The organism is Rhodospirillaceae bacterium (genome assembly GCA_040219235.1).
Taxonomy (GTDB): domain Bacteria; phylum Pseudomonadota; class Alphaproteobacteria; order Rhodospirillales; family Rhodospirillaceae; genus WLXB01.
The window spans coordinates 1,268,109-1,325,480 of the sequence record JAVJSV010000011.1 but is presented as its reverse complement, the minus strand read 5'-3'; the positions used below and the strand labels follow the sequence as shown (position 1 = coordinate 1,325,480).

55 protein-coding genes (2 of these 55 running past the window's edge) are annotated in these 57,372 nt (G+C 54.3%); 31 read left to right on the top strand and 24 right to left on the bottom strand.

The genetic code is table 11. The features are described from left to right. The 3 genes in view from RIC29_10155 to RIC29_10145 are tightly spaced (at most 34 nt apart) and all read left to right on the top strand, a layout consistent with a single transcriptional unit that may run on beyond the window. Positions 1-953, top strand: partial view of a cyclopropane-fatty-acyl-phospholipid synthase family protein gene (locus RIC29_10155; protein ID MEQ8735277.1) — the 3' portion only. 259 nt of this gene lie to the left of the window's left edge; the window shows 953 of its 1,212 coding nt (coding positions 260-1,212); its start codon lies off the left edge, out of view; its stop codon occupies positions 951-953. Positions 954-987: 34 nt separating this feature from the next. Then, the gene (locus RIC29_10150; GenBank protein MEQ8735276.1) at positions 988-2,340 is read left to right on the top strand and encodes an MFS transporter; all 1,353 of its coding nucleotides are present in this window, start codon (positions 988-990) and stop codon (positions 2,338-2,340) included. A gap of 9 nt (positions 2,341-2,349) precedes the next feature. Beyond that, the gene (locus tag RIC29_10145; protein ID MEQ8735275.1) at positions 2,350-2,931 is read left to right on the top strand and encodes a DUF3833 domain-containing protein; all 582 of its coding nucleotides are present in this window, start codon (positions 2,350-2,352) and stop codon (positions 2,929-2,931) included. Here the strand turns inward: RIC29_10145 and RIC29_10140 are convergent. From RIC29_10140 to RIC29_10130, 3 genes are read right to left on the bottom strand one after another with little or no spacing between them, the layout of a single operon-like run. Next, positions 2,903-3,352 carry a nuclear transport factor 2 family protein gene (locus RIC29_10140; GenBank protein ID MEQ8735274.1) on the bottom strand — a complete coding sequence of 150 codons (450 nt, stop codon included), beginning with the start codon at positions 3,350-3,352 and terminating at the stop codon, positions 2,903-2,905. The genes RIC29_10145 and RIC29_10140 overlap by 29 nt on opposite strands. A gap of 13 nt (positions 3,353-3,365) precedes the next feature. Further along, positions 3,366-4,127 carry an SDR family NAD(P)-dependent oxidoreductase gene (locus RIC29_10135; GenBank protein MEQ8735273.1) on the bottom strand — a complete coding sequence of 254 codons (762 nt, stop codon included), beginning with the start codon at positions 4,125-4,127 and terminating at the stop codon, positions 3,366-3,368. After that, entirely contained in the window at positions 4,124-4,978 is an 855-nt protein-coding gene (locus RIC29_10130) for a DUF6134 family protein (GenBank protein ID MEQ8735272.1), read from the bottom strand. The genes RIC29_10135 and RIC29_10130 overlap by 4 nt, the downstream gene beginning before the upstream one ends. Positions 4,979-5,224: 246 nt before the next feature. Here RIC29_10130 and RIC29_10125 point away from each other — a divergent pair, with 246 nt between their 5' ends. Continuing rightward, positions 5,225-5,818 (top strand): DUF924 family protein, encoded by a 594-nt coding sequence (locus RIC29_10125; protein ID MEQ8735271.1) that lies wholly within the window; start codon positions 5,225-5,227, stop codon positions 5,816-5,818. 15 nt (positions 5,819-5,833) lie between these two features. On the opposite strand, the gene RIC29_10120 is transcribed toward RIC29_10125, so the two are convergent. The 4 genes from RIC29_10120 to RIC29_10105 all read right to left on the bottom strand — a co-directional run bounded on the left by RIC29_10120 (position 5,834) and on the right by RIC29_10105 (position 9,312). Then, positions 5,834-6,373, bottom strand: a complete 540-nt coding sequence (locus RIC29_10120) for an ester cyclase (protein ID MEQ8735270.1) — start codon at positions 6,371-6,373, stop codon at positions 5,834-5,836. Between the two features lie 116 nt (positions 6,374-6,489). Beyond that, on the bottom strand, positions 6,490-7,350 hold the full coding sequence (gene cyoE, locus RIC29_10115; protein ID MEQ8735269.1) for a heme o synthase: 861 nt from the start codon (positions 7,348-7,350) through the stop codon (positions 6,490-6,492). A gap of 43 nt (positions 7,351-7,393) precedes the next feature. After that, positions 7,394-8,860: a cbb3-type cytochrome c oxidase subunit I gene (locus tag RIC29_10110; GenBank protein ID MEQ8735268.1), complete on the bottom strand. Its 1,467-nt coding sequence runs from the start codon at positions 8,858-8,860 to the stop codon at positions 7,394-7,396. A gap of 20 nt (positions 8,861-8,880) precedes the next feature. After that, positions 8,881-9,312: a DUF420 domain-containing protein gene (locus RIC29_10105; GenBank protein MEQ8735267.1), complete on the bottom strand. Its 432-nt coding sequence runs from the start codon at positions 9,310-9,312 to the stop codon at positions 8,881-8,883. Between the two features lie 557 nt (positions 9,313-9,869). On the opposite strand from RIC29_10105, the gene coxB reads away from it, so the two are divergent. From coxB to RIC29_10050, 11 genes are all read left to right on the top strand, one after another. Beyond that, positions 9,870-10,718, top strand: a complete 849-nt coding sequence (coxB, locus tag RIC29_10100; protein MEQ8735266.1) for a cytochrome c oxidase subunit II — start codon at positions 9,870-9,872, stop codon at positions 10,716-10,718. A gap of 5 nt (positions 10,719-10,723) precedes the next feature. Further along, positions 10,724-12,370 carry a cytochrome c oxidase subunit I gene (ctaD, locus tag RIC29_10095; protein ID MEQ8735265.1) on the top strand — a complete coding sequence of 549 codons (1,647 nt, stop codon included), beginning with the start codon at positions 10,724-10,726 and terminating at the stop codon, positions 12,368-12,370. Positions 12,371-12,382: 12 nt separating this feature from the next. After that, positions 12,383-13,015, top strand: coding sequence for a cytochrome c oxidase assembly protein (locus RIC29_10090; protein MEQ8735264.1), 633 nt, complete (start codon positions 12,383-12,385; stop codon positions 13,013-13,015). Between the two features lie 31 nt (positions 13,016-13,046). Then, entirely contained in the window at positions 13,047-13,868 is an 822-nt protein-coding gene (locus RIC29_10085) for a cytochrome c oxidase subunit 3 (GenBank protein ID MEQ8735263.1), read from the top strand. Positions 13,869-13,906: 38 nt separating this feature from the next. Next, on the top strand, positions 13,907-14,290 hold the full coding sequence (locus RIC29_10080) for a DUF983 domain-containing protein (protein MEQ8735262.1): 384 nt from the start codon (positions 13,907-13,909) through the stop codon (positions 14,288-14,290). Positions 14,291-14,431: 141 nt separating this feature from the next. Next, entirely contained in the window at positions 14,432-14,770 is a 339-nt protein-coding gene (locus RIC29_10075) for a rhodanese-like domain-containing protein (protein ID MEQ8735261.1), read from the top strand. 15 nt (positions 14,771-14,785) lie between these two features. Next, positions 14,786-15,310: a universal stress protein gene (locus tag RIC29_10070; GenBank protein ID MEQ8735260.1), complete on the top strand. Its 525-nt coding sequence runs from the start codon at positions 14,786-14,788 to the stop codon at positions 15,308-15,310. A 79-nt stretch (positions 15,311-15,389) separates the two neighbouring features. Further along, on the top strand, positions 15,390-18,260 hold the full coding sequence (locus RIC29_10065) for a molybdopterin oxidoreductase family protein (protein MEQ8735259.1): 2,871 nt from the start codon (positions 15,390-15,392) through the stop codon (positions 18,258-18,260). Continuing rightward, complete coding sequence (locus RIC29_10060; protein MEQ8735258.1) at positions 18,257-19,015, top strand: 4Fe-4S dicluster domain-containing protein; 759 nt, start codon at positions 18,257-18,259, stop codon at positions 19,013-19,015. The genes RIC29_10065 and RIC29_10060 overlap by 4 nt, the downstream gene beginning before the upstream one ends. Before the next feature lie 9 nt (positions 19,016-19,024). After that, positions 19,025-19,975: a DmsC/YnfH family molybdoenzyme membrane anchor subunit gene (locus RIC29_10055; protein ID MEQ8735257.1), complete on the top strand. Its 951-nt coding sequence runs from the start codon at positions 19,025-19,027 to the stop codon at positions 19,973-19,975. 160 nt (positions 19,976-20,135) lie between these two features. Beyond that, entirely contained in the window at positions 20,136-20,489 is a 354-nt protein-coding gene (locus tag RIC29_10050) for a hypothetical protein (protein MEQ8735256.1), read from the top strand. Between the two features lie 18 nt (positions 20,490-20,507). Here the strand turns inward: RIC29_10050 and RIC29_10045 are convergent, their stop codons facing one another. Genes RIC29_10045 through RIC29_10035 form a run of 3 tightly spaced genes read right to left on the bottom strand, consistent with a single transcriptional unit; the run spans position 20,508 to position 22,417 of the window. Beyond that, positions 20,508-21,122, bottom strand: coding sequence for a glutathione S-transferase family protein (locus RIC29_10045; GenBank protein MEQ8735255.1), 615 nt, complete (start codon positions 21,120-21,122; stop codon positions 20,508-20,510). Next, the gene (locus RIC29_10040) at positions 21,119-21,769 is read right to left on the bottom strand and encodes a glutathione S-transferase family protein (protein ID MEQ8735254.1); all 651 of its coding nucleotides are present in this window, start codon (positions 21,767-21,769) and stop codon (positions 21,119-21,121) included. The genes RIC29_10045 and RIC29_10040 overlap by 4 nt, the downstream gene beginning before the upstream one ends. A gap of 15 nt (positions 21,770-21,784) precedes the next feature. After that, complete coding sequence (locus RIC29_10035) at positions 21,785-22,417, bottom strand: glutathione S-transferase family protein (protein MEQ8735253.1); 633 nt, start codon at positions 22,415-22,417, stop codon at positions 21,785-21,787. A gap of 81 nt (positions 22,418-22,498) precedes the next feature. Between RIC29_10035 and RIC29_10030 the strand changes: the two genes are divergently transcribed. Further along, entirely contained in the window at positions 22,499-24,010 is a 1,512-nt protein-coding gene (locus tag RIC29_10030; GenBank protein MEQ8735252.1) for an ABC transporter substrate-binding protein, read from the top strand. 9 nt (positions 24,011-24,019) lie between these two features. On the opposite strand, the gene RIC29_10025 is transcribed toward RIC29_10030, so the two are convergent. Together RIC29_10025 and RIC29_10020 are read right to left on the bottom strand one after the other, a co-directional pair. Continuing rightward, positions 24,020-24,799 carry a TIM barrel protein gene (locus RIC29_10025; GenBank protein MEQ8735251.1) on the bottom strand — a complete coding sequence of 260 codons (780 nt, stop codon included), beginning with the start codon at positions 24,797-24,799 and terminating at the stop codon, positions 24,020-24,022. Between the two features lie 9 nt (positions 24,800-24,808). Further along, positions 24,809-25,825, bottom strand: coding sequence for a mitochondrial fission ELM1 family protein (locus RIC29_10020; GenBank protein MEQ8735250.1), 1,017 nt, complete (start codon positions 25,823-25,825; stop codon positions 24,809-24,811). A gap of 109 nt (positions 25,826-25,934) precedes the next feature. On the opposite strand from RIC29_10020, the gene RIC29_10015 reads away from it, so the two are divergent. Genes RIC29_10015 through RIC29_10005 form a run of 3 tightly spaced genes read left to right on the top strand, consistent with a single transcriptional unit; the run spans position 25,935 to position 28,884 of the window. Continuing rightward, positions 25,935-26,642: an orotate phosphoribosyltransferase gene (locus RIC29_10015; protein MEQ8735249.1), complete on the top strand. Its 708-nt coding sequence runs from the start codon at positions 25,935-25,937 to the stop codon at positions 26,640-26,642. Positions 26,643-26,656: 14 nt separating this feature from the next. Then, on the top strand, positions 26,657-27,151 hold the full coding sequence (locus RIC29_10010; protein MEQ8735248.1) for a GNAT family N-acetyltransferase: 495 nt from the start codon (positions 26,657-26,659) through the stop codon (positions 27,149-27,151). An 11-nt stretch (positions 27,152-27,162) separates the two neighbouring features. Then, complete coding sequence (locus RIC29_10005) at positions 27,163-28,884, top strand: thiamine pyrophosphate-binding protein (protein ID MEQ8735247.1); 1,722 nt, start codon at positions 27,163-27,165, stop codon at positions 28,882-28,884. A gap of 131 nt (positions 28,885-29,015) precedes the next feature. Here RIC29_10005 and RIC29_10000 read toward each other — a convergent pair whose 3' ends face one another. The 4 genes from RIC29_10000 to RIC29_09985 form a co-directional block, all read right to left on the bottom strand. After that, positions 29,016-29,222, bottom strand: a complete 207-nt coding sequence (locus RIC29_10000) for a cold-shock protein (GenBank protein ID MEQ8735246.1) — start codon at positions 29,220-29,222, stop codon at positions 29,016-29,018. Between the two features lie 667 nt (positions 29,223-29,889). After that, the gene (locus RIC29_09995) at positions 29,890-30,711 is read right to left on the bottom strand and encodes a DUF1838 family protein (GenBank protein MEQ8735245.1); all 822 of its coding nucleotides are present in this window, start codon (positions 30,709-30,711) and stop codon (positions 29,890-29,892) included. 155 nt (positions 30,712-30,866) lie between these two features. Continuing rightward, positions 30,867-32,369, bottom strand: coding sequence for an amidohydrolase family protein (locus RIC29_09990; protein ID MEQ8735244.1), 1,503 nt, complete (start codon positions 32,367-32,369; stop codon positions 30,867-30,869). Between the two features lie 142 nt (positions 32,370-32,511). Next, entirely contained in the window at positions 32,512-33,399 is an 888-nt protein-coding gene (locus RIC29_09985; GenBank protein ID MEQ8735243.1) for a LysR family transcriptional regulator, read from the bottom strand. Between the two features lie 102 nt (positions 33,400-33,501). On the opposite strand from RIC29_09985, the gene RIC29_09980 reads away from it, so the two are divergent. Together RIC29_09980 and RIC29_09975 are read left to right on the top strand one after the other, a co-directional pair. After that, the gene (locus RIC29_09980) at positions 33,502-34,251 is read left to right on the top strand and encodes a class I SAM-dependent methyltransferase (GenBank protein MEQ8735242.1); all 750 of its coding nucleotides are present in this window, start codon (positions 33,502-33,504) and stop codon (positions 34,249-34,251) included. A 130-nt stretch (positions 34,252-34,381) separates the two neighbouring features. Next, a complete protein-coding gene (locus RIC29_09975; protein ID MEQ8735241.1) occupies positions 34,382-35,074 on the top strand; it encodes a DUF2306 domain-containing protein in 693 nt (230 codons plus the stop codon). Between the two features lie 46 nt (positions 35,075-35,120). Here RIC29_09975 and RIC29_09970 read toward each other — a convergent pair whose 3' ends face one another. Continuing rightward, the gene (locus RIC29_09970) at positions 35,121-36,620 is read right to left on the bottom strand and encodes an ATP-binding protein (GenBank protein MEQ8735240.1); all 1,500 of its coding nucleotides are present in this window, start codon (positions 36,618-36,620) and stop codon (positions 35,121-35,123) included. Positions 36,621-36,627: 7 nt separating this feature from the next. Beyond that, positions 36,628-37,365 (bottom strand): response regulator, encoded by a 738-nt coding sequence (locus tag RIC29_09965; GenBank protein ID MEQ8735239.1) that lies wholly within the window; start codon positions 37,363-37,365, stop codon positions 36,628-36,630. Between the two features lie 512 nt (positions 37,366-37,877). Here RIC29_09965 and RIC29_09960 point away from each other — a divergent pair. Continuing rightward, positions 37,878-38,591: a hypothetical protein gene (locus RIC29_09960; protein MEQ8735238.1), complete on the top strand. Its 714-nt coding sequence runs from the start codon at positions 37,878-37,880 to the stop codon at positions 38,589-38,591. Between the two features lie 73 nt (positions 38,592-38,664). On the opposite strand, the gene RIC29_09955 is transcribed toward RIC29_09960, so the two are convergent. Then, positions 38,665-39,777 (bottom strand): DUF1838 family protein, encoded by a 1,113-nt coding sequence (locus tag RIC29_09955; GenBank protein ID MEQ8735237.1) that lies wholly within the window; start codon positions 39,775-39,777, stop codon positions 38,665-38,667. A 154-nt stretch (positions 39,778-39,931) separates the two neighbouring features. Between RIC29_09955 and RIC29_09950 the strand changes: the two genes are divergently transcribed. Both RIC29_09950 and RIC29_09945 read left to right on the top strand, forming a co-directional pair. Next, the gene (locus RIC29_09950) at positions 39,932-40,903 is read left to right on the top strand and encodes an alpha/beta hydrolase (protein ID MEQ8735236.1); all 972 of its coding nucleotides are present in this window, start codon (positions 39,932-39,934) and stop codon (positions 40,901-40,903) included. A 19-nt stretch (positions 40,904-40,922) separates the two neighbouring features. Further along, complete coding sequence (locus RIC29_09945) at positions 40,923-41,627, top strand: hypothetical protein (protein MEQ8735235.1); 705 nt, start codon at positions 40,923-40,925, stop codon at positions 41,625-41,627. 39 nt (positions 41,628-41,666) lie between these two features. Here RIC29_09945 and RIC29_09940 read toward each other — a convergent pair whose 3' ends face one another. Both RIC29_09940 and RIC29_09935 read right to left on the bottom strand, forming a co-directional pair. After that, a complete protein-coding gene (locus tag RIC29_09940) occupies positions 41,667-42,320 on the bottom strand; it encodes a DsbA family protein (GenBank protein ID MEQ8735234.1) in 654 nt (217 codons plus the stop codon). Between the two features lie 134 nt (positions 42,321-42,454). Then, on the bottom strand, positions 42,455-44,044 hold the full coding sequence (locus tag RIC29_09935) for a peptide ABC transporter substrate-binding protein (protein MEQ8735233.1): 1,590 nt from the start codon (positions 44,042-44,044) through the stop codon (positions 42,455-42,457). Positions 44,045-44,200: 156 nt separating this feature from the next. On the opposite strand from RIC29_09935, the gene RIC29_09930 reads away from it, so the two are divergent. Beyond that, positions 44,201-44,665, top strand: coding sequence for a RidA family protein (locus tag RIC29_09930; protein MEQ8735232.1), 465 nt, complete (start codon positions 44,201-44,203; stop codon positions 44,663-44,665). Between the two features lie 106 nt (positions 44,666-44,771). Next, complete coding sequence (locus tag RIC29_09925; GenBank protein ID MEQ8735231.1) at positions 44,772-46,067, top strand: phospholipase A; 1,296 nt, start codon at positions 44,772-44,774, stop codon at positions 46,065-46,067. A gap of 28 nt (positions 46,068-46,095) precedes the next feature. On the opposite strand, the gene RIC29_09920 is transcribed toward RIC29_09925, so the two are convergent. Beyond that, the gene (locus RIC29_09920; protein MEQ8735230.1) at positions 46,096-46,515 is read right to left on the bottom strand and encodes an NUDIX hydrolase; all 420 of its coding nucleotides are present in this window, start codon (positions 46,513-46,515) and stop codon (positions 46,096-46,098) included. Positions 46,516-46,641: 126 nt separating this feature from the next. Here RIC29_09920 and RIC29_09915 point away from each other — a divergent pair, with 126 nt between their 5' ends. The 4 genes from RIC29_09915 to RIC29_09900 all read left to right on the top strand — a co-directional run bounded on the left by RIC29_09915 (position 46,642) and on the right by RIC29_09900 (position 51,391). Next, positions 46,642-48,174, top strand: coding sequence for an anion permease (locus RIC29_09915; GenBank protein MEQ8735229.1), 1,533 nt, complete (start codon positions 46,642-46,644; stop codon positions 48,172-48,174). A 64-nt stretch (positions 48,175-48,238) separates the two neighbouring features. Next, positions 48,239-49,372 (top strand): PA0069 family radical SAM protein, encoded by a 1,134-nt coding sequence (locus RIC29_09910; GenBank protein MEQ8735228.1) that lies wholly within the window; start codon positions 48,239-48,241, stop codon positions 49,370-49,372. Between the two features lie 100 nt (positions 49,373-49,472). Next, on the top strand, positions 49,473-50,384 hold the full coding sequence (locus tag RIC29_09905) for a hypothetical protein (protein MEQ8735227.1): 912 nt from the start codon (positions 49,473-49,475) through the stop codon (positions 50,382-50,384). Next, positions 50,384-51,391, top strand: a complete 1,008-nt coding sequence (locus RIC29_09900; protein MEQ8735226.1) for a TRAP transporter substrate-binding protein — start codon at positions 50,384-50,386, stop codon at positions 51,389-51,391. Before RIC29_09905 ends, RIC29_09900 begins: the two co-directional genes overlap by 1 nt. A 3-nt stretch (positions 51,392-51,394) precedes the next feature. On the opposite strand, the gene RIC29_09895 is transcribed toward RIC29_09900, so the two are convergent. Further along, the gene (locus RIC29_09895; protein MEQ8735225.1) at positions 51,395-54,037 is read right to left on the bottom strand and encodes a M14 family zinc carboxypeptidase; all 2,643 of its coding nucleotides are present in this window, start codon (positions 54,035-54,037) and stop codon (positions 51,395-51,397) included. A 382-nt stretch (positions 54,038-54,419) separates the two neighbouring features. Between RIC29_09895 and RIC29_09890 the strand changes: the two genes are divergently transcribed. After that, on the top strand, positions 54,420-56,885 hold the full coding sequence (locus RIC29_09890) for a TonB-dependent receptor (protein ID MEQ8735224.1): 2,466 nt from the start codon (positions 54,420-54,422) through the stop codon (positions 56,883-56,885). 88 nt (positions 56,886-56,973) lie between these two features. Here the strand turns inward: RIC29_09890 and RIC29_09885 are convergent, their stop codons facing one another. Beyond that, positions 56,974-57,372: the 3' portion of a hypothetical protein gene (locus RIC29_09885; protein MEQ8735223.1), read on the bottom strand. Its footprint extends 315 nt past the window's final position; 399 of the gene's 714 nt are visible here — the last part of the coding sequence; the start codon falls outside the window, past its right edge; the stop codon is at positions 56,974-56,976.

Here is a 57,372-nt window from a genome sequence, read left to right as displayed (position 1 = left end):
CAGACCCTTCAAAGGTGGTTGAGATCGCTGTTATTAACCGCCCGTCCGCCAAGACAAATGACCTTCAAGGATTTTGGCATCGTGTTTTCAATCGTGTCGCCCATATGCGGCGTCCAAACACGAAGCGTGGCGCAAAAAGAAACATCGCAGCTCACTACGATTTAGGAAACGATTTCTACCAGCAGTGGCTTGACCCGACGATGACTTACTCATCGGCCTACTACATCACGGACGATCAGCCGCTTGATCAAGCGCAGACAGAAAAATATCGGCGCATTGGTGAAATGCTAAACCTGCAACCTGATCATAATGTGCTTGAAGTTGGCTTTGGCTGGGGCGGGTTTGCAGAATTTGCAGCTAAGGAATATGGATGCAGAATTACTGGGCTGACCCTGTCTCAAGAACAACTTAAGTTTGCCAGCGAACGCATGCAACGCGCAGGTTTAGCTGATAAGGTTGATCTGCGCTTACAAGATTACCGTGACGTTGACGGACAATTTGACCGCATCGCTTCCATTGAAATGTTTGAAGCGGTGGGCGAAGCAAACTGGCCAAATTATTTTGGCATGATTCGTAATCGCCTGACACATGGTGGAGAGGCTGCGCTACAAATTATCACGATTGATGACGCCTTCTATCAAAGGTATCGCAGTGGAGCAGACTTCATACAGCGCTATATTTTTCCTGGCGGCATGCTCCCCTCAGTCAAGGCTCTGACTGATGAAATCCATCGCGCAAAACTAAATCTTGCTGATTCCACAACATTTGGTGACAGCTACGCCGTGACACTCAAGGAATGGCGGCAACGGTTTCTCGCAGCCTGGTCATCTATAGAGCCCATGGGATTTGATGATCGTTTTCGCCGGATGTGGGAAATGTATCTTGCCTATTGCGAGGGTGGATTCAGAGCGAAGTCTATAGACGTCGGGCAGTTTAAGGTCGTTCGCACTTAAAGCTACGCCTGCCGTAACCTTTGAAAGATGGATGATGGCATCTGCCCCCCCAGTCTCGTTACGGCGTCTTGCAGCATACAGCGCACCTGCATTCGCGTTGGCCATGCCAACTATCCCCGCCTTTGTGTATTTGCCAGCCTTGTACGCAGAGAGTTTGGGGTTGGCGGTTGCCGGTTTGGTGCTGCTGAGCGCAAGGCTTGTTGATGTTGTCTCTGATCCACTCATTGGCATTCTCAGCGACAGATACACAACACGTTGGGGTAATCGAAAACCTTGGATACTGGTTGGTGGCCTGATCGCCGGTTTTGCGCTCATCAAACTCTTTCAACCACCTGAAGACGTCACCACAGCGTATCTATTGATCTGGGCTGTACTCCTCTATCTGGGGTGGACATTGATCTCTGTTCCTTACACTGCATGGGGCGCAGAACTGAGTAATGATTACCACCAACGATCTCGCATTACTGGCGCACGGGAAGGCGTAACCCTGGTTGGGATTTTAGCCGCAGGGGCCATTCCGGCGATTACAACAAATATGGGATGGAGCGAGGCAGATGGGTTGTCCGCAATTTCTTGGCTGGCGATTGCGATAGGCGGGCCTGCTATTGCGATATTACTCTGGGGTGTGCCTGAGCGGCCACAGAGAACACAAAACCGCTTTCGCGAACGGTTTTCCTTTAGCGCCGTACAAAGTGCGGCCCGCGTGATCGCTGGCAACAAACCCTTTATGAGATTAATCGCGGCTTGGTTCATAAATGGCATGGCTAACGGCATTCCAGCCGCACTCTTTCTACTGTACCTTGAACATGCTCTTGGCGCGGACAGTGGACAGCGCAGTCTGCTGATATTGGCTTATTTTTTGAGTGCCGTCATTTCTATCCCACTCTGGCTTTGGTTAAGCAAACAGGTTGGTAAACACCAAGCTTGGTGCTGGGCGATGGTTTTGACCTGCGCCGCGTTTTTATGGGTTCCGTTTCTGGCACCCGGCGACATTGCCTTGTTTACAATCGTTTGCATCTTTACGGGACTGGGGTTAGGTGCCGATTTAGCCCTCCCCCCAGCTTTGCAAGCTGATGTCATAGATTTTGATCAATTGAGAAGCGGAACGTCCCGGGCCGGCTTGTTTTTTGCTTTGTGGAGTATGTCGACAAAAATGGCGTTAGCGTTGGCCGTGGGTATCACGTTCCCGATTCTGGACGCATTTGGTTTCTCTGCTGACGGGGACAACTCAGCATCCGCATTGTGGACACTATCTGTGATCTACTCCTGGGTTCCTGTCGTACTTAAATGTGTAGCAATCGCGGCAATCTGGACATTCCCGATCACGCGGGAGCGGCAAGAAATGATCAGACGGCGCTTAGATAAGCGCATTGGGCGGCCTGCATAGGAGGCAGACATGTTGAGAACCTTCCTTCTCTGCGGCTTTTTAATACTCGGACTAGCAGGGTGTAGTGGATCAATGGAACCTGAACTATTCGAAGGAAAAGAGCCGCGCCTTGTCCTTGAGGATTATTTTGAGGGCAAAACCAAAGCATGGGGTATGTTCCATGATCGCTTTGGCAACCTGCGTCGGCAGTTTGTGGTAGATATTACCGGAACTTGGGACGGTTCAACGCTGACATTAGATGAGGAATTCGAGTACGCCGATGGCGAACTCGACCGCCGTGTTTGGACGATCAAAAAGATTGACGACAACACCTACACAGGAACTGCCGGAGATATTATTGGCGAAGCCCGCGGTAAGACTTTCGGGAACACCCTAAATTGGACCTATGACATGGACCTTAAGGTTGGTGAAAGATTATGGCGCGTCACATTTGATGACTGGATGTATTTGCAGCCCGGTGGCGTGTTATTGAACCGCGCATCAATCTCAAAGTGGGGATTTGAATTAGGCGTTGTTACAATTTCGTTTTCTCGTACTGACGAAAAAAAAGAGTCTTTCAACGCTAATGTGCAGCAACGCGCCGCCGAATGAGCCGAATTAACCAGCCAACAACGGGTAGTCGATTGTAAAACTGGGATGATGCGTCCCAATAATCAAGATGGGCAATAACCCTGCCATCTGATGCGAATCTGAGCTCAGACATCCCCTGTACTTTCCAGGGGGATTTGCCCAAGACTTTGACGGTCGCCTGACAATTCCACCGCAAGAAGCAAACGTCTTGATCATATGCCCTGTGTAAAACCTCAAAACTGATATCTGGCGTCGCACGAAACATATCTGCCAATACGATTCTATAAGATTTTATACCGATAACATCGTTAAATGGGTCTTTAAATCTGATATCTTCATGAGCAACTTTTGCAAGATCTTGCAAAGTCTCAGGCGTTAGATTTTCATAAAACGCGACATACGCGTCAGCAGAAAACGGCCTAGAAGCGGGTTCGTCTATCATAATGAATGCTTCTTCATACCTTAGTCATTTTTTTGACCAAAGCAAAGTAAAGCCCATAGGGCAGTAGCTGTAAAAACTTCAGAATTATAACGAAGGGTGTAGGGAAGGCGATTTCAAATTTTTTGCGCGCCATGCCATCATATATCGCCTTTGCCGCAGCCTCAGGTTCCATCAAGAAGGGCATTGGAAAATCATTTTTGTCAGTCAATGGCGTTCTTACAAACCCAGGATTAATGACGGACAGGGTTACGCCTAATGCATCCAATTGCGTCTTCAGAGACTCACACATGTTGATGAGCGCTGCTTTAGTCGCCCCATAAGCCGACGCATTCGGAAGACCGCCATATCCTGCAACAGAAGCTACAATAGCGATGTGGCCAGATTTCCGATCAATCAATGTCGATAAAACAGCGTCCAGACCGTTCACAGCGCCCATGTAATTTACTTCTATCAATGTGCGAAACGGTACAACTGAAAACGCGGAAGGAGACGTTGGCGAATGAGTGCCAGCATTGAATATCACTTGAGTCACTGGCCCAAGGTCAGCCTCAATCGTTTTAAACACCTGCTTCACGGCATCATGGTCAGTGACATCCAGCGCATACGCATAAACCTTCCCTGATGCCTTATCTTCCTCAGCCTGCTTCACAACTTCATCTAAGTCGCTCTGCGTTCGTGCGCTGATTGCTACAACCCAACCGTGGGAGGCGTACTCAAGCGCGACCGATCTGCCGATGCCCTTACCGGCCCCTGTAATCCATAAGACTTTACTCATTGCTTTTCTTCTAACGGACTAGCATCCGAGATTTGTTCGGACACACCTGGGAAGCCGCACTCGCGGCAAACGTAATCAAGCGTTTCACCTTGCTTTGTCGTAAACTTCATGCGCACCCAGCGCCCATCACTATCATACCAAACAATGGTATCGCGTAACTCTCCCGTATACTCAAAGCGTTCGGCGTCGACTGAACCACCCTCCTTCGTTTCAACAAGTTCGATGCCTTTACGAAGAACCTCAACCTTAGCAAGTTGGCCATTTAGGGTATTAAGAACCACGTCGGACTCTACCGCTCCAACGTTCCAGTGGGTTGTCGGATAAACCCAATTGTTCGTCACAAATGGTCCTTTACGGCCCGTCGCATAAAATTTTCCATCCTCAGAAAGATAGGCATCAACCGAAGACTCTTTTCCATTATCATTCGTTTCTGCAACCAAAGACTGCAAGATGCCGTCGCGCCAAAGACCTGTAGATTCAAAATCAAATTTATATGCCGTGACAAACAAGACCTTCACTCGCAACTTGAATTTACTGGTCACCTTTAAAGAGCCAGCGTCTTTCTCAAAGGTCACTTCATGGGTGCCGACGCGGTTACCCTTCCGGTAAACATCAAATTCAAGGCCATTCGGATAAAGTTCAAAAGGATCGGTTCCAGACCGTCCTGCGGGCTGAGTCATTTCAACCAGAACGGGGTTCTCCGGCAGGACTTCCTTTTCAGTGGCGTCATCTATGGATTGCGAAGACGCAGTGCGTGGGCTCGCGAGCCATATCATGCCCAAAATCAGGGTCACCCATAACAATATGGCCCACATGCGGGTCGGCGGCTTCTTGTTGGTCATCAGCGTCATCGGATCACAATCCTCAGTGGCTGTTTGCCTAAGTTAGTTCATCTACGTCTGGAAGACGTCAATGGATGCCTATCTGACGAATCTGTGATCCAGTCCTTAAATAAATAAAAGCAGTTTTTACATATAACCAAACGAAAGTCAGAACGCGATAGTTCCATCCTGCAGCAAAAAGGGTGAAGATATTTTGTCCTGCACCAATTCATAAAGACTTATATCATAAATCATCTCCAATCCCAGGATACCGCCGTGACAAGCACAACCGAGAACAAACGTATCCGTGCAATTTTAGATTTCTGGTTTGGTGCTCCTGGCTCCGCAGAACATAGCAGAAACCGCGCGGTATGGTTCCAAAAGAACAAAGATTTTGACCAACAAATCACCAACCAATTCATGGCAGACTACAAGAACGCAAGAGTTGGCAGCTATGGCTCATGGACAGAAACGTCCGACGGCGACCTTGCTCTGATAATATTACTCGATCAGTTTCCGCGTAACATGTTTAGAGAGTCCGCGCGTGCCTTTGCGACAGACCCGATGGCGCTCGAGATTGCTGTAAATATGGTTGAGAGCGGAAAAGACAAAACACTTTCCAAAGAAGAAAAGTTTTTTGTCTACCTGCCCTTCGAACACGCCGAAGACATAGAAATGCAAAAACGCTGCTTAGAATTAACCGCAGAAATGCCGCAAGGGACCGGTAAAAATAGCCCGTATTATTGGGCCAAAAAGCACTACGATGTGATTGCCCGGTTTGGGCGTTTTCCACATCGCAATGCCTTGCTTGGCCGAACCAACACCGCGGAAGAGGACGTTTATCTCTCTCAACCCGGTGCTGGCTTTTAGCGACCGTTTTATTAATCAATCTTCTTCAGGCAATGGCGTCATGGACAAATCAACTTTGAGTCCAAGCTGGCGGATCATCGCAATACTGTCGTTGTTGCCCCACCGCTCGACAACTTTGCCATCCTTGAAACGGTACGTATCCGTGGCGGTCGTTTCATAGCGGCGTCCATTTGGCGGGTTGCCTTCCATCTCACCGGTGACGCGTGTGCCCTTCATTGTGACGCGTGCAACAACAACATCCCCCGCGCACACGATAAGCTCATTGATCAACTGACGATCCGGAGAGTTCTTTTTTGAATGTTCCCAAATACGGGTCATATGATCAGGTGTACGCACAGCCGTGCCTAAGCCACCTGCATCACTATTATGACTGATAAATTCGTCCGCATAGTATTCGCTGGCGCGTTCACCTTGGCGTTGATTAAAAAGAATATCGGTCATCTCAAGGTAGGTATTCAAATTGTCCTCATGCCCATCACAGATGGTTTCTAGCGCCGCTGCCGGAGCCGTGGCGCTAAGCGCTAAGGTAAGGGCTGTAGCCGTAAGAACGCGCATTGGGTATCTCCTTGCATAATTTGGGAATAATTAGATCGTGTTTACGCTATCTCAAATTAAGTAGACAAAAGCGTGTATTCCAGCGGTGGTATTCGGCGGCTGAACGAATTTTGATCTTAGAAAGACACGTTACGATCCAAAACGATCGCCACAAACACCACAACCAAATAAAGCATCGAAAAGAAGAATGTCTTCCGCGCCAAGGCCTTGGTTGGTTCCAGAACGAGTTTCCAATTTAGCCAGAGGAACCGAAGCCCCAAGACGGTGCTGATTGCGAGATATATTAGCCCGAGCTCGCCGAACGCGACTGGCAACGCTGCCGAAACAACGAGAAAGACGGTGTTGACCATCATATACTTTGCACATTTCGCATCGCCGACAAGCACCGGCAGCATCGGCACGCCTGCCTTTGCATAATCATCTTTGATCATCATCGCCAACGCCCAAAAGTGAGAAGGTGTCCACAAAAACAAAGTAATCGCCATCAGCATCGGCAAAGTGAAGGCGCTAGGATCAGCCGCAGCAGCACCAGCCAGAACTGGAAAACTTCCAGCCGCACCGCCGATGACAATGTTCATCCAGTGCCGGCGTTTAAGCCACACAGTGTAGACAACCATGTACACAAAAGCGCCCAGAGCTAAATGGACTGCGACAATCCAGTTCAACGCGACTAGGGCCAAGGCACAGCCCGCAATAAGCAAGCCACCTGCAAGCCATAGGGCAAGTGTAGGATCTCCCATTGCACCAGAGGCCAGTGGGCGATTACGGGTGCGGTCCATCTTTTGGTCGATATCGCGGTCATAAAAATGATTGAAGACAGAAGAGCCCGACGAACACAGCATCATCGCCACGACCATTGCAATTAACGGACCCCACTGAACGGTCTCAGCAACAGCAAAGTATCCCGCCATTGCGGTGATCGCGAGAAGCACTCCGATACGCAGCTTCAATAACTCAATGTAGCGCGCGAATGTCATTTTACGGTTCCGAAATCTTGATTTTCACTAGATCAGCAGAGTTTCATGCCGGATCGGTTGCTTGTTCTGACACATTCACGTCGTCGAGTCTGTGTTTTTTGGTCAGACAGCGTATGGCCAATACAACGAAAATCACGCCACCGATGACTGCAATCAATCCCCCCAGCCCCATCAAGGCCATAGAAGATAGCTTCGTGGCGCTATCTAAACCTTGTTCGCCGCCAGCGACTTTTCTGGCCACACCGTCCAAGCCAGCCGAGAACAGGCCCAAGGAGTGGAAAAATTGCCCTGTCCCCAGCAATACATATGATGCAATCCGCCATTTGCGTTGGGGCACAGGTCGATTCAACAACGGTATGAAAAGAGCGAAGTAAAGACACATAAAGACCAGTGTCACACCAATCAGCATCGCGTGATAATGCGCCGGAGTGCGCGTATCTACAGAACTCTCGAAGAATCCGATTACACCGCCAAAACCAAACAAAATAAGTGCCACCCAGAGGCCAATGATCTCGGGCGTCTGTTCTTTGATGGATCTAGCCCGCCTTAAAAACAAGAAAACCACTCCCAACAACACAACACTTGAAGGCACCGGCAAAACATACCAATAAAGGTCCGTAAATGCATTGACCTGCAAGGCGTCATCAGCGGGAAAACTCACATAAAACAGTGGCCCTATTGCAGCACCTGTAACCATAAGCGCGGCCATGAATTTGAAGAGACGATCAGAGACTGGGGTTTCACCGAGTGACATTCGGCTCAATAAATAAAAGCCCGCCATCAGGAGAAGCGTATTTGCGAACTGGGTTACATGCCCCATCCCCCAAAAGGCCCGCTCTGCCGCATCAGTCGCAAGCATGCCATCGGGCATTGTCACCCAGGCTGCTGCCAGACAGACCAGCGCGATGAGAAAAATGACGCCGGACGCCGCTATTGCAAACACCACAGGCTCGCAAGATCGCTGCCCCGCAACCTGAGTCAGCAGCCTTAAGATCGGCAACGTAAGCCCCAGAGCCAACAGCGCAAGACCGGCAAAAAAGACCGGATGAATCAGAACTGGCACATAATTGTTGGTGGACGGCTCGCCCAAATTCAGCAGCACTGGCGCAAGTATAAGAACAAAGCTAAGCCCTGCGGCAGCCAGTCCGGCTTTTCCCACAATGGAAGCCCCACTGCTCACCGTCCCGACCGACGCCGACGCAAGAACAGTCAACGCACCTTGAATACCCATGTACCAGATCACAAAAGCGAACGTAACGTGCGCAATTAGTCCTTTTTCAAAAAATGTTTGTGTGGTCCATGGCAAAACAGCCTCAGCGCCGGGCACCCGGAGCAAAGCTACTAAAATGGCCATTAAGCCAGCAATAGCCAGCGCCGCTACTGGCAAGACAACCCAACCTCTAAGCTCCCAGAGCATATCTTGAGAAAGCCGGCCAGCGAAGTGGCCGTCTAAGGGAGACTCTGGGGTCTCGATCCCGTGTTCAGGACGCGGTGGAAGGTGAAAGTCCATCTGGGGTAATGCCTCGGCGCTCACATAGGTGCAGGGTAAACGTGGTATAGAATAGCGTACACTGCTATTCCCGATGTTGTAACGAATATCCAAACAGGCCAAGTCCAGCGGGCAAGTCTCTTATGCTTGTCAAACTGACCGTGCAAGGCCCACCAGGCCGTCACAACAACCATTGGGGTCACTACCGTTGCCAAAATGACGTGAGAGATGAGTAGCGCGTAATAGGCAGGGACCGCCCACCCCGTGCCAGGAAAGACAAATATAGGGGCTGTGAAATGATAAGTAAGATACGACACGAGAAATACTGCCGAGACAACGATAGCAGAAATCATCGCTTTCCGATGAGCATCCTTATGGCCCATTTTAATCAGCACAAAGCCGATCAAGAGCAATATGGTTGATATGCCGTTAAGGGTTGCATTGATGTGCGGTAAGACGGCGGCCGTTGTCATTCTTTGAACCCTTCACATTGGCTGTTTTAATAAACTTCAAAGCGTCTATCGAGATATCAGCCTAAGGGCCATCAAAGGCAACCTTGGCGATAAAGCTGACGTACATAAAAAGTGACAAGCCGGCGACACATAGCCCAAACACGACAAGCTTCTTTTTATCTGGTGGTGAATCAGTCATGACGATCTCCAAATTAGATTGGCTGTGAGCTGTCCTAGTTGCTCGACTCGTTGCGCAAATCGTTGTGAATGGCGCGCGCTGAGTACCATAAGCGTTGCAAACTGTCATGACTTTATGGTGCAACACCCCATCATCAGAAGGGCTGCACTGTAGAAACTGCGAGACATTCTCAAGCCTTTAATTTCACAAGGTTTTCTTTACCTTATGGGCTGTATCTACTAATGTTTCTTTCATCATATTGGTACGTTAACGGTCCATGGTGATGCGATTAGATGGGGTAGGGATCTCTAAACCAGTAACCCTTCCGAAAAATCGGTTGAAACCAAGCCTCTGGCCCCTTAAACGGTGGTCGGTTCAAAAGCGTTAGGGAGAAATAAGAGTGACCCGCATTTCGGCGTTTCTTACAGGTTTGTTTTTGTTATTGATTGGCGCGTCCTCAGCCTGGGCGCAAGACATGCCAACACCAAGTTTTCCAGTTCCATGGCAGTTGAACCTGCAAACGCCAGCGTCCCCTGTCGCTGAAATGATGTATGACTTTCACACGTTCTTGTTGTGGATCACCACATTGATCTCGGTTTTTGTTCTGGGGCTCCTGATCTGGTGTGCCATTCGCTACAACTCCAAGTCTAATCCAATTCCTTCCAAGAACTCTCACAACACACTGTTAGAAATTGTCTGGACTGCTATTCCCGTCATTATCCTTGTCGTTATTGCCGTCCCTTCTTATCGGCTCCTTTACTTCATGGACCGAGTTGAAGACCCCGAGGTCACCGTCAAGGTGATTGGCAACCAGTGGTACTGGACATATGAGTTTCCAGACGACGAAATCGTTTTTGATTCTCTTCCGCTGCCCGACGAAGAAATAGATGTTGCCGCTGGCCAGCATCGCCTACTGGAAGTTGATACCCCTCTCATTCTGCCGACAGACACAGATATTCGTATCCTGTTCACCGCGACAGACGTGATCCATGCCTGGACCATTCCAGCCTTTGGCGTAAAGCTTGATGCCGTGCCTGGCCGTATCAACGAGACCTGGACGCATATCACCGTTCCGGGCAAGTATTACGGCCAATGCTCAGAACTTTGCGGTATTGATCACGCCTTCATGCCAATTGTGGTTCATGCTGTTTCTCCAGAAGAATTCGAAGCGTGGAGAGCACAACAACTGGCGTCTAATACCAACACCCCAGACGATGCGAACCGCTTCGCCGCCCTCACTCAGGAGTGATCAGAATGTCCACAACGGCGACTCAAACCCACGACGATCATCACAACCATGCGCCTCCGGGCATCACCCGCTGGCTGTATTCGACGAACCACAAAGACATCGGCACGATGTATCTTGTGTTCTCGATTGTGGCCGCTTTAGTTGGGGGGGCGCTATCCTTCCTCATCCGCTTAGAACTGGGAGAGCCCGGCGTACAGATTTTCAACGAACTGAGTTCTGATCCTAAGCAGTTCTATAATGTTGCCGTTACAGCGCATGCCCTTTTGATGGTGTTCTTCGTTGTGATGCCAGCTCTTATCGGCGGCTTCGGCAACTGGTTCGTTCCCATGATGATTGGGGCGCCAGACATGGCATTCCCGCGCATGAACAATATCTCATTCTGGTTAATGCCTCCGGCATTGATCTTACTGGTGCTCTCCATGGTGTTGGGACAAGGCGCAGGCACAGGGTGGACTCTTTATCCGCCGTTGTCGGGCCTTGCAGGCCAACCGGACATGTCTGTGGACTTTGCTATTCTAGCGCTCCACGTCGCTGGTGCCTCTTCGATCTTAGGCGCGACCAACTTCATAACAACAATTGTGAATATGCGTGCGCCTGGCATGACCATGCATAAGATGCCGTTGTTCGTTTGGGCCACACTCATTACAGCCGTTCTGCTATTGCTCGCCATGCCTGTTCTTGCTGGTGCTCTGACCATGCTGCTGGCAGACCGCAACTTTGGAACAGCTTTCTTTGACCCCCGTGGCGGTGGCGACCCTCTTCTGTGGCAACATCTGTTCTGGTTTTTTGGTCATCCAGAAGTGTACATCATGATTTTGCCCGCTTTTGGTATCGTCAGCCATATCGTATCGACATTCTCGAAAAAGCCAGTCTTCGGCTACCTTGGGATGGCCTACGCCATGGCCTCCATTGGGGTCGTCGGCTTTGTTGTATGGGCGCACCATATGTATACCGTCGGCATGGGCGTGAATTATCGTGCTTACTTTGTCGCGGTGACCATGGCGATTGCTGTGCCAACCGGCATTAAAATCTTCAGCTGGATTGCCACCATGTGGGGCGGATCAATCCAGTTTAAAACGCCAATGATGTGGGCTATCGGATTTATCTTCCTGTTTACCGTTGGGGGTGTCACCGGTGTGGTACTCGCCAATGCGGGCATGGATATTGCTATGCACGATACTTACTACGTCGTAGCACACTTCCATTACGTGCTGTCACTCGGTGCGATCTTCGCCATCTTTGCCGGATTCTACTACTGGTTCGACAAGATGACGGGCCGTGTTTATCCGGAATGGGCGGGGCAATTGCACTTCTGGACGACATTTATTGGCGTGAACGTACTGTTCTTCCCACAGCACTTCTTGGGTCTTGCTGGTATGCCACGCCGCTATATCGACTATCCGGACATCTTCGCAGAGTGGAACATGGTGTCCACATGGGGCGCATACGCCACAATGATAAGCACCGTGTTCTTCTTGTTGATGACCCTCTACGTCATGTTTGCCGGTCGTAAGTCCGTTGCAAATCCTTGGGGTGAAGGTGCGACAACATTGGAATGGACAGTTGCTTCACCAGCACCGTTCCACACCTTTGAGGACCAACCTGACTTCACCGGTGGGGCAAACCGCCCAGCCGCTCAACCTGCTGAATAGGCAGAACACAAGGTGTCACCTCAACCTGATCTAAATCGGCGCAACCGCCGGACAGCTATCACGGCATTCGCTGTGGTAGCTGGAATGGTTGGTATGTCTTATGCCTTTGTGCCACTTTACACCCTGATCTGTCAGGTCACTGGACTTGGTGGCACACCTCAGGTGGCAGCTGTAGCACCGGAAACAGTATCTACCGAAGAAATCACCGTGCGCTTTGACGCCAATGTCGATGCTAGCCTACCGTGGTCTTTCAAACCGCTAGAGCGGTCTGTGACGATCAAAATAGGTGAAGAGCACCTGATGGCCTATCAGGCCACAAATTTGGCCGCGACGCCTGTGCATGGCATTTCGACATTTAATGTCACTCCTATTAAAGCAGCTCAGTATTTCACCAAGATTGAGTGCTTCTGCTTTATTGAGCAAACTTTAGAGCCCGGGCAAACGGTAGACATGCCTGTGACATTTTTCGTTGACCCGGCAATTCTGGAAGACGAACTTGCCAGCGACGTAAAAACGATCACACTCTCTTATACATTTTACAGAACTTTGGATGATGTACCTTTAGAAGATGAACCCAATGCGGTCTCAGACTCTAAAACATCTAATGTCTCAGCTTTGGCAACCGCCCTCTCTGGCGGTTCTTGATTTAACAGCGGAACGTACGAGGACGCGAACGATGAGCGCACAAGCCAACCACCCCTATCACATGGTTAACCCCAGCCCTTGGCCGGCATTAGGATCCCTCGCAGCGTTGGTTCTCGCGATCGGCGCCATATTCTATATGCATGATGAACCGCTATTTGGCATCAGCGGACCAGTCAAGCTGGTGCCCGGCTTCACCTTACTCATCCTAACTATGATTTTTTGGTGGCGTGATGTTGTAAAAGAGTCAGTCAAGGAACACGCGCACACGGCTCATGTCAGCCATGGCCTGCGCCTTGGAATGGTCCTTTTTATCGCCTCTGAAGTGATGTTCTTTGCGGCGTTCTTCTGGGCCTTCTTCCATCATTCCCTCGGATTTTCAACAGCGACATTGCAATGGCCGCCTGCAGGCATCGAAACACTGCCAGCATGGCACCTGCCATTCTATAACACGATTATCTTGCTCACATCCGGTGTGACCGTTACACGGGCTCACCTCTATATTGAAGCAGGAGACAATGCGAAAACTGCCAAATGGACCTGGATCACAGCGGGTCTTGGTATCCTCTTCCTCGGCATGCAAATCTTCGAGTATGGGCATGCAGCCTTTTCAATTACAGACGGCATTTATCCCTCAACCTTCTACCTCGCGACCGGATTTCATGGCTTCCATGTCTTTGTAGGAACTGTCTTTCTGATTGTGTGTGCTCGTCGCGCCCAAAAGAACGAGTTCTCTGCCGAGAAACACATCGGCTTCCAGTCCGCAGCTTGGTACTGGCATTTTGTTGATGTCGTGTGGCTCTTCCTCTTTATTTGGGTTTACTGGCTCCTGGGCTCACCCGTCCGTGTATTTTAATTTGACGTTTTTGAGTTATCCCAGGCACATTAGTGACCATGGATAAGTCTGCGAGCCCTCCAACACCTTTAGCTAAAGTTGCCTTCGCCGCGCGGTGTCCCCGTTGCGGCGAAGGTGCTTTATTCGATGGCTTTTTAACGGTCGCCACGTCCTGCAAAGTCTGCGGGCTCAGTCTGGTAGGCCACGACACGGGCGATGGTCCCGCCTTCTTTATCATGATGCCCTTATGTATCATTGTGGCCGTTTTAGCGCTGTTGACCGACCTCAGATTTGAGCCACCTTTGTGGCTTCACATGGTTATTTGGCCTTTGGTCATCATCGGCTTGGTTGCTGCAACTCTGCGCCCGGTGAAGGGTGTTATGATTGCTTTGCAATACCGGCACCGAGATGTCGAAACAGACGGTCACTCAAACCAACAATAAAACAGAGTTTCCAAAATAAGCCACTAGAACGCACAGCCCAAGGAAAGTGGCTCGAAACATTTCATCAACCGTGGCCAAGTGTAGATGTTTTCTGGCATTCTAAGTTACAATCCATCCTCTTGAGTCTTGGAAACACCCAGAATGACCAGCTTACCGCCAGATCAAGTTTACTACGTGTCTCCTGAACAAATTGAGACGTGGCGCAAGAATAATGACGCCGTCGTTATCGACGTACGCGAACAAAACGAATGGGATGATGCCCATATTCCAGGAGCCATTTTACTTCCCCTCTCGACATTTGATCCAGCTGCGGTCCCAGACCCTGGTGATAAAAACTTAGTGTTCCATTGCCGGTCTGGACGACGTTGCGGCATGGCGTCGGAAAAAATGGTCGATGCGGGTTACACCGGCGTGATCAAACGGATGGAAGGCGGCTTCTTGGCCTGGGATGCCGCTGGCTACGACACTGAGAACGGCTAAGCTGAGGATCTAACATTGAACGAAACCTCACAATCATCCTCCAACCCAGCATCCACAAAAGTCGGCAAAGAGAGTAATCGTGTTTTTCTGGTTGTCGTGAATGAATCAGAGGAGCTTGCCAGTGTGCTCCATTACGCCTGTAACAGGGCCCTGCATACCGGTGGTAAGATCGCGCTTCTTTACTTAATCGACACGGAGTCCAGTAAAGACTTTCAACACTGGCAATTTGTTGGGGATATGGTTGAAGAAGAAGCCCAAGAAGCGGCGGAAAACGCGTTGAACCGGCATGCTGAACACGTCATCAAGAAAACGGGAATTCCCCCAATCAAACATATTCGCAAAGGTAACCCTCGCGATGAGTTGTTCTCTCTCGTGAAAGAAAATCCGGAAATATCGATTCTCCTCCTCGGCTTCTCCCAGAACGATAAACAAGGCCCTCTGGTTGAGGCCGTCACTGGTAAAAATGCAGGCCAAATCGGCATTCCGGTCACCTTAGTCCCCGGCTCTCTCAGCGCCGAAGAAATCGACCATTTGACCTGAGCCGCCGAATGGCTAAATTCCAATCTGACGTCTATATTGAGGTCTGCATTTCTCAAATATGCGACCTTGGAGAATATTTATGCCTTTGAATGCCCCTGCTGAGAATGATGGCGTAAACACGTCGCCACCAGTGGCAGACCAAGTCAAAACCACCACCTGCTATATGTGTGCGTGTCGCTGTGGCATCCGGGTTTTCCTGAAAGACGGTCAAGTCCGCTATATCCAAGGCAATCGGGACCACCCTATCAATAAGGGTGTGCTCTGCGGCAAAGGGGCGGCTGGTATTATGAACCAGCTGTCTCCGGCCCGCCTGAGAAAACCGCTTAAACGGGTTGGGCCACGTGGCACTGGAGATTATGTCGAAATCGAGTGGGATGAGGCTCTCGCAACGGCAACAAAATGGCTCGGCGACATTCGCAAAACCGATCCTAAAAAGTTAGCGTTCTTTACTGGCCGCGACCAAAGCCAGTCCTTAACAGGCTGGTGGGCGAAACAATTCGGAACACCAAACTACGCGGCTCATGGGGGATTCTGCTCGGTCAATATGGCCGTTGCAGGTCTATACTCAATCGGCGGCTCGTTCTGGGAGTTCGGCGAACCAGATTGGGATCACACACGCTTATTTCTAATGTTTGGTGTTGCTGAAGATCATGATTCCAACCCCATTAAGATCGGCCTAGGTAAACTTAAAGAGCGTGGCGCAAAGGTCGTGGCTATTAACCCGGCTCGCACGGGCTATGCGGCGATTGCCGACGATTGGATTGGCATACGGCCCGGGACAGACGGCCTACTTGTTCTTTCCCTCGTGCACGAGCTGCTGCGTGCCGGAAAAATCGATCTGGACTATCTGCTGCAATACACAAATTCCAGCTGGCTGGTGCAGCAAACGCCTGGCCAAGAAAATGATGGCCTCTTTATGCGCGACACTGATGGCACGCCGTTGATCTGGGACCGCAATACTAACACCGCTGTTCCCCACACAGATCGGTCCGCAAAACCATCGTTGTCAGGGGTGCATTCCATAAACGGATTAACAGCGACGCCCGTTTTCCAACTCATTGCTGATCGCTATACCGATGAGACATATGCGCCAGAGAACGTTGCTGAGCGGTGTGGTGTAGACGCAAACACAATCAAACAATTGGCTGCAGAAATTGCCGATGCCGCCTTTAATCATCAAGTTACCTTGCCGGTGGCTTGGACCGATACGAACGGTATACAGCACGAAACAATGACCGGGCGGCCAGTCGCCATGCATGCCATGCGTGGGATTTCTGCGCACAGCAATGGTTTTCAAACCTGTCGGGCGCTGCATGTGCTGCAAATGTTAATCGGAGCCGTGGATACGCCCGGAAGCTTCCGTTATAAACCGCCGTATCCTAAACCCGCTCCGCCTGGACCGACGCCAGCAGGTAAAACAATCGCACCCAATACGGCCCTTAAAGGCATGCCGTTGGGGTTCACAACCGGTCCTGAAGACCTTCTGGTCTCTGACGATGGTACGCCGCTTCGGATTGATAAGGCGTTCTCTTGGGAAAACCCGATGTCAGCCCATGGCGCGATGCACCGAGTCATTGCCAATGCGGCGAGCGGTGATCCCTACCCCATCGACACGCTGTTTCTATTTATGGCCAACATGGCGTGGAACTCATCCATGGATACGGCAGGAACTTTAGCGGCTTTAACAGCTATGGACCCTGAAACCGGCGCCTACAAAATTCCACATATCATCTACAGCGATGCCTATGCTTCTGAAACCATCAGCTACGCCGACTTGATACTGCCCGACACCACTTATCTTGAGCGTTGGGACTGTATCTCATTACTAGATCGCCCGATCAGCGATGCAGAAGGCGCAGGTGATGCCATTCGCCAACCAATTGTGCAGCCCGACCGCGATGTCCGTCCGTTCCAGACCGTTCTTCTCGATCTCGGTGCACGCCTTGGACTTCCAGGCTTCGTCGCAGCGGATGGTACCCCGGCGTATCCCGGAGGATACGAAGATTACATCGTCAATCACGAGCGAGCGCCGGGTGTCGGCCCGCTGGCCGGCTGGCGTGGTGAAGAGGGTGAAACTCATGGAAAAGGCGCGTCCAATCCCGATCAACTCAAAAAATATATCGAGAATGGCTGTTTCTGGCGCGGCGAAATTCCCGAAAATGCGCGCTACTATAAGATGGCCAATAAATCCTACCTAGACTGGGCGGTTAGCATGGGATTTCTTGGCGCTTCCGATCCCATTATCATGCAGCTCTATTCAGAGCCCGTACAAAAGTTCCGCAATGCCGCCCGCGGGCTGGGTCCATCTCAGCCGCCCGCAGACCTAAAAGACCGCGTCGAGCAGGCATTTGATCCTCTCCCGGTTTGGCAGCCAACCTTTGAGGATGACGCAAAAGACAGCGCCGAGTATCCGCTGCACGCGCTGACGCAACGACCCATGCATCACTATCACTCCTGGGGGTCACAGAACGCCTGGTTACGCCAGATCACGTCGCAGAACAGGTTGTTTGTGCATCATGACACTGCGGCAAAGTTTGGCATCGCCGACGACGATTGGGTCTGGGTCGAATCCCGCCATGGTCGGGTTAAAGGCCAAGTGAAACTTATAGACGGGGTAAACAAAAACACGGTCTGGACCTGGAACGCCATCGGCAAACGCGGCGGGACCTGGGGCTTGGATAAAGACTCCCCTGAAGTGAAGCGCGGTTTTCTGCTCAATCATATTATTCCTGAAAAACTCAATGATGGAGTGCTCTCAAACTCAGACCCTGTCACAGGGCAAGCTGCGTGGTTTGATTTGCGGGTGCGTATCTCCAAAGCAGAGCCGGATGAGCAGGGCATAACATCGCCCCTGCTCGATACGGTTTCTGACCTGCCCGGCGCAGAGCCCACACCTCAAACCCTTCAATTCGGCAAAAGCTTCCGCGACCACCGGGAGACCTCCCAATGACCTGCCTGCCGGAAAAAACAACCCGCAAACTCGGTCTGGTCATTGATTTAGACACCTGCGTTGGTTGCCAAGCCTGCGTGACCAACTGCAAAGAGTGGAACACAGGCGGCCATATGGCCCCGCTGACCGACAACAACCCATACGGGGCTGAAGCGGACGGCGTCTGGTTCAACCGGGTGCATACCTACGAAGTCACAACACCGGAGGGAAAAAGTCAGAGCCTTCATTTTCCGCGTTCTTGTCTGCACTGCGAGGATGCCGCCTGCGTCACAGTTTGTCCCACAGGGGCCTCCTACAAACGCACGTCAGACGGCATTGTATTGGTGGATGAAGACAAGTGCATCGGCTGCAAACTCTGTTCCTGGGCCTGCCCCTATGGTGCCCGCGAGTATGACGTCTTTGAAGGCGTGATGAAAAAATGCACCCTTTGTGTGGACCGCATTTACAACAAAAACCTAGACGAAGAAGACCGCGTCCCCGCCTGCGTCCTGACCTGCCCGACCGGCGCGCGGCATTACGGTGACCTCGGCGATCCGCAATCTGAGGTGTCTCGCCTGGTCAGAAAACGCCAAGGCCAGGACCTCATGCCAGAGATGGGTTACAAACCAACAAACAAGTATCTCCCACAACGCAAGAAGTCAGCGTCTACGAGCCCGACGACCAGTAAATCGGCGTCGTTAGAACCTCTGGAAGACACCGCTGGCGCATCCGGCCTTCTAGCATGGGTAGACCGCATGCTTGAGCGCATGGACTGAGGACCAGATATGCATCCTGCGGCCTCAGTCATTCTCTTTACTACCGCCTCAGGCGTTGGCTACGGCATTCTCGCTTTGGCCCCCCTGTTGGTCGCCTACGGACTGCTGCCAGACGATAACCGCTGGCTCGGGGCCGCGCTGATGCTTCCTGCGTTGGCGTTGGTCACCCTCGGCTTGTTGTCGTCCACGTTTCACCTTGGGCACCCGGAGCGGGCCTGGCGCGCCGTGAGTCAATGGCGTTCCTCTTGGCTATCTCGTGAAGGCATCATGGCTATTGTCACTTACGTCCCGGCCCTCGCCTATGCCTATGCCTGGATTATACTTGGGCAGACTGAAGGGCCTTGGGTCTGGGCCGGATTCGCGACCGTGATCACCGCCCTCTGCACCCTCTTTACAACCGGCATGATCTATCGATCACTGAAACCAATTCCAGCCTGGTCGACAGACTGGACAGTGGCGGCCTACCTGGCCTTAGGGCTGCTGACCGGGTTGGCCGTTCTGGTGACCGTCGCAGCCCTGTTTGGTCTACACCCGGGGCGGTTTCAAACGCTCGCGATCATCCTGGTGCTGGCGGCAGCCATTATCAAAAATGGCTACTGGTCACGCCTCAACTCCGCCTGGGCGGAACAGGTGGAAAAAGCAGGCGCCGCTGTCGCATCACCGGGGAAGACGGTTCACTCCGTTGAATGGCCGCATACGGAAGCCAATTATGTGCTGAAGGAAATGGGCTATCGCATTGCCCGAAAGCACGCCGAGTCTTTGCGCCGCTACAGCCGCATCTTGCTTTTCGCGGTCCCAGCGGTTGTCTTTGGTGTGATGCCGTCACTCCTTCCTTTATCGATTTTTGTGTGGGTCGTCGTGCCCAGCCTGATTCTTACCCTCGTGGGGGTCGTACTGGAACGCTGGCTTTTCTTTGCCGAGGCCAAACACGTCGTCACCCTCTATTACGGCGTTGAATAACCTGTAAATCCGCTGATTTCTGAGTGTTTAGACCTCACGAGGCTGCATGTCGTCGCGCCTCGCACTCAATTTGTTAACCAATTGGGCTTAAATAAAACAGTGTCGCGGGGCGCGAGTCCCGTCGGCACAGCAATGTTTAAGACCTTTGGAAGGGTACGCAATGCCTGGTTTGCAGTACACAACCCGCATTTCGACAGTTCGGCGGATTACGATCATTGAAAACTGGCTGGACCAGAATATCGGTGGAGCTTGGTCCGTCCGTTTGGAAGACGTCTCTGAGGATATGGAGAAGAAAACTTATATTCTAGCTTTCGAGAACGAAGCCGACCGCGCCTTTTTCAGAATGCGGTTTAAACCCGCTAAACCTGCGGCAGCACGTGGTGCTGAAGAATTGCGTGACCAAGTCTCAGACAAAACCAAGTCATTGATCAGTAATACATCAAGCGTGTTGTCAAAGGTACGTAGTGCCCTAGGCCGGCTGTTGACCCCCCTGAACCAGCAGCCTGACCCCTAATCGCACTATTGCGGTTTTCTAGCCGCGCTGGGCAGCAACTTTCTGCTGTGCCGGACGATCTACGCAGGTCTTCAACCACGCTGTGACCTTTGGGTACGGCGCAAAGTCGAAGCCAATCATGTTGAGTGAATTCACCACACAAGCGACATTCAAATCCGCCGCCGTGAAAGCATCTCCCGCCAAATAAGCGTTTTTGCCCAAAGTGGCTTCCAGCACCTTCAAGGCCGGGGGCAACTTTGCCAAACAGGCTTCGGCAACCGCTTCATCTTTCAACTCTTTCGGCTTGAAAATCAGCTCGATCAGAGCACCAACCGTATGCGGCTCAACTTCGGTTGCAGCAAACATGGTCCACTGGATGCAGGCCGCTTGCCCTGCTTGGCTGTCAGGCCATAGCGATCCCTTGCCGTAATTCATGGCGAGGTAAAGGTTGATGGCCAAGGACTCAAACATCACCGCATCGCCATCAGTCAGCGCCGGGGTCTTGCCTGCGGGGTTGATGGCAAGGAAGTCAGCTTTTTTAGAATCACCGTTGGTGTGATCGACCATATTGCGGTCGAAGTCGACGCCCAGTTCTTCGAGCATCCAGAGGTTGCGCGTGGCGCGCGAGCGGTTATTTCCGTAAAGCGTAATCATCCTTGAAACCTTTTCATCATTTGTGCTGCGATTGGAGCGCGTGCATCCTGTACTTTTTGGTTCGCGGGGCGTCCGTAACTCCGCTTGTACCATGCCTCAACTTTAGGCCAAGCAGAGAAGTCGAACTGAGAGCGTTCTAAATATTCCACGACGCAGGCCACATTCAGATCTGCCAGTGTAAAGTCATCTCCAGCGAGGTAATCGCTTTCAGCCAACGTCAACGCCATAAGAGTCAGAAGCGGACCCGTGCGCTCTGCCATATCTTCAACCAAAGCAACATCCCGCTCCGCCTCTTTCTTAAACATGAACTCACGAATCCGGCCATAGGCCAGAGGTTCCAATTCAGCCGCACCCCAGAAGGACCACTGGATACAACGCGCGCGCCCGGCATCATCATCGGGCCAAAGGCCGCCCGCTCCATACTTGTCGGCCAGATACAAATTTATGCCCAGGGATTCTGATAAGGTCGCGTCGCCATCCACCAGCGTTGGAACTTTGCCCGCTGGATTGATCTGGAGATATTCCGGAGAGCGGTTCTCCTGCTTTCCCCAGTCCAGGGATACGTGCTCGTACGCAAGGCCGAGTTCTTCCAGCATCCACAGATTGCGCGTCGCCCGCGATACGAAGCTTCCGTAAAGTTTTATCATGTCGCTTATCCTTCCTTAATGTCCCGCAGCTTCTTTGGCTTTGATATCAGCGACAGCCAGAAACGCGGGCCTTGAAAGGCATCGCTTCATCCAGTCGTCGACGTTAGGCCACGGCGATAAATCAAATTTTGTGCGGATAAAGTATTCCACAACACAGGCCGCATTGAGATCGGCGACTGTGAAATTCTTACCGCCCAGATACGGGCGATCCTGAAGTGTCGTCTCAAGTGTATTCAAAGGGGGCTTGGAGCGTTCCGCAGCGGCGTCAATGACCTCCTGGCTGCGCTCGGCCTCATTTTTGAAGATAAACTCGACCAACCGTGCCGCGCCCGGCGGCTCTAGTTCCGTGGCGGCAAACAATGTCCATTGCAAACACAACGCCTGACCGGCAGTCTCATCCGGCCACAACGTGCCTTTGCCGTAGTTTTGAGCGATGTAAAGATTAATAGCGAGACTCTCAAACAGGGCCACATCGCCATCCACAAGCGCGGGAATCTTAGCGCCCGGATTGATAGCCAGGAAGTCAGCGGTTTTGGCCTCGCCTTTGGTGTAATCGAGCGGGTTGTGCACATACTCGACACCGGCTTCTTCAAGAGCCCAGAGACAGCGTGCCGCGCGTGACATGGATTTCCCAAGCAGGGTGATCATGGTGCGTTCCTTGTTTATTTTTTCAGCGTTTTAGCGACAGAGAGTTTAGAGGCTTCGCCAAGACCGCGCTATACTGACCACATGGTGTGTTCATTCAAGACTATACTTGGCGCTATCGCCTTCGCCCTCGTCACCGGGTTGACCAGCCTTCCCGCCCTGGCTGAAAAGGCGCTGACCCTGGGTATTCAAATTCTGCCCGCAACACGAGGCAACCCGCATCAGAATGTCAGCTTGCCCGGTACACTGCCTTTGCAAGCCATTTTTGACACCCTCACCCGTATCGGCCCAGACGGCAGCGCAGGCCCCGCGCTGGCAACAAGCTGGCAGGCTGAAAACAATCGCACCTGGGTGCTGGAACTGCGCCGGAACGTGGCGTTCTCAAACGATGAAATGTTTGACGCTCAGGCCGTGGTCTCAGCCTTTGACTATCTACTGTCGCCCCAGGGCAAGAGTGAGACCATCGGCACGCACTTGGCGCGTGTTGGCGTTGTCGGAGCCAAAGCCAGAGACAGCCATACGGTCGAAATCACGACAGCGCGGCCCAACGCGATTCTGCCGATCCATCTGGATTTCATGCGCATCCCCGCTCCTGCGCACTTTGCGACGCTCGGGCCTGAGGGGTTTGCGCTTGATCCGGTAGGCACCGGAGCCTTTAAAGTCGAAACCTGGGCCGAGGGCCGCATTGGCCTGACTGCCAATCTGACCGGCTGGCGGCAACCGAAGCTGGACCGGATGACGCTGGTGCAGTTGTCGGATCAAGCCTCGCGGTTACAGGGTCTGTTGTCCGGCTCCCTGGATGTGGCGTTTAACGTTGCCGCTGAGGATAAGGATGTCATCGAGGCCATGGGCGGGCGTATTGTCACCTACGCCAATCCGTCAGTGGCTTACATCCAAGCGGTCAACACCAAGGACTCGCCTTTAACGGATGTGCTGGTGCGCCGGGCACTCAACTACGCCGTCAACAAAGAGGTGATTATTGAGGTGATGTACGGCGGGGCTGTTGAACCACTGGCGCAAATCGCACACCCCCAGGCGTTTGGCTTTAATCCCGCATTAGACGCCTACCCCTATGACCCCGAACGCGCCAAGGCTCTGCTGCAAGAGGCCGGATACGCAGACGGCTTTAAGATGGTGACGCTGATGGTCGGCGGGGCCTCAAACGACGACCAAGCCCATCAGCAAGTGGCCGCAGACCTCGCCCGCGTAGGGATCGAGATGGAACTGCAACGCACCACCTTCGCGAAGTATCTGGAATACATGTACCAAACCGGGTGGCCGGACCCCTTCCTAGCCTTTTCTATGGTCACCAGCGGCTTTGACCCCATGCACGGCTATCGCACCCGCTCATGCGCCTGGTCCCCGGCCTATTACTGCGATGAGGCGATGATGCCGCTGATTGAAAAAGCCGAAGGGGCTTTTGATGTGGAAGACCGCCGCCGTCTGGTGGGCGATGTCTTGGCCTATGAACGGGACAACCCGCCCGGCATTTTAATGTGGCAAAGCCCGGCCTTCGATGCCGTCGCCGGTCGTGTCAGTGGCTATACGGTTGAGGCTGATGTGTTGTCGTTTCACACTTTGGATGTGAACGACTGAGGTTTCAGGCTAAGGGGCCGCAATGCCCCAATCTCTGGCCCAGCCAAGGCTGGCCGTGGTGCTGACACGCGGGGTGTATTCCGCCCCGACCCAACCGCCGTAGCCGTGGGAATCAAGCAGGTCGAACAGATACGGCCAGTTGAGTTCGCCGCCCCGGTCGGGCTCGTTGCGGCCAGGAACGCCCGCAATTTGAATATGTCCGATCAGGTCTAGGTGGCTTTCCAGGAAGTCTGTGATCGCGCCTTGCGCCAACTGCGCCTGATAGATGTCGTAGAGAATTTTTAGGTTCTTCGCGCCCACATCGTCCAGCACTTGCACCGCATCATCGGGCCGGAACAGGAAATAACCATCCATCACAATAGGCTCGATCAGAACAGTAATGTCTTGTTCCTGTGCCATATCCGACGCTGCTGCCAGATTGGAGATGTAGACATCCAGCGCCTCTTCCCACTGCGCTTCTGGCACAATGCCAGCCAGCACATGGATGCGTTTACACTTCAGATGTTCCGCATAGTTCAGTGCGACCTCGAAAGAGTCCCTAAAGTCCTGCTGCCGGCCAGGCAGGGCCGCCAAACCGCGTTCCCCGTCTGCAAAGTCACCCGGCGGCGCGTTGAACAAGGTCATTTTAAGTTTCGCCTTGGCCACAGCAGCGCCAACTGTCTCTGCCGGTTCTGCATAGGGAAACATGCATTCTGCCCCTTTGAAACCGCAGTCAGCCGCCGCCTGAAACCGCTCAAGAAATGGCACTTCGGTAAACAGCATTGAAACGTTGGCGGAAAAGCGTGGCATAGGTAGACCTTATTCTTTCAGCGGCGCGCCATCGATGAGACGCTTGATGGCAGTGGCGATGGCGGTTGCAGGATTAAGAGGCGGATGCGTCCAGTCCTCTAGTCTTTCGCCAAGGGGCTTAGCATAGCCGAGATCATAAAGTCGCTGATGTAATCGTGCGTGTTTGGCGCTGACCAACTTCGGCGGCGCGTAAATATAAATCGGCGCTTGGGTGGCACAGGCCTCGGCACACATGGTGACGGAGTCGCCGGTCACAACAATGAAATCGGCCAGCGCCAGATAGCCGAGATAGGGGTTCTCGCCGGTCTGGCCCCAGGCGAACACTTCACGCGGCTCGGGGATCACCTGCATCAAGGCCAATTCCGCCGCCGGACCGGTGCGGCGGGAGGTCGACAAAAGAACAGTGCCGGACGTCTCTTTTGCCAGGGCGGCGACCTGCAACCCCAGATCAAAGGCCCGCGCTGTCGAAAACGGTTTGCGGCGGGTCGCCCCGCCGACGATGACAGCAATGTAGGGCCGCGGCAGGGAGTCAAAACGGTCGCGCCAGCGCGCAGCTTCTGCGGTCAGCAAGTCAGGGGTGATCAGACTCGGGGCCCCCGTCATGGTCATCACATTGGACCACTTTGCCACCCGGGGTTTGGCATCATGATCCGGCACTGCAATGAGATCAAAATCCCGGGCCCCGGTGCGCCCCGGAAACATAATTTGGACGAGCTTGGCCGGGCCTTCAGGACGCGATGACGATTGTTTTTTAATCCAGCGCGCCACAGGAGCCGCGCGACGCCCTGCCGCAATGACCACATCTGGCCAGGGACCGTTCAATTCGGCCCGGCTGGCATCTGTCACCCCCGCCAACGTGGCCCGGCGGATGATATTTGGCAGGCGCGCGAAAGCGGTATAGCGAATCGGCTTCTCGATAACCGTCCAGCCGAGCGCACGCGCAACGCCCAAAACCTGAACATTATTGCCCGGCCGGTCGTCTGTCAGAGCCCAAAGGATGGGAGAAGTCTGGGAAGATGCGGTCATACGATGGGCAAGGAAAAACGATCCGTCCGTAGGCGTTGAGAGATGCGACACAACTCAGTAAACAAGGGGAAGCTTAACTCGTAAAGACAGCAGAAAGACTTTCATAAAAATGACGTCTACAAATGCTCACGCACCAACACGCTCGCCCCGCCAACAGGCGGCCGCTCGGACCATCGCGAATATCCTGCTCGAAACCAAGGCCGTCAACTTCCGGCCTGAAGAGCCATACACGCTTACGGCTGGATGGGCGAGCCCGGTTTATATTGATTGCCGCTGGTTGATTTCGTTCCCGCGTGCGCGCCGGACCATCACTCTGCTGGCCCGCGAAGAGATTGAACAGACCATCGGCTTTGAAAGCCTGGATAGCGTTGCCGGCGGCGAGACGGCTGGGATTCCGTATGCGGCGTGGATTGCGGATGCGCTGATGCTGCCGATGCAGTATGTGCGCAAAAAGCCGAAAGGCTTTGGCCGTATGGCGCAGATTGAAGGCCGCCTGGACGAAGGTTCCAAGGTGCTGCTGGTGGAAGATCTGGCGACCGATGGCGGCAGCAAGCTGGCCTTCGTGAAAGCCATTCGCGACGCTGGGGCAACGTGCAACCATACCTTCGTCGTGTTCTTCTACGGGGCCTTTCCGGGGGCGCTGGACAGCCTGCAAAAAGAAGAGGTGTCGCTGCTGTATCTGTGCACCTGGGCGGACGTTCTCGACGCCGCTGAGGCGGGAAATTATTTTGAGGCCGCCAAGATTGAAGGCGTGCGGGACTTTCTTGCCGATCCCATTGGCTGGTCAGAAGCCCATGGCGGGCGCGGCGCAGATTAAAGGACTGGCGCAGCATGGCCCGGTATAGTGTCGCTGTCCGGCGCGCGACCAAGAGAGACGCCAGCCGCATACTCGAATTGGTCAATCAATGGTATGCGGAAGACGGTGAAAAACCGATAGAACGGCTCTCCTCCCGTATTATGAAGGCGTGTTTTGGGCGGACAAGAGTCGATCATCTGCTCGTCGCCGTGGATGACGACGGCGTTGTCGGCTACGCCTATGTTCACCCCATGTACGACATCGGCATTGAAGAACCCCATTTGATGCTGGAAGACCTATACGTCACAAAGCCAAAACGCAGCCGGGGCGCCGGCAACAAACTGATGAGTGCCGTCGCCCGCCTGGCAAAACAGGAAGGCGCGATTGGTGTGGTTTGGGTGGTGCACAAGTTTAACCGCCGGGGTGTCAAGTTTTATGCCTCTCAAGGGGCAGAAAAAAGCGAGTACGACACGTTGTATCTTAAGGGCCGCGCCCTCTCGTCAAAGGCCCGCAGCATCCCCTCTATTTAGGAGATATCCCGATGTCAGAGTTTGTTCCCCCGCAACAGCCCGCGCTTGGCTGGGCCAGCGATGTGGCTGCGGAGATGCTGCAACGCGCCCGCCTGAAATACATCAGCCTGGTGCCCGGTGCGAGCTTCCGGGGGCTGCATGATTCCATCGTCAATTACCTGGGCAATAAAGACCCCGAGATGGTGCTGTGCCTGACCGAGCAAGCGGCTGTGGCCATCGCTCACGGGTATGCAAAGGTCACTGGCAAACCCATGGGCGTGGCGCTACATGCCAACATTGGGGTGATGCACGCGTCGATCAACATCTTCGATGCCTTTGCCGACCGTATGCCGATGGTGATTATGGGCGCGACCGGTCCGGTGGATGCGGCCAAACGCCGCCCCTGGATTGATTGGATTCATACCGCTGCAGATCAGGCGGCGATGGTGCGGGATTACCTCAAATGGGATGATCAGCCGGGGTCTGCTGCGGCGATTGCGGAATCCGTATTGCGGGCATACCTGATGGCCTCGACCGCGCCGATGGGGCCGACCTATGTGTGCCTGGATGCCGCCCTGCAAGAACAGGCGTTGGACGAGCCAATCGCCCTGCCCGATCCTAAACATTATCCCGTGGCCGCACCCCCAGGGCCGGATGCAGAGGGTCTGGAGCGCGCAGCAGAGGCGCTTCGCACCGGCAAAAACGTGGTCATTCTGGCGGGGCGTGTCTCGCGCGATGAGCAGGACTGGGCGCGCCGAATTCAACTGGCCGAAGCCCTGAATGCAAAAGTGTATACAGCGCTGAAACTGGCCGCATCATTTCCCAATTCACATCCCTTGCATGAAAAAGTCTTGCCGCTGTTTCAAGGCAAAGATGACCTGAAGGCGTTGAACGAAGCCGACGTGGTTCTCAGTCTGGACTGGCTGGATGTGAAAGCGATTTTGGACACGGCTGGGCGCAGCGAGGACGACGCGCTGACCGTGATTCATGCCTCCCTGGACCGCTATGCGCATACCGGCGCGGTGATGGATTACCTGGGCCTGCCGCGCGCCGACATCATGCTGCTGGCTGACCCGGACAGCACCACCAAGGCCCTGCTTCAAGCGCTGGATGCACCCGCCAGTTCTGAGAATGCCCGTGTAAAACCGGACGTGGTATCAGTCCCCCAAACAAAAACCATTTCTATGGCGCATTTGGCAGAGGCAACAACACACGCTCTGCGCACTCATAAAACCTGCTACGCCTGCCTGCCCTTTGGCTGGCCGGTAGACGCGTCTCCGTTTGATCATCCGCTGGACTATCTGGGCGCGGATGCCGGCGGTGTGATTGGCGCTGGGCCACCGTTTGCAATTGGCGCCGCGCTGGCGATGCAGGACACCGACCCGGAGCGCATCGTGGTGTGTGCCACTGGCGATGGGGATTTACTGTCTGGTATGGCGAGCTTATGGACTGCCGGACAGCGGCAACTGCCGGTCCTGGCGGTGATCAACAACAACCGCTCGTTCTACAATGATGAACGCCACCAAGATCGCGTGGCACAGGCGAGAAACCGTCCCCGGGCGAACAAGTGGGTGGGACAACGGCTGGATGATCCGCCGCCGGATTTGTGTGGACTGGCCAAAGCCCAAGGCTGGGCGACGGTTGGCCCGGTGGCTCTACCGGAAGATTTACCGGCCGCGTTTGAGCGTGCCATGGCATCGCTGGCACGGGGACGACCGACGCTGATTGATGTGCTGGTTGATCCTGACGCATAGGGTCCGATCTGCAAATTCCAGGCACAAAAAAACCAACAAGCCTGACGGAGCCGTTGGTTTTAGTGTACCTCTTAAAAGAACGCCGCACTCACCGAAGTGAGTGCGGTGTACTCAACTGAGATCGCCGAGACTTATTCGACGACCAAGTTTTCGGCAGAGGCTTTGCCGTTTTGGCCTTGCACGAGTTCGAATTGAACTTTTTGGCCTTCATTGAGACCGGACAATCCGGCGCGCTCAACGGCTGAGATATGGACAAAAGCGTCCTTCGAGCCGTCGTCGGGTTCGATAAACCCGTAGCCCTTGGTCGCATTGAACCACTTAACGGTTCCGCTCGGCATAGTATATTCTCCAGTAGTACGTACACACGTAGGGCCTCTCCCACAACGGGCATGAGGCCAATTAATAACCACGTTAAACACGGTTACCCTCCCTGCTTCACCCTAAGGTGGCACAGGGAAGCCCCGATTAAACTAGGTCACATTTAGACCCCTAAACGTGTCTCGGCAATGAGTCAACTGAATCTGGGGCGACTCGTTGAAGTTTCAAGCGCTATGAACCCCGCCCAGGGTCGCCAAATTCAGAGTTTCACCTTGGTTCGAGAATTATTGTTTGGGGGCTCTCCCCCTGGGTTCGAGATTTTTTGGGGGCTCTCCCCCTGGGTTCGAGATTTTTTGGGGGCTCTCCCCCTGGGTTCGGGATTTTTTGGGGGCTCTCCCCCTGGGTTCGAGCCCATGCACGACTGGTTCAGATCAAACGAGTCCATGCACGTATGATCGAAGGAACAAGCCCATGGAACCGCCTCGGCCTGCCCCCTTGGAACGAGCCCATGCACGCCGAACTATGATGCAAAGCTGACAGCCCTTGCTCAATTTTATTGAAAATAACAACTTATGTTGTTATACTTACCGTTCAAATATTACACAGGAGTCCCCTATGCCGACCTCGGGCAACAGACCTCGCCCCACAGCGTCCCACGATGCGTGATCACAGCAGAGACGCAACGGCCTATATGCCCGGGTCCTCCAAGAAGCCGGGATAGTTGGTGTCCACCCAGGTTCTGATGCCGGCTGGGGCATCGTCCGCGCCACGTTCCAGTTTTTGACCGACGGTCTGCCACGACAACACGCCGGTGCTGTCGTCCATGCCCATCCAGGGACGGAACCCGCCAAGGCTTTGATAGTTGAATGTACAGGGCCGGAACGCTGCATCGTCGTCGGCGATATCGGTCACCGTCGCGGTGTAGGTGGTCAGGGAGGACGAGGTGCTGACCGCTCCGGGCGCACGGCCTTTGTTTTTGGTGAGAAAATTCTCGCGCATGAAAATCTGCTTGCCCGTGATCATCGGCGCGGTGATCTCGCTTTCGAAGTGAAGCACCCGGTCGCTGTGCTGCCGCGCGAGCCCGTCTGGCGTAATGACGCCGCGATTGAGCGAGCGAATGTGATCCGGCGCGGCGGTCACGCCGTTGAGCGTATTGGTCCAGGTTGTTAACGGTGCGTTGGTCTCTGGGTCGCGAAAGGTGCCGCGGCCAGCTTGGGCGTCGGTTAGGGTTCCATCGGATTGGGTGGTCAAGCGCTGAAAGGTCAGACCTTCGACAGTGAGAATATGCACGGCGATATCGTTGTTGGGTTTGGCCCAGACAAAACCATTCCACCACCATAACATCAACGCACCGTCTTCCGTGCCGGCACGCATGCGACGGTAAACCTCGACTTTGTTCTCGGGCGCGGTGAGGTCCAGGGCGGCGTGTGCGCGGGTTGAAACAAGCGCGGGCGTTACCGCAAGTGCGGCTGCACCGGCAACAGCATTACGGCGCGTTATCGGCATCATCAAGCTCCCCTTGTGTTGAACCACGCGATAGCAAAGCCCATTTAAGGGCGGTGTCGTTTGAATACCTTAACTACACTAGCGAAGGGACATGGAGCATGGCGCATAGACCTGACTGTGCGTCCAGCTAGTGAGAGCGATGCGGGAGGCATGTCGGCCTACCGGTCCTGCTGCGACAAAAACCGCAAAAATTCACGCCGGTTTTTGGGACCATAGGTGAGATAGCTGGGGTCTTGCCGCTCTGCGTATTCTTGCTTGGCTTTTTCGACCGGATCGACTTTGGTGTGTTTGCGCACGTCTTCCGGTGACAGGTCATAGGCCGCCGCGCCGTTAAGGCCGAACACCTTGGCGCGAATCTCCGGCGTGATTTTCGGATAACCATATTTTTCCTGGAATTCTTCGGAAATCTGAAAGGCCCGGAAGGCCATAATCTGATCCTGTGGTGAGCCGTACCAGATGGAATCTGTGCCCCACAACACGCGGTCTTCACCAACATACTTCAGCAATTTGCCGATGACATGCGCCGCCTGGTCAGGATCACGCATCAGGTAGCGCCAAGTGCTGCCGATTTCAGCGTAGACATTCTGCGGCGCACTGGCCTTGATACCGCTGTCAACGAGCGAGGTAATCAGGTCGTCAACACCGGCGCCAGAGCCGCGCTGGTATGGCCCTTCTGGCACGCGCATGTCGTAGCCCGCGTGATAAATCATAAACGTGATGTCAGGATTTTGCGTAGCGGCAGGTCCGACGTCGCGACAGCCAGCGTATTTTAAGTTCTCGGTGTACTGCAAAAACGGCAACCCTTTGTGCACGGCAATACGGTTGATGCCAGTGGTACGCACTTTGTCGATAAACGTCTGGCCCAGATCATCATCGAGAAAATAGCCGGTGTCGTTGGGGCCGTGCTGGGTATAGGTCTTCCACGCGGCGACGTCCCAATTGGCTGCCGTTTCGTCCATTGCGATGAGGTCTTCCGCATAGGTTGGCATACAGCGGCCATGGACCATCAGGCGCTGGGTGGTGCCCAGCGCTTCGACAATGCGCATGGTCTCCGCGCCTTCCGAATACTGCGGCATCATCTCGTTGTTAGGGGCCGGCCCAAAGGACAACACAGCGATATCCGTGTCGCTGTCCATAAATACTTCTTTGACATAGGACTCACCGGTCAGACATTCGATATGACCAAGGTTGGGATCATCACCGCCGTAGTCGCACCCGGATTGGGGCGCGAAAAATTTGAAGTTGTTGCGTGCGGGGTACAACGGTGTGCCTTCGACCCAACTTTCAATGTTACCAACGTGATGAGCTTGAATGTCGAAGATGAATTCATCGCCATCCAAAGCCTCGGCGGCAGCCGCTTCATCCTTGCCGGCCTCCCACGGCAACTCGTAGGAACTGCCGCGCTTGCCCGTGGCCGCGTTGACCTCGTTAAAAGCCAGAAGTGTTGTGGCCGCGCCAGCCGTGGAGACGAGAAACTCCCGCCGCCCCTTACCGACATGCCGGGCGTTTTCATCCGCCGCATGCAGCGCCCGCGCATTGGCTTCGACATTGGCTGCGGACAGCGCACGCGGCATGAACTCGCCATTGGACGTGGTGTCGACCTTGATGGGCAGCCGAATGCCATCGGGATCGTTTTGATACGTAAGAGATTTTTTCGCCATGGTGCCCTCCCCGCCGCGTGGCTATTAAGAGACTACTCTGAAGCAAGGGCTCTGACGAGACTGCTGTGTCCTGAAACTTACGGTTTGCTTTGTTCAATTCGATTTCTTATGCCCCTCGTTGTTAAGAGACAGAGCGGCGGGCTCACTGGCCAAGGCCGTCAGACAAAAGATCGAAGATCAGGCGAATACGCGGGCTCGTTCTTAGTTCGCGATGCGCAACCAGCCAAGTTTCAATCTGTATTGGCTCGAACACTGGCCATATGTTTTCAAGCTCGGGGTATTTCTTGGCAATCTCTATCGGAAGGAAGCCGACACCGAGCCCGTTCCGAATCAACTCCAATAATAAGGGACCACTGGCCGTAGAAAAGTTGAAATTCGCTGTGGTTAGATTAAGCCCGCGTGAGGCCAAGAGGCCAAGCATCCCCTCGGGATTCTCGACCCCTACGAATTGCATTGTGGAGAATTCAGAGGCTTGTGACGGACGGCCAGCCTCTTTGACGTATGACGCGGATGCATAGAGATGTGCCGTGGTGTCGCGCATGCGCTTTGCGAACAAGTTTTCGTCTTGTGGGCGGGCGTGACGGATTGCGATGTCGGCTTCACGCCGCCGCAAGTCGCTCAAGTGGTTCGATGTAATAATCTCGACCTGAAGTTCCGGTGCTTTGGTCCTGAGTTTTTTGAGGATTGATGGCAGGTAATGTGTCGCCATCAAATCCGTGGATGCGATCACCACGTTTCCAGTAATGTTTTGAGATTGACCCGTAGCGGCGATGGATATGCTGTTGGCTGCATTTCCCATGCTGCGAAAATGCTCCAGCAACTCTGTCCCTGCCTGTGTCAGCAGAAGGGCGCGCGATGTTCTTTCAAACAGCGTAACCCCCAGCGCCTCTTCGATGCCCGCCACCTGTCGGCTGAGGGTCGGCTGTGTTAACCCAAGCGCCCGTGCCGCCGCAGACAGCGACCCTTCTTCGGCTGTTACCAGAAAGGCGCGTGCTTGATTCCAATCGAATGCTGTTCTTTTCCACTCCATTATTTAAGCATACCAGAACAACACTATTATGCAATTTCGTATGATTCGGTTTGGATTTAGCTTCCCTCTCATGGCAAGTCTCACACATGTAGGTTGGTTGCAATGAGCGTCCCTGAGCAATTAAAAGCCGCTTCAGTTGGACTCTCGGGTATGAAAACGATCCCGGTGGCAAGTCGTCAGCTTGGCTCTTGGCACGTAGCAATCAGCAGACGTATTCGGACCCCTTTGGAATTGGCTAAGCGGTATGATGCACTTGCCGGAAGCTGGGCCCGAACGGCGCATCATTTTCGGCTTGAAGACGCATATCAAGAACCGCTGATTGCAAGCGGTGCCAGGGTTGCTCTTGCGGGGACCGGGGTAAAGGTACTTGATTGTGGGATTGGATGCGGAAGCCTCTCGATCGCACTAGACCGTATTCTATCCAACCCGATCGCCTATCACGGCATTGACGTATCCGGAAAAATGCTGGCCTCAGCAGAATTTGCAATGCAACAGGCCGGACTCTCACCGAAACTCAAACAGGCCGACATCCTTTCGATACCCTACACTGATCAGTCCTTTGATCTCGTTATGGCCGCACATGTCCTTGAACATCTACCGGATCCTTGCCGGGCGATCACCGAGATGGTCCGCGTGTTGAAGCCAGGAGGTCTGCTGTTTGTTTGTATGACGCGACGTTCGGTTTTTGGCGCGCTTATTCAACTCCGTTGGCGGACATGGGCCGTCACTCAAAGACAAGGCGTCGAGTGGCTGCGCGATTGCCACTTGTCGAATATCGAGTGTCTGCCCGTCAAGCTCGGGGCGTACGCAGGACAGGCAAGTCTTGCTTTTTGGGCGCACAAGCCTGGGTGAAACAATCCAACGCACACCTATCTATTCGGGGAACAGATGTGGCACTCGACAATATTCGCGACCCGCTTAACCCCAGTGACACCCCCTAGCAGCACGCCACGCCTTAGTGCGGCAACCGAAAGAGCACCTTATGAAAATATTGAGCAGACCTGAATGGACAATATTACTCTTCATACTTATCTACTCCTTTATTCCAGCTTTTGGCGGATTGTTCAGAATACTCGAACTTACGGGTGGACCCGCAATTGCGCCTGAGAACCCGCGCGCTTTGGCTGCTCCTTTGCCAATCGTTCTGCACATTTTAAGCAGTTCCCTGTTCTGCCTTTTAGGCGCAGTGCAGTTCTTGCCAAGCATAAAGCGCCACCGCCCTGCAACCCATCGCGCTATGGGCCGCGTGACAGCTATTGCAGGCTGTGCATCTGCGGCAACTGGAGTGTGGATGACCCATTATTATGCGTTTCCTGGCGAGCTCCAGGGGAACATGCTGTATTGGGCGCGGATCACTCTGGGCTTATTGATGTTTGGCTTGATCGGATGGGCGGTCATCGCAATTATGTCTGGAAACATCTTCCAACACAGCGCTTCAATGGTCCGAGCCTATGCAATCGGCCAAGGCGCTTCAACACAGACATTCTTGGGTATTGGTTGGATTATCGTTGCTGGAACAGAGCCGCTTGGACCGCTCCGTGATGGCATGATGGTATCTGCCTGGGTGCTCAACTTGTTGGTTGCCGAATATCTGATCGGTAAATTTCTACCACCAAAGAAATTGGCGATTGCAGGATCTGAGACATGCCGCCCTCACCAAAATGACTGGTCTTAGGATGTTAGAGCCATTGAACCATTAGAAACTAGGGCAATAATCTACGCTAACTCTGCATGGGCAGCGTGACCCGCGTGCGTAAACCACCTTCAGCGCGGTTGATTAGCTCGATATCACCGCCCATGGACCGGATGGCGTTGCGGGCGATGGTCATCCCCAGCCCGGTGCCGCCGGTATCGCGCGAGCGCGAGGTTTCCAAACGATAGAATGGGTTAAACACCTGTTCTTTCTGATCGTCGGGTATGCCGGGGCCTGAATCGTCAATCAGAATTTCAACAACCTCGTCCAAGCGAGTGAGTTTAACCTCGGCCTTTTCGCCGTACTTGATCGCGTTCTCAACAAGGTTGGTGAGTGCCCGTTTCAATCCCAGCGGCCTTACAAAGAGCTCCAAACTTTGTGGGCCATTGTAGGTGGCCTGCACCCCTGATTCTGTTTCATCGCTGACAATCCGCGCGACCAAGGCCGCAACATCAGTGATGTCCGCAGCCTCATTGGCGGCATCATCCCGCGCGAAAGCCAGCGTGGATTTGATCATCGCTTCCATGTCATCGAGGTCAGACAGCATTTTGTCGCGCTGCGCGTCATCATCAATGAACTCAGCGCGCAGGCGCATGCGCGTGATGGGGGTGCGCAGGTCATGTGAAATAGCCGCTAGCATTTGTGTGCGGTCTTGAACAAAGCGTTGCAACCGGCTTTGCATGGTGTTGAACGCCCGCGCGGCGCGGCGCACTTCGCCGGTCCCGGTCTCGGCCAAGGGTTCTGCATTGAGGCTCATGCCGAGGCGCTCGGCGGCGGCGGCAAACAATAGCACGGGCTGGGTGGCCCGGCGTACGGCCCACACCGCAAGACTGGCAATCAGAAGCGTTATTACCGTGGTCCAGAGCCACGGCAGGCTGCGCGCACTGTCTTCCGTAAGATCAAGGTCAACACGGGCGTTTAGCCAGGCATTTTCGCCGAAGCGAATAGACGCGCGGACAAAGGGCTGAAAGCCGCGGATGTCTCTAAACGTTTGGTCCAATTCAAAACCGCGGCGGTCTGGATTAAAGCGCCCCTCAGGCCCAGGCCGGGGGCCGAATTCACTCTCCTGCGGTGGCGGAGGGTGGTCCATTTCATCGCGATGACGGCGCATATTGCGTCGCACTTCTTCCTCTGTTGGAAAGCGTTCATCACCGAGAGTTTCGACGATGCGGCTGTCGGTATAGATTTCTGTGCCTTCCGGGAATTCACGTTGCAGCTTGCGGAACACAATCCGAGACACAAACGAGTCATCAGATTCTCTGACGATGGGACGGTTGGTGATGATCATACGCAACCCCGGAGAGTTGAGGCGCCGGATCAAAGCGCGTTGCTCGCGCGGATCGGTTTGTTCAATCACCCGCTTAAACACGATCAACTGATCGGCCGCCTGACTGGAAGCCACGGCGGCGGCGCGGTCATCGCTGAAAATAAAATAGGCCAACAACGATGTGCCATAGATCAGGATCACGGCTGCTGCGACAACAGAGAAGACCCACCCCCCAAGGCTGTCAGGAAGAATGCGTTTCATGATCCGGTTAAACCCGTTCAACCTCGGCGGTGAGCATGTAGCCACCTCCGCGTACGGTTTTGATCAGCGTGGGCTCGCGATAGTCGGGTTCGATTTTTTTGCGCAGACGGCCAACCTGCACATCAATAGAGCGGTCAAAGGGAATCGCCGAACGGCCCTTGGCCATATCCAGCAATTGATCGCGGTTGAGAATGCGTTGCGGGTGTTCGACAAAAGCCAGCAACAGGTCGTACTCGCCAGCGGTGATATCGATCTCGTCTTCACCATTGTACAAAGACCGTGTGGCCGGATCTAAGGAGAAGCCAGCGAAGGCGTAACGCCCTGAAGCTTCGCCGTCGGTGCGGGGCGGCGCGCCCCCCTGCTCGGCCCGGCGCAACACCGCTTTAATGCGGGCGGCCAGTTCGCGGGGATTAAACGGCTTGGCCATATAATCGTCAGCGCCGACTTCAAGTCCGATGATCCGGTCCACGTCCTCGCCCATGGCGGTGAGCATGATCACCGGCATGTTGGACTCGGCCCGAACCTTGCGGCAGAGGGTCAAACCATCTTCACCCGGCATCATCAAATCCAAGACGATCAGATCGACCTGCCAGTCGGCTAGGGCCTTCTTCATTTCTCGGCCATCGCGGGCGGTGGTGACCCGAAACTCGTGTTTGACCAGAAAGCGGGACAAGAGATCTCTAATTTCTGCGTCGTCGTCGACAATCAGAATATGAGGCTTGGTATTTTCGGTGACTGTGTTCATGGCCAGGATATTACAGGCGAATGACTGAAAAACACCACTATTCCCGCAACAAACGGTAACGAACCGGCCTTCTGTTACCGCCAGTTACACTTTTCCATGGTTTGCGACATCGCTGCGTTACAGACGGCAGGCATAGTGGGCCCATCAAAATTACAGAGCACGAAATTACAGAGCTTCAAACATCCGGCCCCGCCAAACAGACAGAGCGACCCGGACACAAAAAAAGGACGAAAACGATGGACACCATTTTGAACACCGCAGTCACCAGCCTGGTTCTTCTTACCACCTGGGCGACTGTCGCCTCGACCGTAGCTGCCGCTTGCCCCCTTTAACGGCAGCTACATCCCCCACCGGGCCCGGCGAAATCCTCCCCTAAGGAAATTCCCTCTGGGAAAATCCCCAATCCCTTAAGCCGGGTCCGGAAGGTGGCCTGATCCCCCATCATCACAATGGGCCACCGCTGACCACCCTCCCCTGACTCCCCCAGGGGCTAAGAACAAAGGACGTAAATCATGAACAAGAATTTTATCATCGAAAACGCTATTAAAACGTCATTAACCGCTTTTGTGTTGCTGGCCTGCTGGGCCGTCCTCAGCCCGACTTTTGCCGCTGAAGACAACTCTGACCCCCGCGCTGACCATCGTGCCCGCTTTGAAGAGCGCCAACAAGAACGCATGGAGCGCATGGATAAGGATCTGTCCGCCGACCAAGTGCGCGCTATTGTAGAAGGCCGCATCGCCAGCATGGGCGACACCAATCTTAAAGTTGGCGGCATCACCGAAAGCGCCAACGACACCGTGTTGGTCGATATCGTCACCAAGGATGACTCCTTGGTGCAGACGGTTGAAATTTCCACCCGCACCGGACGCCCCGCTGATATGGACCGCCGGTTCGACCGTGAAGGCCGCCGTAGTGAGTTACGTGGCCCAGGACGCGACCATAAAGGACCGCATGGTCAGTTTGCCCGTGGCAAGCGTGGCGGTAATTTCTCTTCCCTGGCGCTGGCCATGGGACCGAGAAATGGAGATTTGGGTCTGACCGTTGCACAAGCCCGCACCCTGGCCGAGTCTCGCTTGATCCTATCTGGCAACGACCGCTTAAAAGTTGGGTCTGTGGAAGCCATCGACGATGACACGATCATTGTTGAAATCCTGACCATCGATGACTCCCTGGTCGTGCGCCGCAGCATTGACCGCGACAATGGCCGGATGCATCCGGTTCGCTAAGAGCCCTTAACGACCTCACGCAAAAAGGGGCGGCTTTTGAGCCGCCCCTTTTCTTTTGGCTTACTCTTTTAGCTTATAAGGCCCCAGACCCGGTGGGTGGACCAGCCACATTGTCGGGGCGTTTTTCCGCCCAGGCGTAATCTGGATTTTCAGGGGGCACGTCCGCCGCGTAACAGGACCAGGTATCGACCCGGAAACTTTTCATCTCCCATGTGTCAGGCAGCGTTAGATAGTCCGGTGCGTGCTTCTCAATATACGCGAGCACTTTCGGGCGCACTTCGGCGGTGCCGGGCAACCCCTTGTGACTGTGCATACGGCCAAACATCTGGAGATCTTCCATGCCACTACCGCCCATCATCATCCACGGCCAAGCCTGAGAGATGCGCGAGAACCCGGCAACAAACCGCGCGGTCGGCAAACTGCGGTCTTCAAGTTCAGTCTTCGACATATGAAAGGTGAAGTGTTCGGACGGTGAGATGCGCGCGCCCGTTGAGGCTTTGGGCCAGCCTTCCGGTGTGACGGGATTGGTGTATTCGTGGGTGTAATCCCAGTTCAGCATCAAATCATCGCCGTATTGCTGGAACGGCAGAATGAACGGAATCTTTCCGGTCTCGTCAGGGAACACTGTGCCTTCGTTCATTTTGGTCGGTGCGTCGGTCGCCTTACCAAAGTTGAAGGTAGACATTTCGTTATCCATCTTGCGCACCAGCAACGGATTATAGAAATGATACACCGGGACGGTTTCGCCGGTGATCGGGTTGTCCCAGGTTTCCAGAATATCGCCGGTCCGCAGATCCGTGAAAAAACCGGTCTCGCGGGACACGCGGGTCAAGGTGCCATCCGGCTCCCAGCGCGCTTGCAGAACACCCGTGCCTTCATAGCCGAACACCGGGATCATGCGATTGGTGCCACTGCGGATATACATCAGGCCGTGAAAGCCGCCGATGATGGGCTTCTCAAACGATGACCAGATTTTCGCGAAAGCATAAAGATTGTCTTTGGGGTCGTTGTAGTTGAGCCCGCCATCTGAGGCTGGCGCCGCCGCAGATACCGGCGCTGAGGCCGGCAGCCCTGCCGCCGAGGCCCCGGCAATCGTCAGCGCCCCCGTGCCGAACCCGCGCAAGACAGACCGCCTTGAGGCGCTGGGTGTCAGGACTGAGTCCGTCGTGAAATCTGATGGCAGCATAGCTGGCCTCCCCCCGATCAAACACAAACTGTAGGCTGATGGCGCAAGACGTGTAAAGCGCCACACGATGAACGCGGCACGTTCCCAAGCTAGCCACCTCTGGCCTGAGCGCAAGAGATACGTCTATTCTGGGGCATCACGAGGAGAGGGTTTCATGCTGACACGACTGACACGGCGGACCATGATGGGGGCAACAGCGGCGGCGGCCGCAACCTCGGCCACCGCAACCACCACCGTCAGCCCACGCGCCGCTGCTCAGAACTCAAAACAGAATACAACACCAGGAGATGCTGCCATGGAAGTCGATCGCGCGTTTGTCAGAATCAAAGAGGGCTTGGTGCATTACCGTCACGCCGGGGAACACACCGACGACAGCCCCCTGCCCCTGTACATGATGCATGCGGGACCGGGCTCCTCAAAAGGCCTGAGTGACTTGGTGGCGATCCTGGGCCAAACCCGCCGCTGTATTGCCGCCGACACCTTGGGCTTCGGCGAGTCTGTGCCACCGGAGCCTGAAGAGCCGGACCTGGTGTACTACGCTGACAGTGTAGTGCGCGTTTGGGATGCGCTGGGTCTGGAGAAGGTGGATGTGTACGGCAGTCATACCGGCGCCAACGTGGGCATGGAAATTGCCATCGCCCATCCCGACCGGGTGCGCAAACTGGTGTTCGACGGCGTGGCCTTGTTTGATCCAGATCTGGCCGCTGACATGCTGGAAAACTACGCCCCGAAAGTGAAGCCGCAGGAGAACGGCGAGCACTTCATCTGGGCGTGGAACTTTATGAAAGACATGGGCGTGTACTTCCCGCACTACAAACGCGATGCCGAGCACTATCTGGGCAAAGAACCCTGGCCAGCGGCCACCTTGCACAACGGGGTGATGGAAGTGATGAAAGCGATCGATCATTATTACAAAGGCTACAATGCGGTGTTCCGCCACAAAACCCATGAGCGCTTGCCTCTGGTGACGGTGCCGACCTTCTGCATGGCGCATCGGGCGGACCCGTTGCATGTATCGGTGGAAGAAGCCGCAGCCCTGGTGCCGAACTCAGAGCATCTGGTGCTGCCGGTGACGGCGAGAGAAGAGGAACGCTCTGCTGCTGTCATCAAATTTTTAGATGCTTAGCCGAATGAAAGTTTTTCGAATGAAATTTATTCACGCCGCCGCAGTTGGATTGCTGGTTCTCACCAGCAGCGCCTCTGCGCAAGACGCAAAATTATCGGACTTCCCGTTCTGGCAAAAAATGTCAGGATGGTGGGCGAGCGAGAACACCTATTTTACGGCGGACATGGACTACACGGTGCGGTCCTATAACAGTCTGGTCCATATCGAGTTGGACGGAACGCAGTTTCGCGAAAGCGAACACCGGTTTTATCCGGCAGGCATTGCCACCACACGGTATGGCAAGGGCCTGATGGCCGAGGACGAAGGGATTGAGCTGATCATCATCACCACAGGCGAACTGGTTGATGAGGATGGTACATTGGGCAAGATCCAGATGGACCATAGCTCAGGAGCTTATGACCCGTCTGTGGTTTACAAAGTCTTAGGTGATGACGATGGCGTGCGCGTGCGCCCCAGCGCAAAGACCGGCGTGGACACCTACCGCATGTATTTCAACTTCACGACGCCCAACCACCGGTTCCGGCAAAACTTCGGGATCATTTATGATGAAGACGAAGATGTTGGCGGGCTGCGCGCCTTTATTCTGTATCAGGACAAACGGATTGAGCGCTCTGACTTTAAAGCTAAGCAAGCTGAATACAGAGCGCGGCACAACGTCAAGGTGATCAGCACTGCTGACCCGGACCAACCAGGGCAGTCCTGGGTGCGGCGCTTGGACGACTAACTGAAAACGCTCTATCTGGCAGGTGTTATCTGGTGGGTGCTATCTGGCGCGGGCTTCCGCGACTTCCTGGTCGAAGTTGATGGCCGAGGTGACGGTGTCTGACGACAGCCCCGACAGCACTTTATCGTCAACGATGTAACCGGGCACCACTGAGATTTTGAGCTTGCGGGCCAGATTGAAGTTTTCGATGAGCTGGTCGGTCACTGCCGGAGACTGCATATCCTGGCGCAGCTTGGCGACATCCAACCCAACGTTTTCGGCAATTTTAAACACCCGGTCTTCATCAAGCTGACCACGGTGATCCATGAGCGCGTTGTGAATCACTTCGTGCTTGCCTTGCAGGTCCGCCGCCAAAGCCGCCTTTGAGGCCACAACAGACACTGCACTGAGGATGGGAAAGTCTTTGATCACAAACTTGATGTTGCCATCCCGTTTGACCAACTCTTTCAGGCGCGGTTCCGCCGCCTTGCAATACGGGCACTGGTAATCAAAAAATTCAACAATGGTGACGTCGCCGTTGGGATTGCCGATAACTGGGGTGCCTGGATCATTGCGCAATTCAAAGGCCAAACGGGCGGCCCGTTCGTTGGCGTCGCGCTGCATCTCAGCATCAACCGCATGACTCATGAACGGCATGCCCAACGCTAAAGCCAAAGCAACTGCAGGAAGGGTTTTGCTAAGCATGCGGATCATGGCAGCCTCATCTTTCAAAAAAGCGGACTCCACTATGGCTTGAGTCCCGGTGCAAGGTCGATCAGCATCGCGCTATCACACAGGATCGTGATCACATGTCCGGACCACCCGCGTTTTGAAAGGCCGGGATGGACCTAATCTTTAAACGATAAATACCGGGTCCGGTGGGTGTTGGTGATGTTGTCTTCAAAGCCGGCGATGCGCTTGGACACCAGATTGCGATGGGTGCTGAAATCCATCGGGATGATGGGGTGGTCGTTGAGCATCAGTTGCTCCGCCTCTGACATCAGGCGCGCCCGCTCGACCATATCCAAAGTTTTCGCCGCTTGGTTAATCAGCGCATCATAGTCCGGGTTGCAGTACCCAGCCCAGTTGAGTGGGCCCGCTTCACACATCAGCAGATACAAGAAATTATAGGGATCGTTGTAGTCAGCGACCCAGCCGCCATCGCCCATCTGATAATCGCGCTGCTCCATCCGTGCATAGGTTACGCGGGCTTCCATGGCCACAACATCGGCGATCACACCCGCACGCCGCAGCATCGCCGCAATGGCGGAAATCCGTCGGCCATTGTCGTAGGAATTGCGGTAGATCAGATCGAACGTCAGCGGATTGCTATCATCGTAACCAGCCTCGGCGAGCAGGCGTTTGGCGTCTTCGGTTCTGGCCTCCATAGACAATCCTGCAAAATCCAGTTGCGCACCGGCCTGATAATTGGCGGTCAGCGGCGGCACCAAGGAATAGGCAGAGATATTGCCAACGGCGACCACGCGCTGATTGATGATGCCGCGGTCGATCAGCATGGAGACGGCTTTGCGCACCCGCACGTCATCAAATGGCGGACGCGTCACGTTCAGCGGCATATAACTGGAACTGAGATAGGGATACACCCGCGCCTCGCCCGGAAGTTCTTTCAGCAGGTCTTCCAGCTGCGCCGCCGGAAACGCACCGGTGGTGATGTTCATGTCCAGTTCGCCGGACTTAAACATTTTGACAGCCGTGCGACTGTCCTCAATGGGATAAAAGTAGACCGTGTCGATGGCGACGTTATCTGCGTCATAAAATAGCGGGTTCTTGGTCACTTTAACGTGGCCGTTCGACACCCACTCCTGCAATACATAGGCCCCGTTGGACACCATGTTGCCGGGACGCACCCAGTCATCGCCATGCTCCTCGACCACATGCTGGGGGATGGGGTAGGTGGTGTAGTGGGTTAAGAGTTCAGGCAAAAACGGCGCCGGACTCTCCAGGGTTATTTCAACGGTTTGAGCGTCGATGGCCCGCACGCCTGCATCTGTTGGGTCCATCTCGCCGGTGTTAACGGCATAGGCGTTTTTGACTTGATAGAGAAGAGACGCATAGCGCGCGGCGGTCATGGGATTGAGAATGCGGCGGAAGCCGAACACCACATCGCTGGCCTTAACCGGCACCCCGTCTGACCAAAACAGATTGTCCCGCAGCGTGAAGGTATAAACCAAACCATCTTCGCTGACGGTCCAGCTTTCCGCCGAACCCGGAACAACGTCGCCTTTTGCATTTTTTGCGGTGAGGCCCAAAAACATGTCGGCAATGATGTCGTGTTCCCAAACGCTGGCCGCGCGATGCGGGTCCAAAGTGTCCGGCTCTGTGCCATTTCCCCGATGCAGCACAGCTTCGGCAAACGCAGGACTCATGCCGACGATTGAGAGAATCACAGCCAGAAAAACAGATCGCAGGACAAACATGCAGTCGCTCCGCAGGGTGAAAGATGGGTTGCGGCGAACCATACCGGTTGGACAGGCGTTTGTGTCAAGGTGATTCGGTTGACGGGCAGACAAAGCTCCCTCACCCTTGAACACGTCATCCTTGGCGCATCTCAAAACCTATTGAAAGGATAAGCCGTGCCTCAGACTTCTTCACTCACCACAACGCTTGCCGCAGTGGCCGTCACCTGTATGGCGTGTGCCGCGTCAGCAGCCGACACAACGTCTACAAACATCGTGCGCAATCCCACCGGCGGTTACACGCAGCGCAGTGTTGAAATTCCGCCAGGCTCACGCATCCTGTTCATCAGCGGTCAAACAGCGACGGATGCTGAGGGTTTCACGCCGCCGGATGCCGAAACCCAGGCAGATATTGTTTACGCCAAAGTCGAACAAACCTTGAAAGACGCAGGCATGGACTGGAGCGATGTGGTGAAAACCAATCTGTATATGATCAACCCGGCTGATATTGGTGCGATTGTCAAAGCAGGCCAGAAATACAATCCGGGCGGCACGCAAGCCGGCACCTTGGTCTATGTCAAAGCGCTGGCCTTACCAGAGGTGTTGATTGAGCTTGAAGCCGTGGCGGCCAAAAAAGAATAATCATTTAACGCAACAGTTAACGCTCATCATCGTTTAAATAGTCCCCGACTATTTGCCGCACATAAATCCTGAAGCACTTTGCTTCCTGAAAATTGGAGACAATGAGATGCGTCGCTTTCTCATAAGTATGGTGTTTGGCCTCTTTATGGCCTATCCCGCAGTCGCCGAGACCACAGCAAAGGCCATTTTGATCGCGCCCGATGGACTGCTATGGCCCGGGGAAGTCACGTCCGTGGACGTGATGTTTACGAATCCGTCAGATGCTCCGCTTGAGGTCAAGATTCCTGGCCGCGTGTCTTACGTGCTGAGCGGCGGCACGGACAGCATACGGGGCCAATTAACCCGCGTGAATGCATCAACTCCCGCCACTCAGACGCTCTCTCCTGGAGCCTTCGTGACCCAGACCTACGAATTAACGGTGCCAGCCGCCTGGACCGGATTCGCGAGACTGGAAGTCGATCTGCCGGAAAAACCGGTTGTCCTGGTCGAGGTCGCCTCACCTGCGACGCAATCCGCGCGGGCTGTGCGCGCGCCCTCTACAGAATTGACACTGACTTCCGCAAACGCAGCCACGGATGAGGGATCGGTGATCGAAACGATCTCGGCCGCTGTCGATGACGTCTACCAGCCCACTGAGGATGCGCCCTTTGGCATCCATGAGCCGATGTACTTTGTTTATGGTCTCAATCCTGACGAGGTCAAATTCCAGATCAGTTTCAAATACCGGCTGTTTCACAATATTAAGGACACCTCCCCCTTGCGCTGGCTGCAAAACCTGAACGTCGCCTATACGCAATTGTCGTTTTGGGACTTTGATTCCGCGTCCAAGCCGTTCCGGGATTCCTCTTATAAGCCAGAGCTTTTTTTCGACATCGGTGATCCCTCTCATCCGGAAGATCTCATTTTCCCGGGCCTCGGCCTGCGCCATGTGCGCGTCGGGTTTATGCATGAGTCCAACGGACAAGACGGCCTGGCCTCACGCAGTTTGAACTACGCCTATGTTCAGCCCGAATTTGTATATGACTTTGAACGGCCCGCCCAAGGCTGCCGGGAGTGCGAGTGGTGGGAATTATCCGTGAAGCCAAAAACATGGATGTATGTGGGCAGCACGGCTGACAACCCAGACATTGACGATTTCCGTGGCCATGCAGAAATAGCCGTGCGTTTGATGCAACGGAATGAACGTCGGCAGAGTGGTTTAGGTCTCATGGCATCCCTGCGCAAAGGCGATGCGCAGGAAAAAGCCACGTTACAGATTGACGCGACGACACCGTTTCCCTTCATCCAGAAATTGTTCACGCCAAACCTGCACGCCCAGTTTATCAGCGGCTACAGCGAGAGCCTGCTTGGCTTTGATCAGAAAGACACGCGGTTCAGAGTAGGGGTCGGCACACGTTGGTAAACCTTTCGCAACGCTGGGGTGAAGCTGGCTAAGACCAATCAGAAAACCGTAAGATCATTTTTTTGAGATCTGGTTCGTCGACCAGCCCGGCCGCTTTATCGCCCCCCATCCACATGCGTTCGCGTTTTTGAAAATGGGGATAGTCTTTTAATTCCTGCTTCACTTCGAGCGGAAACACTTTGACGCGATGCAACAGCGCTTCGTCGCCAATTTCTTTATGATACGTGTATGAACCGACGCTGGCATAATGCAGCTTGCCGATCACTCCGGCCTCTTCGAAGGCCTCTAATTCAGCAGACTCGCGCGCTGACAACCCAGGCTCGACATTCCCTTTGGGAATAATCCATCGGCGCGTATCCAGCGAGGTAATAAGCAAGAACCTCCGTCCCTCCTTTCCCTCTTGGAATGGCAAAGCGGCGCACTGCCGAAAGCGAAGTAATCCTAACATTCTGGGCCGTTTTGTTGACTGGACATTGACCATACCGCCTAAACATCGCAACTTCTGTTTCATAATTATTACAGATTTATGACTCACCCCCAAATCTTCACTGTATAGATGGGCGATTATTCCCCGATGTCATTGCTCACGCCTCCCCCAGGGCCCCTACAAAAAACACCCAAGAAAACGGCGATCGATAAAGATCTGAAACGCATTGTCCAGCTAGAGAAGGCCGCGAACTATGCCGGCTTGAAAAGCCTTGATATGGGCTTCGGGCTGCTGTTCGTTCTGGCCGTGTGGCTCTACACTTACCTGCAATCGGGGTCATCGGACGGCTACGCCGTGATCGCTATTGCCTCCATTGTCGGCGCGTACATGGCCATGAACATTGGCGCCAATGACGTCGCCAATAATGTGGGTCCGGCAGTAGGCTCAAAGGCTTTAACAATGGCTGGCGCCTTGATTATTGCGGCCACCTTCGAAGCGGCCGGGGCGCTGATTGCCGGTGGCGATGTGGTGAATACAATCTCTAAGGGGATCGTTAGTCCGGAGTCTTTTGCAGATCAAGACACCTTCATCGCAGCCATGCTGGCCGCGCTGCTGGCGGCAGCCCTATGGGTGAATCTTTCAACCTTAATCGGCGCGCCGGTGTCGACCACACACTCAATTGTCGGCGGGGTTATGGGGGCTGGCATCGCAGCGGCAGGGCTCACCGCCGTTGATTGGCCCGTCATGTCAGCGATTGCGGCAAGTTGGATTATCTCGCCGTTTTTAGGAGGCGTTATCGCAGCCACTTTTCTGACCTTCATCAAATTTGCAGTGCTCTTTAAAACAGACAAAGTGGCGGCGGCGCAGAGATGGATCCCGATGTTGGTGGGAATCATGGCCGCGGCGTTTTCCGTGTATCTGGTGACTAAGGGTTTAAAGAAATTATGGCAGCCTGAAGTGTGGGCTCTTGTGTTGATTGGAAGCACTGCCTTTGGCATCGCCTATGGCCTGATTCGATTTTCAGCCTTAAGAGATACCAGCCGTATTGAAAATTCGCGCAAAGCGGTGGGGCAGTTGTTTCGCAGTCCATTGATCTGCGCTGCGGCTTTATTGTCTTTCGCACATGGCTCAAATGATGTCGCCAACGCCGTCGGTCCGCTGGCGGCGATCGTCAATGCCGTGACGAGCGGAGGCGTTGCAGGTCAGGTTACCTTACCGCTTTGGATTCTCGCCATCGGCGCGATAGGCATTTCGATCGGACTTCTCTTGTTTGGTCCTAAGATCATCAAAATCGTTGGCGAGAAGATCACAAAACTTGATCCCATTCGTGCCTTTTGCGTGGCCTTGTCCGCGGCCTTGACGGTGATTATCGCGTCTGGCTTCGGCCTCCCCGTCAGTTCAACCCACATTGCCGTTGGCGGGGTGTTCGGCGTTGGGTTTCTGCGCGAATTTATCGTCAATCGACAGTTCAACCGCGCCAGCCCTAAGGGGACAGAGCCCGCCATGCTGGAAGCCCCGGACAGCTCGGATTTAGCCTTTAACCGCTGGGCTAAAGCCCGTAAGCGAAGGCTGGTTAGGCGACGCCATTTGCTTGGCATCGCCGCCGCCTGGGTGGTGACGGTGCCAGCCTCAGCGGTGCTGGCCGGGGTTCTGTTTCTGGTGGTCAACGCGCTGCTGTAGCCTCTGAATAACGCTTCATAACAAATGTTCTTGTTTTGTTCTAATTGTTGTGTATGATTGGGATATGGAAACAGTCCCACATAACTTGCGCACGGCCGGTCAACACACTGCCGCCGTTCCCCCCATTGTGCACCCTGACGCCAGACGCGGGCGTGGCACGGTTAGCAACTGGACCGGACGCTATGAGCGCGCGCGCCTCACCCCCGCGGATGATGGTTGGGGAAATCTTGACGCACCGCCGGAGCCCCTGCGCACCCAGGTGTTGCAGGATTCAACCCGCACCATTCTGGCCCGTAATCAATCGCCTGACATTCCTTTTGACCGCTCTATCAATCCCTATCGTGGCTGTGAGCATGGCTGCGTGTATTGCTTTGCGCGCCCGACCCACGCCTACTTGGGACTCTCTGCCGGATTGGATTTCGAAACCAAAATTTTCATCAAACCAAACGCCGCGCATTTGCTGGAAAACGAGTTGCGCAAACCGGGTTATCGCCCGCGCGTGATTGCCATGGGGACCAACACAGATCCTTATCAGCCCCTGGAAAAAGAGCGCAAAATCACCCGCTCGATTCTGGAGGTGCTGGCACGGTTCAATCATCCGGTCGCGATCGTCACAAAATCAAACCTGATCACCCGCGATCTGGATATTCTCGGCCCCATGGCGGCAAAGGGCCTGGCGAAAGTCGCGGTGTCGGTGACCACGCTTGATCACCGGCTGGCCCGCACGATGGAACCGCGCGCCGCGACGCCAGGACGCCGCCTGGACGCTATTCGTCAACTCAAGAAAGCTGGGGTTCCTGTTGGGGTGATGTTTGCACCAGCCATACCCGGGTTGAACGATCACGAACTGGAAAATGTTCTGACCACCGCCAGTGAAGCCGGCGCCAGCGAAGCCGGGTATGTGGTCCTGCGCCTGCCGCTGGAGGTGAAAGACTTGTTTCAGGAATGGCTGAACGAAAATGCCCCCAATCGCGCCGGTCGCATTATGGGACTGATTCGCTCTATGAACGAGGGCCGCGATTATCACCCGGCCTGGGGCAGTCGTCAGGTTGGCCGTGGCCCCTACGCCGATGCTTTGTCGCGGCGCTTCAGTTTGGCGGCGAAAAGACTGCGGCTGAACTTACACTCGGCCGCGTTGACTACATCGAAGTTTATCGTCCCGACTGATCAACGCGGGGCACAACTTAATCTGTTTTAAAAAACGTTAGAAAACCGCACGCTTTTTTTGTGGTGGCACTTCGTCCTAAATGGCGCGATGGTTAACGCCTCATAAAAACTGATCAGCTCAGGAGACCAGCATGCGGGACAAACGACTTGGCGCGTTTACAGCCGCCCTCGCCATAACTCTTATGCCTTTCCTGTTTGGATCAGCGGCAGCGGAGGATCAGGTGATCTACAAAAAAGGCTATGTCGACGCGCGGTTCGGCCAGATTCATTACCATATGGCGCAACCAGTGGATGGGGGTGACAGCAAAACACCGATTGTCTTTTTTCACCAGAACCCAAAGTCTGCTGAAGAATACCGCCCCCTGCTAGAGATTGTTGGTCGAGATCGTATCGCCCTTGCCTTCGATACCCCGGGCTATGGGGAATCTGACCGCCCCGCTAAACCCCAAGACATGGCCGCTCTCACCGGCGCATTCGAGGATGCCTTGGTCGCCATGGGATACGGCAAGGAGGGCAAAGGCCCGGTTGATGTGTTCGGATTTCATACAGGAGTGTTCATGGCCACGGAACTGGCGATTACACGTCCGGATCTGGTGCGCCGCGTGGTGGTATCGGGCATCGCCTATCGGGATGCAAAAACCCGCGCCGAAATTCTGGCTGGATTACCGACGGATAAACCTCTGCCAGAAGACGGAACCTTCATCATGAACCGCTGGTACCTGATCGTGATCAAGCGGGCGGAGGGCGTTTCGCTGGAGCGCGCGGCGAAAGTATTTCTGGAAGACATTCATTCCCTCGACAAGTCCTGGTACGCCTATCACGCGGTCTGGACTTATGCGCCCGAGGACAGGTTCCCGCTGGTGAAACAGCCCGTTCTGGTGCTGCAACCCCATGAATTGCTGCTGGAGGAAACCCGCAAAGCCAAAGCTGAACTGCTGCCCGATGCGGACATGATAGAATTACCGGGTATTGTCGATGATGTGTTCGACACGGGCGCGGAAAAGATCAGCGCGGCCATGACCAAGTGGTTAGACGCCAACTGATGCGACGCATACTTTTTGCCGTACTTTTTGCCGTAGAACTGTGGTGTTTTGGCGGTCTTCAGGCGCAGGCAGAGCAAGTTGAGATTGGCGGCTTCGTCATTCCCGGCTCGCCTGCCGCCACCGTGTTTTACGATTATGCAGAGCGCCTTGAGGCACAGTCGGAGGGACGCTTAACGCCGCAACTGCTGATTCATGGCGAGGGCGGACCGGAAGAACAAATACTTTCCGGCGTACGACGCGGACGCATCAAGGTCGCATCCCTATCAAGCCTGGTGCTGTCCAACATTTTGCCGGAACTTGGGTATTTGGGTGCGCCTTTCCTGTTCGACAGCAAGGCCGAGTTTGACCACGTGGTCGACACGGTTTTCTTCGAGGTGTTCACACCGTTAATGGCGGAAAAAGGACTAACGATTTTGCGCTGGTTGGATCTGGGTGGGCAGAACATTTACGCCAACCGTCCTATTCTGTGGCCGCAAGAGGCGGAGGGCGTGCGCCTGCGCGCGACCCAAGACATTGCCGCACGTTTGTTCCTGGAGTCGGTCGGCGCGGATGTGATTTATATCACCAGCCCAGAGACCATACCCGGTTTACAGACCGGCCTGATCGATGGGGGCTTAACACCGACCATCGCCTACACGGGCACGGGTCTGGTGCCGGAAGCGCCTCATTTTATGCTGACGGAACATTTTTTTCTGGGCGGCTTTTTGCTGGCCAACACCAACTGGCTGGACGGCCTCTCCGAGCCAGACCGGCGCGCCGTGATCGACACTTTTGCGAGCACCGCAGGCGTGCGGACCATTATCGCCGGCATGACCGCAACGGCCCTGGCCAATGCGGGTGGCGAAGGATTCACCGCCCATGTTTTCACCAAAGACCAACGGGCGGCCTGGAAGGCCGCGTCTGCCGGCACACACCAACGCTTGATCCGTGAGATCGGCGGTCAAACCCAAGCCGTCGCAGACGCCATTAACGCCGGACGCACGGCGTATGCTGCGGGCGAACGCTAAACCTTACTCTTCCGCCGCTTCGCCAAAGCGTGAAAACTCGGCCTTGATGGCCGTTGAGAAAAACAGGCTGTTGAGAAACATCTTGTTCGGACCGAACCACCAGGCCCGGAAGTTCGGGTTATCGGAGATCAGCACAACCGCCCCCTGGCCCCGCCGTTCAGCCAGCACAGCACCCGCCCCCGCAACCTTAGCGATGTTATCCGCACTAGCGAATCCACTCATCAGCGGCGTATCGGTGTATTGAGCGACGGTATCGAACGGATTTTTCGAGCGGCCTAAAATGATGCGGTTTTCTCGAAAGGACGGTTGCAACCGGGACGTATACCCGAAGCCAATGGGGTGTGTGATGTCCACATCGGTTTCAAAGATTGTGCCGCGGATCCGTTGGGCCTGTTCGACGTTCTCTTTGACGGCGTAGTCTTGCCGCTCGGGCAACGGCGCATCAGCGTCTTCATCGCTAGCGGGCGTTGGCGCACCGAAGCCGACGATGGCAAAGTCATCAATGATGTCGACATCCATGAGCTTGTTCTTGACCGCCCATAGTGCCGCCCGCTTGATGGCAACCAAAGTGCCGCCTTGTTTGATCCAGGTATCAATCTGTCTGACCTGATCATCACTCCATTGATCGTAACTGCCGTCCGGCAATACCAAGTGAGTCACACGGGACCAATCGGTGCTGCGCAAGACCCCGGCGTCGCGCATCAGGACCGGGATTTCCATGCGGTAATCCATCAGATGCCACAATTCACCGGCGTCATAAAAGCGTACAGACTCGCCGATGGGCATCAGCACATGGGGCATGGTCAAAGGCTGCGCATAGTTGCCGCCGAAATCGATACCCCGTTCGGTGCGTCCGGTAATGGCGGCATAGACCTGAATACCATCCTCTTTACCGATCGTTGTTATCACGCTGTGCAATGCCTCTGCGCTGAGCGGCTGTCCGTCACCGACCGGAACGATGATCGCGCCAGGTTCAAAGTCGACGGCCCCTTGTGTGGTCATGGCTGTGAAGGGCTGCAATGCGACCCTGGCATGCCCCTCTTCCTTGAGCAGACGTGTCACGGCCCGCGGTGCGTAATACCCCTCCCATGAGAACACATAGGCGTAGGCGGCGCGGTCAGGCGCGTCTTTGACCGGGAATGTGGGGTCTATTTTATCACCAAGCAGGTCAGTGCCAAACGCGGTTAAGCCGGCATAGGTCAGGCCAAAGGCCAGTGGCTTGGTCCAGGTTGTTGCGTCATAAAACACGACATCACCAAAGTCCGTTCTGGTTTCAAATAGATTCCGGATGAGGCGGTAGGTCGGCTGATTGGTCGGCACGATATAACTGTTGGCCGTTTCAAAGGTTACGCCATCGTCCCGCACGGATCGCGCAAGGCGGTACACATCAATATCCAGGCGATCAAGCATGTCCAAAAAATGGAACATCCGCGCGTCATCACCATGGGCGGTAAATACATAGCCCTTAACCCGGTCTGACGCCGCAGCCTCGCGAGTCATGGAGCCAAACTGCTGGCGATAGTCGAGCAGGGTTTCGCGCAAATCGGATGCAGCGCGCACCATGGACAGGGAAATGTTAAAATGCCGTTTGACGCGGGACCCCAAGGTGATGTCGCCAGTGGGCGTTTCTGCCAGCAAACCTTCAAAACCACGGTTCTCGAACAGGAACGCAACACTGCCCAGCAGCAACGGATAGTTGGAGCCCATGGCCGGGTTGTAATCGTCAAAAAACTCCTCGGAGTAATAAAGCTCCTGCGCGCTGTCCAAATACTCCTGAGCGTAGGTGCCAATGATACGAGTAAGCTCCGTTGCCCGCTCGGGAATATACGGGTTGCGTTGCTCAGCGATTCCCGGACTGAAAAAGTAAGTGGACTCGATCAGCATTTCGTGAAAGTCCGCTAATAAATGGGGTTTCCACTTTTGAAACTGCGCGCCCCATGCCTGGGCTTCCGGTTGCGTGCGCGCCATCCACTGGCGGTTGAGGTCAAACCAATAGTGATTGGTCCGCCCGCGTGGCCAGGTGCCGTTGTGTTCTGCATGTTGCAGGTTGGCAACCGGTACTTCGCCGCGATAAGTGTTCAAGGACGTTGACGCGCGGTTATAGCCATCGGGGTTCAGCACTGGCACCAACAGCACCACTGTATTTTCAAGATGCGCGAGAGTGGCGGGATCTTGTGCGGCGGCCAGGTGATAGACAGTTAACAGTCCCGCCTCCATGGAACTGATCTCGTCGCCATGCACCCCAAACCCGAGCCAGGTGATGGCCGGCATATCGTCTTCGACGGCTTGCGATGAAGACGGCGCGCTCAGCGCCAGGTGCTTCGCGTGAATATCGTCAATGCGTGCGAGGTTCTCCGGCGAAGATATCGTTAACATATGGATCGGACGACGCTCATGGGTGCGACCAATCACTTCGATACTTATGCGATCTGTAACGGCGGCAACCGCCTCAATGTATGCGGTCACGTTGCCCGGGTTAGAGACATACGCCCCGACTTCGTATCCGAGTATGGCATCCGGTGTGGGAATTGCCGGATCATAAGAAACGCCAGACGGCAGGTAATAGTCCAAGTCTTCGGCGACGCTGCTGACACTCGCCAAAACCCCGAATAACACTGAGAGCGATGCTGCTTTAAGGTTTCTCACGTGGCTTTCCCTTCCCCGTATTCTTGTGGGCTGCGTCAGACAAATCAGACCTTGCCCCTGAATAGTGTCCCCGAATTTTAGGAAGGTTAAGGGCAGAAACCCAGACTCTCGAACAGTTTTTACGCGCTCCCCTTAATTCCACCTGCTTAAGCGGTAAAAATTTGTCTGTGTCAGAACTGTCACAGTCCTTTGGAATCGGCTATTTTCAGCCGTTTCCGAGGGTCCGTGCGTTGCAACGATCTCGTTTTCGCGTAGCTTTCATGCGTTATCACAGGTGCGACTACGCCACTCGTGACGTCCGAGAGGCATCTATTCCCGCTCATCAGACGTAACCGTGTTATGCGTTCCGATAAACGGAACCGTTATCTAGGAGAGAGACACAGTGAACTGCTCACCGCTGAAAAAGACCTTGTTACTGTCCACCAGTGCCTTGCTGTTGGGCTCGACTTGGACAGCGCCATCATTTGCGCAACAAGTTGCCATTGAAGAAATCATCGTAACCGCCCGTCAACGTTCTGAATCCTTGCAGGATGTACCGGCCAGCATCACGGCCTTCACCGCAGATCAGTTGGAACGCGCCGGTGTGCAGCGCGCGGAAGACTTCATTAACTTAACGCCAGGCGTAACCATCGTGGACGCCGCTGAAGTGGGCGACACCCAGGTGAACATTCGCGGCATCAACGGGGCCCGCGACGCCGAGAACAGCTTTGCGCTGATCATTGATGGTATTCTTCATACCAATCCAGCGGCCTTGAATCGCGAATACGCCAATCTGCAACAGATTGAAATTCTAAAAGGCCCGCAGGGCGCCATCTATGGCCGTAACGCCGCTGCTGGTGCGATCATTATCACCAACAAGCAACCCGGCGATGAGTTTGAAGGCGAGCTCAAAGTCTCTGGTGCCAATGATGACAGCTATTACGCCTCCGCCTACATGGCTGGCCCGCTGAGCGACACCATTGGTGCAAGCTTCCAGGTCGATTGGCGGGATTCGGATGGGTTCTATTTTAATGAAACCTCCAACCAAAAGAATGTCGACGATTTTGAGAACTACAACATCTCAACCCGCTTCGTCTTCGATACCAGCGACACATCCACTTTAGATGTTAAAGCCCGCTACGGCGAAGTGGATGCCGCCGCGATTTCCTTCAACCCGGCCTTTGCGGCCAGCTTCCTCGCCGACCTGTTCGGTAATCCTCTGCTGTTTGAAGACGTCAACGAACATAATTTCCAGTTCGTCAACCAGATTGATTCTTTTAATGAGCAAAAAACCATCGAAGTCTCCGCCAAGTACGATGCGGAATATGACTGGGGGTCCTTAACCGCCTGGGCGCTGTATTCAGACATTGAAAACAATTTGGGCGCTGACGGCACCTCCGGAGCCTTTGGGTTCTTCTTCCAAGAGCCAAGCTGTATCGCCAGTATTAACGCCCTGAATGCCGCCGGCGTGACCTTGCCAGGACCACAGTTCCTGGGGCCGGATGCCGCGTCCTCAATTCTTGGACCTTACACAGCAACATCCTGTGATGGCACCCAGTATCAAGAGCGTTTTCAAGATGACATCAGCTTTGAAATCCGCTTGGCCTCTCCGGCTGATCAGGAGTTGCGCTGGCTGGTTGGCGCGTACTTCCTGGATTTGAACCGTCGCGTGGGCGTAAACACCGGTATTGAAGATGTGACCACGGTGACACCCCAGTTGTTCGTCCCGGCGGGTCAGCCCAATGCCACCGAGCAGTTGGTTCACGATAAATTCGACAGCAAGGTCTACGCGGTGTTCGGTAACATTGCTTATGACATCAATGATGATGTCGAATTGTCGGTGGCTCTGCGCTACGACCGGGAAGAACGGAAAAGCCGCAGCCTTGTGCCAACCGATGCACGGTCGACCTATATCGACTTTGATCCCAGCGATGGCTTCCAGGGCGGCGATCCCATCAACCCTGGCCTGAACCCGGCGATTAACCCGTCCGGTATCATTCCCGATCAAGAGCGGGCGTTTGAAGAAATTCAGCCTAAGATCAGTTTGACCTGGGATGTTGGCACCGACACAACGTTGTTTGCCAACTGGGGCATCGGCTTTAAATCCGGTGGCTTTAACAGCTCAGGGTCGCAAGCAACCATTGACCTGTTCATCAATGATGCCCTTGGCACCAATGTCTCGATTGAAGACTTTTTCCGCAAGGAAACCTCAAGCGCATTCGAGCTTGGGTTCAAAGGCAGCTACTTTGAGGATCGCCTGACCTTAGAAGGTGCTGGCTATTACACCAGCGTCGAAGACATGCAGTTCTTCGAGTTCTTTGTCGGAGCCTTTGGCCTGCTGCGTATCGTCAACAACATCGACGATGTTGATATTTATGGTGTCGAATTTGCAGCCAACGCGGCGCTGTCTGAGAACTTCAGTATCTTTGGCGGCTTCAACATCTTGGATAGTGAAATCAAGGGCAATGCGGTGCGGCCAAATACGGTCGGCAACAAGGCCCCGTACACAGCCGACTACACGGTCAACGCCGGGATTCAAGCTCAGTTCCCGATCACAAACGAAATCGAGTTCGTCAGCCGGGCCGACTACAGCCTCGTCGGACCAACGTGGTTCCACACGGTTCAAGACCAGGACAACACCTCTCTGTTTGGTCCCGCCAATTACGGCCGGGCAGAGCGTGACGCCTATGGCACAGTCAACTTGCGCGTCGGCATTGAATCTGACATGTGGGCCATTACAGGCTTTGCGACAAACCTGTTTGATAAGGAATATCTGGAAGAAGTTATTCCGGCACCTGAGTTTGGCGGATCGTTTATCCACCCGGGTGACAAAGCCCGTTATGGCGTAGAAGTGCTCTACCGCTTCTAAACGTTACAAAATTCAGAACCTAAAACGAGCGGCGGTCCTTTGGGGCCGCCGCTTTTATTTTGGTAAATAAATTCCACCGCTACCGAATTCAAGCGCCCTGACGTGACCGGTACCAAAATAGAAATGCTGTCGCAAAACTTAAGTTAAGTCCGGCGCGAAGATAATTCTCTACGGGTAAGGGAACTGGGGCTGCATAGGCAAAGCCCAACTCTAAGACTCCTTCCGCCTCTGGTGTAGCCGGCCATGTTCCTCCGATATCGAATGCAGCAGCAATGATGCAAAGAAAGGCAACACCAGTGAACGGCCAGACAAGTGCCGTCCGCCGCAGAACAGCTTCACGGCAAACCATTGCTGCGATCAACAAAGGCAGGAGATGAACGACAGAAAAAAACACTCCGCCGATGAGGTCTTGTGTCCATACCGGCGGAATATATCGCGCGCCCGTAACAATTTTGGCGGCGGTCATGCCGCCCGCAAAAAAGAGAAG

What these genes read in the sequence shown, in the direction of transcription:
- RIC29_10150 (MEQ8735276.1), top strand. Translation starts at nt 988, where the DNA reads ATGGCATCTGCCCCCCCAGTCTCGTTACGGCGTCTTGCAGCATACAGC.
- RIC29_10145 (MEQ8735275.1), top strand. Translation starts at nt 2,350, where the DNA reads ATGTTGAGAACCTTCCTTCTCTGCGGCTTTTTAATACTCGGACTAGCA.
- RIC29_10140 (MEQ8735274.1), bottom strand. Translation starts at nt 3,352, where the DNA reads ATGATAGACGAACCCGCTTCTAGGCCGTTTTCTGCTGACGCGTATGTC.
- RIC29_10135 (MEQ8735273.1), bottom strand. Translation starts at nt 4,127, where the DNA reads ATGAGTAAAGTCTTATGGATTACAGGGGCCGGTAAGGGCATCGGCAGA.
- RIC29_10130 (MEQ8735272.1), bottom strand. Translation starts at nt 4,978, where the DNA reads ATGACGCTGATGACCAACAAGAAGCCGCCGACCCGCATGTGGGCCATA.
- RIC29_10120 (MEQ8735270.1), bottom strand. Translation starts at nt 6,373, where the DNA reads ATGCGCGTTCTTACGGCTACAGCCCTTACCTTAGCGCTTAGCGCCACG.
- cyoE (MEQ8735269.1), bottom strand. Translation starts at nt 7,350, where the DNA reads ATGACATTCGCGCGCTACATTGAGTTATTGAAGCTGCGTATCGGAGTG.
- RIC29_10110 (MEQ8735268.1), bottom strand. Translation starts at nt 8,860, where the DNA reads ATGGACTTTCACCTTCCACCGCGTCCTGAACACGGGATCGAGACCCCA.
- RIC29_10105 (MEQ8735267.1), bottom strand. Translation starts at nt 9,312, where the DNA reads ATGACAACGGCCGCCGTCTTACCGCACATCAATGCAACCCTTAACGGC.
- ctaD (MEQ8735265.1), top strand. Translation starts at nt 10,724, where the DNA reads ATGTCCACAACGGCGACTCAAACCCACGACGATCATCACAACCATGCG.
- RIC29_10085 (MEQ8735263.1), top strand. Translation starts at nt 13,047, where the DNA reads ATGAGCGCACAAGCCAACCACCCCTATCACATGGTTAACCCCAGCCCT.
- RIC29_10080 (MEQ8735262.1), top strand. Translation starts at nt 13,907, where the DNA reads ATGGATAAGTCTGCGAGCCCTCCAACACCTTTAGCTAAAGTTGCCTTC.
- RIC29_10075 (MEQ8735261.1), top strand. Translation starts at nt 14,432, where the DNA reads ATGACCAGCTTACCGCCAGATCAAGTTTACTACGTGTCTCCTGAACAA.
- RIC29_10065 (MEQ8735259.1), top strand. Translation starts at nt 15,390, where the DNA reads ATGCCTTTGAATGCCCCTGCTGAGAATGATGGCGTAAACACGTCGCCA.
- RIC29_10060 (MEQ8735258.1), top strand. Translation starts at nt 18,257, where the DNA reads ATGACCTGCCTGCCGGAAAAAACAACCCGCAAACTCGGTCTGGTCATT.
- RIC29_10055 (MEQ8735257.1), top strand. Translation starts at nt 19,025, where the DNA reads ATGCATCCTGCGGCCTCAGTCATTCTCTTTACTACCGCCTCAGGCGTT.
- RIC29_10050 (MEQ8735256.1), top strand. Translation starts at nt 20,136, where the DNA reads ATGCCTGGTTTGCAGTACACAACCCGCATTTCGACAGTTCGGCGGATT.
- RIC29_10045 (MEQ8735255.1), bottom strand. Translation starts at nt 21,122, where the DNA reads ATGATTACGCTTTACGGAAATAACCGCTCGCGCGCCACGCGCAACCTC.
- RIC29_10040 (MEQ8735254.1), bottom strand. Translation starts at nt 21,769, where the DNA reads ATGATAAAACTTTACGGAAGCTTCGTATCGCGGGCGACGCGCAATCTG.
- RIC29_10035 (MEQ8735253.1), bottom strand. Translation starts at nt 22,417, where the DNA reads ATGATCACCCTGCTTGGGAAATCCATGTCACGCGCGGCACGCTGTCTC.
- RIC29_10030 (MEQ8735252.1), top strand. Translation starts at nt 22,499, where the DNA reads ATGGTGTGTTCATTCAAGACTATACTTGGCGCTATCGCCTTCGCCCTC.
- RIC29_10025 (MEQ8735251.1), bottom strand. Translation starts at nt 24,799, where the DNA reads ATGCCACGCTTTTCCGCCAACGTTTCAATGCTGTTTACCGAAGTGCCA.
- RIC29_10020 (MEQ8735250.1), bottom strand. Translation starts at nt 25,825, where the DNA reads ATGACCGCATCTTCCCAGACTTCTCCCATCCTTTGGGCTCTGACAGAC.
- RIC29_10015 (MEQ8735249.1), top strand. Translation starts at nt 25,935, where the DNA reads ATGACGTCTACAAATGCTCACGCACCAACACGCTCGCCCCGCCAACAG.
- RIC29_10010 (MEQ8735248.1), top strand. Translation starts at nt 26,657, where the DNA reads ATGGCCCGGTATAGTGTCGCTGTCCGGCGCGCGACCAAGAGAGACGCC.
- RIC29_10005 (MEQ8735247.1), top strand. Translation starts at nt 27,163, where the DNA reads ATGTCAGAGTTTGTTCCCCCGCAACAGCCCGCGCTTGGCTGGGCCAGC.
- RIC29_10000 (MEQ8735246.1), bottom strand. Translation starts at nt 29,222, where the DNA reads ATGCCGAGCGGAACCGTTAAGTGGTTCAATGCGACCAAGGGCTACGGG.
- RIC29_09995 (MEQ8735245.1), bottom strand. Translation starts at nt 30,711, where the DNA reads ATGATGCCGATAACGCGCCGTAATGCTGTTGCCGGTGCAGCCGCACTT.
- RIC29_09990 (MEQ8735244.1), bottom strand. Translation starts at nt 32,369, where the DNA reads ATGGCGAAAAAATCTCTTACGTATCAAAACGATCCCGATGGCATTCGG.
- RIC29_09985 (MEQ8735243.1), bottom strand. Translation starts at nt 33,399, where the DNA reads ATGGAGTGGAAAAGAACAGCATTCGATTGGAATCAAGCACGCGCCTTT.
- RIC29_09980 (MEQ8735242.1), top strand. Translation starts at nt 33,502, where the DNA reads ATGAGCGTCCCTGAGCAATTAAAAGCCGCTTCAGTTGGACTCTCGGGT.
- RIC29_09975 (MEQ8735241.1), top strand. Translation starts at nt 34,382, where the DNA reads ATGAAAATATTGAGCAGACCTGAATGGACAATATTACTCTTCATACTT.
- RIC29_09970 (MEQ8735240.1), bottom strand. Translation starts at nt 36,620, where the DNA reads ATGAAACGCATTCTTCCTGACAGCCTTGGGGGGTGGGTCTTCTCTGTT.
- RIC29_09965 (MEQ8735239.1), bottom strand. Translation starts at nt 37,365, where the DNA reads ATGAACACAGTCACCGAAAATACCAAGCCTCATATTCTGATTGTCGAC.
- RIC29_09960 (MEQ8735238.1), top strand. Translation starts at nt 37,878, where the DNA reads ATGAACAAGAATTTTATCATCGAAAACGCTATTAAAACGTCATTAACC.
- RIC29_09955 (MEQ8735237.1), bottom strand. Translation starts at nt 39,777, where the DNA reads ATGCTGCCATCAGATTTCACGACGGACTCAGTCCTGACACCCAGCGCC.
- RIC29_09950 (MEQ8735236.1), top strand. Translation starts at nt 39,932, where the DNA reads ATGCTGACACGACTGACACGGCGGACCATGATGGGGGCAACAGCGGCG.
- RIC29_09945 (MEQ8735235.1), top strand. Translation starts at nt 40,923, where the DNA reads ATGAAATTTATTCACGCCGCCGCAGTTGGATTGCTGGTTCTCACCAGC.
- RIC29_09940 (MEQ8735234.1), bottom strand. Translation starts at nt 42,320, where the DNA reads ATGATCCGCATGCTTAGCAAAACCCTTCCTGCAGTTGCTTTGGCTTTA.
- RIC29_09935 (MEQ8735233.1), bottom strand. Translation starts at nt 44,044, where the DNA reads ATGTTTGTCCTGCGATCTGTTTTTCTGGCTGTGATTCTCTCAATCGTC.
- RIC29_09925 (MEQ8735231.1), top strand. Translation starts at nt 44,772, where the DNA reads ATGCGTCGCTTTCTCATAAGTATGGTGTTTGGCCTCTTTATGGCCTAT.
- RIC29_09920 (MEQ8735230.1), bottom strand. Translation starts at nt 46,515, where the DNA reads ATGTTAGGATTACTTCGCTTTCGGCAGTGCGCCGCTTTGCCATTCCAA.
- RIC29_09915 (MEQ8735229.1), top strand. Translation starts at nt 46,642, where the DNA reads ATGTCATTGCTCACGCCTCCCCCAGGGCCCCTACAAAAAACACCCAAG.
- RIC29_09910 (MEQ8735228.1), top strand. Translation starts at nt 48,239, where the DNA reads ATGGAAACAGTCCCACATAACTTGCGCACGGCCGGTCAACACACTGCC.
- RIC29_09905 (MEQ8735227.1), top strand. Translation starts at nt 49,473, where the DNA reads ATGCGGGACAAACGACTTGGCGCGTTTACAGCCGCCCTCGCCATAACT.
- RIC29_09900 (MEQ8735226.1), top strand. Translation starts at nt 50,384, where the DNA reads ATGCGACGCATACTTTTTGCCGTACTTTTTGCCGTAGAACTGTGGTGT.